The organism is Tritonibacter sp. AK171, assembly GCF_030127025.1.
Lineage (GTDB): Bacteria > Pseudomonadota > Alphaproteobacteria > Rhodobacterales > Rhodobacteraceae > Epibacterium > Epibacterium mobile.
The window spans coordinates 2150929-2208599 of record NZ_CP126134.1 but is presented as its reverse complement, the minus strand read 5'-3'; the positions used below and the strand labels follow the sequence as shown (position 1 = coordinate 2208599).

Below are 57671 nucleotides of genomic sequence, written 5' to 3'. Positions count from 1 at the left end.
TCTTCGCGCGTGCAGTTGGCTGACGATTTGCACAGGTGTGCGCAGCGGTTCAACATTGGCCGTGCGGGCCGTGGCGAGTGCAGGCGGTGCCTGCAGATCAGGTTTTTCCGCCGCGGTTTCTGCGGGCGCAGGCTCTGGTGCTGCGCTTGCGGCCAGGTCGGGGCGCGCGGTTGTCAGCACATCCAAGATGTCATCGAGAACCGCAAATAGCTGCTCGAAATTGGGCTGAAACGGTGACGTCGGATGAGTCGTGCAGGCGGATTTTATCCGCGACGCGGCCGAGCGTATCGTGGTGAAATCCTGATGGGCATCTTCCACCTGCTTCTTGTTGCCGGGATTGGTCAACGCATCCAGCAGGGGCTTGAGCTCGATTTCGGATTCATGCTCGAGCGGCGCATTGTCACCTTTGGCCACGCGGATTTTGCGCAGCGTGACCTCGGTGGTGCCAGTGAGCCCCATGAACATCAATGGCTGCACCACTGTGACCGTCTGGTTCAGGTCATTGATCGCATCACGACGCTCGGCGGGACCATCTTCAAGAGACGGGTGGACCGCATCAGGCAAGGTTTCCAGCAAGGTTGCCATGGCCTCGACGGTATCGCGCAACGCGCTGCGATTACCCGCCAACGCATCCCACTGGGCCTGCAAAGACAGCAAACGAAGATCGCGCGTGCGGTCTAGCAGCGCATCGATTTCGCGTGTCTCTGCCCGGTGATCGACGTCCTTGGGATCAAACAGGCGATCAGGAGAGCGACTGCCATCAGGGCGCTCCACGCCCGGTTGCATGTAGAAACCGGGTAGCCGTCCGACCGCACCAAAGTAATACTCTTCGTATGCCGGATCAAAACTTGCGTTGAGGTCCGGCCCGCAGGGCAAATCGTCTGAAAGAGGTGTGGCGCGCGCGCTGGTGCGCATCAATCAATCCTATTTGTTTGTAACCCAGAGTTTTCACTTTGAAATTCTTGGGGAGAAGTTAATCAACTATGGAGTGTCGTCAAGGGTGACGGTTCAGTCAAATTTCCCATGTTTGGCGGCAGCGTCCGCGTATGCTTGTGCAAATGCCTTCAGGAAGACGTCCAACATGCCGTGCTCTGCCTCAGAGGCCTTCTTGTCCCAGCGCGCGACATAGCTGTCCCATAGCTTGCTGCGACGGCTGCCGCCCAGAAGCGCGCGCCCCTCTTCGGATGATTCGATTTCCTCGGGCGACAACCCCATGAGAACCGCAGCAAGCGCAGGTTGCAGCGCAGCAAAAACGGCCTGCTGATGCCCGCGCAAGTCTGCAAGCGCCGAGGCAAAGCTCTCCGGCCCCTCCATGAAGCCTTCGCGCGGGGTCAGAAACATGGTGTCCATGGCTTGATGTGGATCGGGCAGGAATTTCAAAGGGTTGTTGCCATGGGCGTTACGCATGGTGCGCTCGCCACCTTTGGTGAACTGTTTGACGCTGGCACGATCTTGCAACATGCGCATGATCTCTCCCGTGGCCGAGGACACCGCTTGTCCAAGCGCATGAGCGAGCTTTTCAGGATCAGCACTGCCCGCGAGTTGCGGATCAAGCCCCGCGCCTTCGCAAAATGCACGTAAAACGGCCGCGCCATTGTCGGCTGTGGGCGCCTGCGCCGGTGGGGCGGCGGCTGGCATCGCCTGACTGGGAGGCGGCGCCGGGGTGGCTTGCGGCGGATGAGCGGGAGAGGCCGGCGAGGGCATCGGCATCGGCGCAATGGGCGCTTGTCCTGCCGCTTGTCCTGCGGCTGGTTCGGCGGGCGGCACATAAGGTGACGGGGTCGTTGGCGGCGGTGACGGGATGGGTGGTGGTGTGGCAGGTGCCGCCTGCGCCGGTGGCATTTGTGGCGTGAGTTGCAGGAACTCTTGTGCCACGTCATCAAAAGCGTGCGCACTGGCAGGTGCACGCGGCAATGGGTTGACCGGATCTTGCGGCTGCAGCCCCAAATCCCATGGGTCAGCCTCTTCGTCGCTCGTCCCGTAGCTGGGCTGTGGTATTGCAGCAGGCTGCGCGCCAGCGGCCCCGCTCTCTACCGCGATGATATAATGCCCGACGACCAGCCGTTCACCGCCACGCAGCTGAACGGCCCCTTGGATGCGGTGATGCTGCCCCTGCATAAAGGTCCCGTTGGTCGACACGTCTGTCAGCCAATAGGCACCATCATGAAAGCTCACATCAAAGTGATGCCCGGAGACGTGCCGAGACGGATCGGGCAGCACCCAATCCATGGCACGGTTGCGCCCGACATTGATGCTGTTTTCCTGCAGCGTGATCCAGGCTGGGCTGCCGTCCTGCAGCAATTCAAAATTTTCCAGTCGCAGGGTCAGTGTCATAGTCGAATTTGGTCTCGTGTCACGTTGGGGCTACCCCGAATATGTGGTTGGGGTGATTAGAAAGAGCGAAAGAGCGGGGCTGCAAGGTCAATAAAACGGGCGAGCTGGATGGGCCGATTGTTCAGCGCCGCGCCGCTCAGGCACGATAACACGGCAGAGTTGATTGCACGAGGTGCCCGGTGTTCGGGAACCTGTGCGGGGTCGTTAGGGGCAATGCTGCCGCCAGACCATGTGACCGCCAACCCCAAAAAGACTGCAGGGCTACGTACCGGTGCATAAAGAGCCTCACGCGCGGTGCGAAAGCGGTTCTCGTCGTCGGGGTAGGTGGTCCATGTTGCAACAAGCTCCATCATGTGCCGATCATTGGCGCTCAGTTCGCTGGCCGCATGCCGAAGGCACTCATAGCCCCACCAGATCGCCATCTTCGGTTTTGCCGCAAATGCCGTAAATGTTACCGCATCCTCTGGCGTCGTTGATGCACGCAGGCGCATCAAAAACGTCAAGCCGTCCTCATTGTCGCGTGGGTGGTTTTGCGTCAGCCGCCCAAGTTGCGGCATCTGGCGGTATAGCTCTGTCGGGATTTCGTGACGCAAGGCCGACAGCGGCGGCTGCGTTTTATCAAGGTCATCGTTATCCGAGGACGGCTGCCCGGCAGGAGAGTTTATTTCATTTAGGTCTGAGGTCACGGCGGTCGTTGTCCAAAAAGCTAGGGGCCGGGGATCTGCAAAATACAGGGGCGATGACAAGGGCGATGAAAAGAGCTGTTGCGACATGCGCTTGGCTGAGAATGCTGCTCAATTTGTATCGTTTGTACTCGAACACGCAAGGGGGAGAGAACAGCGGACGGTCTCCTCTACGTTGTGTTACTGTCAAAAGATCCGATCTGCAGACAGCTGGTGGCGCTCCGGCATCACGCGCACTGCTAGGTTGCTTGGTTTTGGAGGTCTGCGACCATAAGTTGCTGACGTGGGGTCAGTCATGATTATGAATATCAATATATAACAATGAACTAACGGTCTTTTTGCGGTTTGATGCGCGGCCCGCGATGGTGTCGCAAGGGTAAATAATTGGTTAAGTTTCACCGTTGTTTTATTGACATATCTCCTTAACTTGCTTTTTTGCTCGCTATTGGTGCGGCGCGAGCCGCCTTCTCGCCTTTGCATAGTTTCTAACGTCTGGTATTCTAATGCGCATTCTTCTGCTCGGAACCACCGCAATTTATGCTGGCCTCACGGCCCAACCTCTTGGATCTCAGACTTGGACCAATGATGACGGCACCGCTTTGTGGGGGGATGCCGGGAACTGGGACGGAGGTGACGTTCCCGATGACGCCAGCAGTGGCGTCGTCTTTGATGACCCGGGTGCGGATAGTGCAGTCGGCCTTACAGATACGGATAGCACTCAGGATACTTTCACCGTCAACTCGCTCGACATCCAGACCGGGACGCAGTTGTCGGGTGGCACCCTTGTACTCGATGGAGTGGATCCCACCGTAAACGTCGCAGCAACTGCAACAGGGTCAGCTTTTGCCTCTGATATGAGCCTGCGCCTGCGCGCCAACGCGGTCTTCACCATGTTGGCTGATTTCGTCTCCGAGGCGACAATTACTGCCGAAGGGGACCAGCTTTTAGAGGTGAATGCCGGAGCAGGCACCACGACGCGGCTTGCCGGGGCGCTTGAGGAAACAGGCGGCGCGCTTGGGGTGGAGGTGAGCGGCGGCGGGACTGTCGTGATGGAGGCCGAGAACACCTACACGGGTGCGACGGATGTGACGTCCGGCACGCTGTCGGTGACGGGGTCTGGAACCTTGGCATCGACGGACGTGAGTGTTGAGGAAAACGGCACGCTGACGACGGATGGCGGCGCGCTGGATTCTGGCACGGAATTGGGCAATGCCGGTACTGTGACGCTGGGTGGTTCGGAGACGATCTCGCGCTTGAACGGGGCGGGCACCACTGCGGTGACCTCGGGCACGCTGACGCTGACGTCGGGAGAGTCTGAAGTTGATGGTGCGATCTCCGGGGCCGGTGGTCTCACGGTGAATGATACGGGTCAGGCTGAGGATGCGGCTGTCACGCTGACGGCCGAGAACACCTACACGGGTGCGACGGATGTAACGTCTGGCGATCTGTCGGTAACGGGGTCTGGAACCTTGGCATCGACGGATGTGAGTGTTGAGGAAAACGGCACGCTGACGACGGATGGCGGCGCGCTGAATTCTGGCACGGAACTGGAGAATGCCGGTGAGGTCACGCTGGGTGGTTCGGAGACGATCTCGCGCTTGAACGGGGCGGGCACCACTGCGGTGACCTCGGGCACGCTGACGCTGACGTCGGGAGAGTCTGAAGTTGATGGTGCGATCTCCGGGGCCGGTGGTCTCACGGTGAATGATACGGGTCAGGCTGAGGAGGCGGCTGTCACGCTGACGGCCGAGAACACCTATACTGGTGCGACGGAAGTGACGTCCGGCACGCTGTCGGTGACGGGGAGTATCGCCTCCTCAGTAGTAACTGTCGGCGTCGATGGAAAACTGGATTTCGATAGTGCCACTCAGTCGACGATTGGCGCACTGGACAATGCTTCTGCTGCTGCAGACAAAGGCGTTAATCTAGCGGCAAACACACATGTGACCGTGAGTACGACCGCTGGTTCGGGCGAATTGAAGAACAGCGGGACGATTTCACTTGGAGACGGCGCCAGGCTTGAGGCTGAGACGATCGACAATGAAGACGGCGGAACGATTTCGCTGGGCGGCAATGCGACGCTAAGCGGGACAGGTAACACGCTGGACAACGGCGGTCTTATCACCGTTGGTGACGGTGGCACCGTGCAGGATGCGGGCGATATCACTAACGAGGCAACCGGGACGATTACCTTCACCGGTTCGGGCACGCTCAACGCCGATACAAACAATGATGGCGATGGTCTGACGAACTCCGGCACGATCTCGACCACTGCTGGTGGTAATGACACGCTGACGCTGGGTGATGGCGCAGATGATACCTTCACCAATGCGGCTGGCGGTACGTTTGCGATTGGTGACAGTGATATTGTGACTGGCACTGGCACAACCATGGTGAACAGCGGTGTGGCGGGTTCGAACGCGACGATCACGCTGGGCACCGGCTCCTCGCTGAGCGTTGCGGGTCTGACCAACGGCGCCCATGGGGAGATCACCAACGCAGGGACGATCTCCACCTCTGGCGGAGCGCTGGTGAACGAGGCCGATGCTGTGCTGACCAACACGGCCACCGGGACGATCCAGAACGGGGTCCAGAGCGCAGGCACCTTCTCGAACGTGGGTCAGGTGAATGGCGCGGTCGAGGTGACGGGCGGCGCGACCACCAACACAGGTGTGTTCGGCGGCACCACCTCCGTCTCCGGCGGCACGCTGAACAACGACGGCGGCACCCTGACCGGGGCGGTTGATATTACCGGCGGTGCGGTGACGAACTCCGGAACCTTTGCCGATACGACCACGGTGACGGATGGGTCTTTGAATAACGATGGCGGCACTTTGACGGGGGCTGTGACAGTCGGAGCGGATGGTGAACTCACCACCAGCGGCATTGTCACGGGCACGCTGATGAACGACGGGACCACCACTGTGACGGATGGAAGTGTTGCGGATCTGGACAACACTGGCAATGCCACCGTGAGTGGCGGTGTTGTTGCGGACCTCGACAACTCCGGCAGCGGCGATCTGACGATTGGCACAGACGGTACGGTCACCACGCTGAGCAATGCAGGCACCGCGAGCAATGCGGGTGAGGTTGGTACGCTCACCAACACGGGTGGAACATTTACGAATACGGGGAACGTTGCCGGTACCAGCTCTGTGACGGGCGGCACGTTGGACAACGACGGCGGTACGCTGACCGGAGAAGTGACGGTTGGGGCCAACGGCACGCTCATCACAAGTGGTGATGTGCAGGGCACGATCGCAAACGACGGCATAACCACTGTGACAGATGGAAGTGTTGCGGATCTGGAGAACGCGGGCAATGCTACCGTAAGTGGCGGTGTTGTTACGGATCTCGACAACTCCGGCAGCGGCGATCTGACGATTGGCACAGACGGCACGGTCACCACGCTGACCAATGCGGGCACCGCCAGCAATGCGGGCGAGGTTGGTACGCTCACCAACACGGGTGGAACATTCACGAATACCGGGACCGTTACCGGTAGCACCACCATCACCGACGGGACCGTCACAAACAACGGCGGCAGTTTTGGCGGCGATGTCACCATTGAGAGCGGCGCAAATGCCACGCTGTCTCTTGAGACCGACACAGCGATCAATGGCAATGTGGTCAATAACGGCACCATTGAAGCGAACGGCAGCAGCTCGATTTCTCTTGATGTGACGGGCGGTCACAGCCTGACCAATACGGGCACCCTGAATGGGGGCACGCATGGCATGGATATCACGGCGGATGAGATCTATCTGAGCGAGACCTCGATTGTCGGCACCGGTGTGAATCTCATTGGTGATACGACAAATGAAGGCGTGTTGACTCTAGATACCGATCTCGTCGGTGATCTGACCACGGTTGACGGGTCCCAGTCGGATATCGTGGGGGACGTTGCGGGCAACGGCAATGACGTGAATGTCGAAGGGGGTTCTCTCGGGGTTGCGGATGGGGTTGCCTTTACGGGCGTAGGTGCCCTGACCAACGAGAGTGACATCACCGTTGGAACGGGTGCCACGCTTGAAGCTGAGACGATTGACAACGAAGACGGCGGATCGATTTCGCTGGGCGGCAATGCGACGCTAAGCGGGACGGGTAACACGCTGGACAACGGCGGTCTTATCACCGTTGGTGACGGTGGCACCGTGCAGGATGCGGGCGATATCACTAACGAGGCAACCGGGACGATTACCTTCACCGGTTCGGGCACGCTCAACGCCGATACAAACAATGATGGCGATGGTCTGACGAACTCCGGCACGATCTCGACCACTGCTGGTGGTAATGACACGCTGACGCTGGGTGATGGCGCAGATGATACCTTCACCAATGCGGCTGGCGGTACGTTTGCGATTGGTGACAGTGATATTGTGACTGGCACTGGCACAACCATGGTGAACAGCGGTGTGGCGGGTTCGAACGCGACGATCACGCTGGGCACCGGCTCCTCGCTGAGCGTTGCGGGTCTGACCAACGGCGCCCATGGGGAGATCACCAACGCAGGGACGATCTCCACCTCTGGCGGAGCGCTGGTGAACGAGGCCGATGCTGTGCTGACCAACACGGCCACCGGGACGATCCAGAACGGGGTCCAGAGCGCAGGCACCTTCTCGAACGTGGGTCAGGTGAATGGCGCGGTCGAGGTGACGGGCGGCGCGACCACCAACACAGGTGTGTTCGGCGGCACCACCTCCGTCTCCGGCGGCACGCTGAACAACGACGGCGGCACCCTGACCGGGGCGGTTGATATTACCGGCGGTGCGGTGACGAACTCCGGAACCTTTGCCGATACGACCACGGTGACGGATGGGTCTTTGAATAACGATGGCGGCACTTTGACGGGGGCTGTGACAGTCGGAGCGGATGGTGAACTCACCACCAGCGGCATTGTCACGGGCACGCTGATGAACGACGGGACCACCACTGTGACGGATGGAAGTGTTGCGGATCTGGACAACACTGGCAATGCCACCGTGAGTGGCGGTGTTGTTGCGGACCTCGACAACTCCGGCAGCGGCGATCTGACGATTGGCACAGACGGTACGGTCACCACGCTGAGCAATGCAGGCACCGCGAGCAATGCGGGTGAGGTTGGTACGCTCACCAACACGGGTGGAACATTTACGAATACGGGGAACGTTGCCGGTACCAGCTCTGTGACGGGCGGCACGTTGGACAACGACGGCGGTACGCTGACCGGAGAAGTGACGGTTGGGGCCAACGGCACGCTCATCACAAGTGGTGATGTGCAGGGCACGATCGCAAACGACGGCATAACCACTGTGACAGATGGAAGTGTTGCGGATCTGGAGAACGCGGGCAATGCTACCGTAAGTGGCGGTGTTGTTACGGATCTCGACAACTCCGGCAGCGGCGATCTGACGATTGGCACAGACGGCACGGTCACCACGCTGACCAATGCGGGCACCGCCAGCAATGCGGGCGAGGTTGGTACGCTCACCAACACGGGTGGAACATTCACGAATACCGGGACCGTTACCGGTAGCACCACCATCACCGACGGGACCGTCACAAACAACGGCGGCAGTTTTGGCGGCGATGTCACCATTGAGAGCGGCGCAAATGCCACGCTGTCTCTTGAGACCGACACAGCGATCAATGGCAATGTGGTCAATAACGGCACCATTGAAGCGAACGGCAGCAGCTCGATTTCTCTTGATGTGACGGGCGGTCACAGCCTGACCAATACGGGCACCCTGAATGGGGGCACGCATGGCATGGATATCACGGCGGATGAGATCTATCTGAGCGAGACCTCGATTGTCGGCACCGGTGTGAATCTCATTGGTGATACGACAAATGAAGGCGTGTTGACTCTAGATACCGATCTCGTCGGTGATCTGACCACGGTTGACGGGTCCCAGTCGGATATCGTGGGGGACGTTGCGGGCAACGGCAATGACGTGAATGTCGAAGGGGGTTCTCTCGGGGTTGCGGATGGGGTTGCCTTTACGGGCGTAGGTGCCCTGACCAACGAGAGTGACATCACCGTTGGAACGGGTGCCACGCTTGAAGCTGAGACGATTGACAACGAAGACGGCGGATCGATTTCGCTGGGCGGCAATGCGACGCTAAGCGGGACGGGTAACACGCTGGACAACGGCGGTCTTATCACCGTTGGTGACGGTGGCACCGTGCAGGATGCGGGCGATATCACTAACGAGGCAACCGGGACGATTACCTTCACCGGTTCGGGCACGCTCAACGCCGATACAAACAATGATGGCGATGGTCTGACGAACTCCGGCACGATCTCGACCACTGCTGGTGGTAATGACACGCTGACGCTGGGTGATGGCACAGATGATACCTTCACCAATGCGGCTGGCGGCCTGCTTGCGATTGGTGACAGTGATACTGTGACTGGCTCTGGCACAACCATGGTGAACAGCGGTGCGGCGGGGTCGAACGCAACGATCACGCTGGGCACCGGCTCATCGCTGAGCGTCGCGAGTTTGACCAACGGCGCCCATGGGGAGATCACCAACGCAGGGACGATCTCCACCTCTGGCGGAGCGCTGGTGAACGAGGCCGATGCTGTGCTGACCAACACGGCCACCGGGACGATCCAGAACGGGGTCCAGAGCGCAGGCACCTTCTCGAACGTGGGTCAGGTGAATGGCGCGGTCGAGGTGACGGGCGGCGAGACCACCAATACAGGCGTATTCGGCGGCACCACCTCCGTCTCCGGGGGCGCACTGAACAACGACGGCGGTACCCTGACCGGGGCGGTTGATATTTCCGGCGGTGCGGTGACGAACTCCGGAACCTTTGCCGATACGACAACGGTGACGGATGGGTCTTTGAACAACGATGGCGGCACTTTGACGGGGGTTGTGACAGTCGGAGCGGATGGTGAACTCACCACCAGCGGCATTGTCACGGGCACGCTGACGAACGCAGGGACCACCACTGTGACGGGTGGAAGTGTTGCTGACCTCGATAACACGGGCAATGCCACCGTGAGTGGCGGTGTTGTTACGGATCTCGACAACTCCGGCAGCGGCGATCTGACGATTGGCACAGACGGCACGGTCACCACGCTGACCAATGCGGGCACCGCCAGCAATGCGGGCGAGGTTGGTACGCTCACCAACACGGGTGGAACATTTACGAATACGGGGAACGTTGCCGGTACCAGCTCTGTGACGGGCGGCACGTTGGACAACGACGGCGGTACCCTGACCGGAGAAGTGACGGTTGGGACCAACGGCACGCTCACCACAAGTGGCACTGTCGGGGATGTCATCAACGCCGGTACCACAAACGTAACTGGCGGCACCGTTGCCTCGGTAGCTGGCTCGGGTACAGCGAATGTGTCCGGTGGTACCGTTGCGGTACTGACAAGCAATAGCGGTACGGTCAATGTGTCTGGCGGCACGGTCAACGATTTGAATGGTAACGGCAGCAGCGTGATTACCATTTCTGGCGGTACCGTAGATGATCTGGCCGGTGCGGGCACGTTTAACGTGCAATCTGGTGGCACCGTAACGGAAATGACCGTCAACAATGGCTCTGCAACAAATGCGGGAACTGTTGGGTCGGTTGGGGTGAACGGGAATGGCACGCTTGCCAACTCCGTCGGCGGTCAGGTCACGGGAACTGTCAGTCTTACCGGTACATCATCGCTGACCAATAGCGGAACCATTGGTGGGGCGATTACAACCAGCGGCACCACCAATATTACCAATGCCGCCACCGGCGTGATGCAGGGCACCGTAGATGTGGGTGCCGACGCTAGCCTCACGACAAGCGGCACAATGTCAGGGACCGTTTCCAACGCGGGCACCACCACGGTAGAGGGCGGCACGGTTGCCGATCTGGACAACAGCGGTACGGTGACGGTGAACGATGGCGTGGTTGCTGATCTCGATAACAGCGCGGCAGGGCAGCTCACGATTGGCGCAGATGGTGAGGTTACAGTTCTTGCCAATGCGGGAACGGCGAGCAATGCGGGCGAGGTGGGTACGCTGATCAATAGCGATGGTACCTTCACCAACACGGGCACGGTCACGGGCACCAGCACAGTCACCGATGGAGATCTGGTGAACAGCGGTACGCTAGGGGGCAATGTCTCCGTTGCTGCGGGCGCTGAATTGTCGACCAGTGGCACCATCAATGGAACAGTGTCCAACAGCGGCGTGACCACTGTAACCAGCGGGACGGTGGCTGGGCTGGACAACAGTGGCACCGCGACTGTCACGGGGGGCAGCGTTTCTGACTTCGACAATAGCGGTACCGCGACAATAAGTGATGGTGTGGTCGCGGATCTTGACAATGGCGGTTCTGGTCAGCTGACAATTGAGGCCGATGGCGAAGTCACAGTATTGGCGAACGCTGGTACTGCGAGCAATGCGGGCGAAATCGGGACGCTCACCAATACCGATGGGACACTCACCAACACCGGAACCGTGACGGGGGTAAGTACCGTCAGTGGCGGTACCGTTGAGAATAGCGGCACACTGACTGGAAATGTCGACGTTGCCGCTGCCGGGACATTGAACACCAATGGTACGGTTGGTGGCACGATTGACAACGATGGCACGGTGACCGTCGGCGGTGGCACTGTTGCGGGGTTGAATAACACAAACACGGCAACTGTGAATGATGGGGTCGTGGCAGCGCTGACCAACAGCGGCACGGGCCAATTGGTGATCGATACCAATGGTAGCGTCACAACGCTGAACAATTCAGCCACTGCCAGCAACGCGGGCACGGTTGGTGCGTTGACCAATAGCGATGGTACCTTCACCAACACGGGATCGGTCACTGGTGATGCAATCATCAGCGGTGGATCTGTCACCAACAGCAATACAATTGCAGGGGCCACGGTGCTGAGCGGAGGTAGTCTGGACAACTCCGGCACGCTTGGTGGTGCGGTCACCAACAGTGCCACGCTGGTATCGACCGGAACGATCAATGGCGATCTGACCAATCAGGGCAATGCCACAGCAAGCCTGAGCGGCACAGTGAGTGGTGCGATCACCACCCAAGACAGCGCCAGCGTCACGGTTAATGGTGATTTGGACAGCGTGACCTCGATCACCCATGGTGGCAGCGGAACATTTGCGATCAACTCCGGTACAACGACGCTTGCGGGTGCGGGCACAGTTACAAACTCCGGCAGCTTCACGCTGACCTCTGCGACCTTGGGTGCAACCGGGGATGCGGTTTTTGCCAACACTGGTTTCGCGAACCTGAGCATCGGCGCAGGCGGCAATCTCGATATGGATCTGAACAACGACGGAACTGTTCAGATCGCAGATGGAGGCTCTGTCGGGGGGACGTTGCAAAACGGCTCTGGCGGTTCGGTCAATCTGGACGGCTCTGTTGGCGGCAATCTGTCAAACGCGGGTACCGTGGATCTGAGTGGCAGCGTGGCGGGAACCCTCGGCAATACTGGCATGCTCACGGTTGACGGCGCTTCGACCGTGACCGGGACGCTGACGAATGCGGGAAGCATGTTCGTCAATGATACGCTTGCACATGGCAACCTGACCAACTCCGCGAGCGGACCCGCGTGGTCTGATACGATGCTTGTAACGGATGCCGTGCTGCGGGTCTCTGGCAGTGGTGCCCTTACATCGGGGACCCTGACCAACAGCTCTTCGATTGGTTTGAGTGACGGGGCGACCATCACCTCTGCGGTCATCAACAGCGGGACGATTATCGCCGACGGGAGTGTAACGGGGGCGGGTGACTTCACCCATCAAACGGGCGCAATTCTCGATCTGGGTGATGACGCCGGGGACGATGTGTTTGTGATCGCTGGCGATGCGGTGCTGAATGGGACGATCGAACTCGACATCACCCTCGAAGGCGAGGAACTGGTCGGCGACCAAATCCAGGTGGCAGGTGCGGTATCCGGTAACGCGACCTTCAACTTCAATTTGACGGATGCAGATGCGGTCGATCTTTTGGGCACCGTGAACGTGCTGAGCTACGGCTCAGGCCAGTTGGACAGCTATTCCGTGAACGGCCTGCCCAATTCTGGGGCTGCGGTCTTTGCGTTGGTCAACAATACTGACGCTGATGCCTATCAGTTGCAAAGTGGTGCCAACCCGGCGGTTGGCGGTCTCGCCACGGGGCTGGCGTTGACGCAATCGTTGATCGGCAGCGTTGTGAACCGCCCGACAAGCCCGTTTGTAACAGGGCTTGCGGTGCCGGGGGATGAGCCTTGCGGATTTGGCACATGGAGCCGGGCGACCGGTGGTCGCGCGACAGCATCCGGTTCGTCAGAAACGGCGCTTGGGACTTACAACAGTGAACTGACCGCGAATTATCACGGGATGCAGATCGGTGCGGATTACTCTTGCTTTGGCGGGGCGTTCAACGGTTGGGATCTGAGCTTTGGTGGTGTTGCTGGTTATAACGGCGGTACCACGACGCAGCCGGTCTATTTCTTTGACGCAAATACCGGACAGGTGAACACCGACGTGCTGACCAGCACCAACCGGACCAGCTTCTCGCAAAGCTATGGCAGCGCCTACATCGCGGCCTCGCGCAGCTTTGCCAACAGCGGCCGAGTGCTCTTTGCCGATGTTCAGGTCCGGGGTGACAAGACCGCGTTTGATCTCGACAATAGTGTGAATGCAGCGGCCTTGGATGCTGTGCGGACGCTGACCGGCGATGCGACGCTCACTGCCGAAGACCTGAGCTTTGGCGTGAAAGATCAATCTTACGACAGCAAGGGCGTCACCATCGGGGCCTCTGCGGGTCTGTCTATCCCTCTGAATGAGGCAAAAGATCTGCGTCTGGTGCCTACACTGGGCTTCTCTTTGGCAAATATTGAGACAGATACGCTCTATTTTTCCAATGGTGAGCTGGAGATCGAAGATATCGAGAGCCGCGTGGGCTTTGCCGGGCTGACACTTGCGAAAACAAAGATCGCACCCTCCGGAACGGCGGCCTTCAACTACTTTGCCACGGCCACGGTCTATCACGACTTTGGGTCGCCTGCGGTGTCGAACTTCTACCTCTATGAGTCCGGCACCACAGACCGCAGCGGTGATGTGTTGAGCAGCTCCAGCAGCAATCTGGGCACGTACGGCGAACTTAGTCTTGGGATGAACTTCACCAAAATTTTGCAGCCGGGGAGCGCGATGCCGGGGCGTCAGCTGGACACGTCCGTCCGACTGGACAGCCGCTTTAGTGACAAGCTTGATAGTTGGGGGCTGACGGCGCAGTTCCGTATTCAGTTCTAGAATATTCCACTGGGACGTGTTGACCGCAGGGAGGGAGGCCTTAAAGGTTGTTTCGTTTCCGCACGGGACTAGGGTCCTTGTTAAACAGAAGCGATTGAACAGCACATGTCGAATTTCAGTAAAGTCGCGTGGAAAGAGGGGCTCTTCCTTCAACCACATCATCTACAGCAAGCAGACCGCTATCTGGAACACCAGTTGCGGGAACGCACGGCGACCATCACGCCCTATCCTTGGGGCGTGAGCGAATTACGGTTTGATCGGGATTTGGCGCAGCAGGGAAAGATCGGTCTGCGCGCAGTGGCCGGGATCATGCCCGATGGGATCGCCTTTGACGCGCCCGGTTCGGTGCCGTTACCGGTTCCGGTATCGGTGCCCGAAGATGAAGCGCAGGGGCTGGACGTGTGGCTGACTTTGCCAGATGCAAGCGTCAGTGGGCAGGATGTGTCGCCCGCTGCTGCCGATGCGGCAACACGCTACGTTTTGGATGCGGAGACGGTGGTTAACAACGCCTCCAACAGCCGTTCAGAGCATCTGGTGGAAATTGCGCAACCCCGGCTGGAACTGGTGCTGCGCAAAACGCCGCGCCCCGGATATCAGAACATCCGCCTTGGCCGTATCATCGAGATGCGCGATGGCATCGTGACGCTGGATGATACCGTTCCACCCGTTGGGTTGGTGACGCGCGTGCATCCGGCCTATGAGGGGTATCTCAGCCGTGTGATTGGCTGGATCGAAGCAAAACTGGACACGCTTGCCCGGTTTGCTGCTGATCCGACCTCTGGCGGTGGTATGCAGGCGACGGACTACCTGATGCTGATGGTGTTGAACCGGGAATTGCCGGTGCTGAGGCATATGCAGGGGCTCGCCAATCTGCATCCAGAGCGGCTCTATGAGAAACTTCTGGCACTGGCTGGCGAGCTTTCGACCTTTGATCATGGGGCGCGCAAGGCACCGGATTATGCGCGCTACGACCATCAGGCCAGCCGCAGCGGCTTCACTGCGCTTGTGCAGGATATCCAGCAATTGCTGGCCCGTGACGTGGGTCGGGCGGTGCGCCTGCCGCTCAACGAGGTGCGTGCGAATTCTTATGCGGCGCTGGTCAACGACCGCAGCCTGTTTGCCAAGGCTACATTTGTGATTGAGGTCTCGTCCGGGCTGCCGCTGACACAGGTACAGCAGGAATTCCCGCGCTTGTGCAAGGTGGGACCATCGACGGCGATGAAACAGATCGTCAGCAACAACTTGCCGGGGATTGGATTGGTGCATCTGCCCAACCCACCGCGTCAGATCCGTGTGGTGTCGACCAGTGTCTACTTCCTGTTGGATAAATCCTCAGATCTGTGGCGCGAGTTCTCCACCGCACCGGCCATCGGCATGCATTTTGCGGGCAATTGGCCTGATATGAAACTGGAATGCTGGGCAGTGCCAGAGGGGGCGTAATGTCGGACGACGACGACAAGACGGTATTTGGTCAGCCGATCTCACCTGTGTCTCCGCCGCGATCTGCGCCGGAAAAAACCGTATTCGGGCAACCCAAACCTCCGCCAGCGCCGGGCGGGGGCTATGCCCCTCCGTCACCGGATGACACGTGGCATCGTGGGCCGCTTGCGCCGCAACCCCAGCCTGCGCCAATGCCTGCGGCGCAACCGCCGCGCCCGGCACCACAGCAGCCCTATTACACGCCGGGCACCGGGCAGGCAGCAGCCGGGAACGGGATTTTCCCCGAAATCGGACAAGCACCGCAGCACCAGCACGCCCAACAACAGCCTCGGATCTCACTTGCCGATGCGTTGAACGCCAAGGGTAGCGGTGCCGGCAAGTCGTCTAACCCCCTGATCGCGGCATCTGCGGATCTCTTGGTGTTGCTGGGACGTTTGCGGACCGGATTGGTCGAAATGCAGGCGGGCCCACTGATTGACCACGTCACCCGCGAGATCGACGGGTTTGAACGCCGTGCACAGGCCGAGGGGCTGCCGTCGCAGGATGTGCTTGATGCGAAATATGCGCTGTCGGCAACCGCAGATGACATCGTGCAGAACCTGCCCGGTGCCAATCGCGGCATGTGGCAGGAATACTCGATGGCGGCGCGGTTCTTCGGTGATCGCTCGTCTGGCGTGGGGTTCTTCCAGAAAATGGATGAGGCCATGCGCGCGCCCGGCCAACGGTTCCATCTGTTGGAACTGATGCTCACCTGTCTGTCGCTTGGGTTTGAGGGACAATACAGAGCGATGCCCAACGGCGCGGTGGAAAGCGCCCGCATTCGTAACGCAATTTACGAAACCCTGCGCCGTGTGCAGCCTCGTCCCGATGATGATATTTCGCCGCGTTGGAGCGCGGTTCCCATGGGCGGGCGTCGCAATCAAGGGAAACTGCCGCTTTGGATCGCGTTGAGCCTGTCGGCGGTGGTGGTGACCGGGCTTTTTGCAACGCTGTCGACCGTGCTGACCCAACAAAGTGCTGAGGTACGGGACGGCATCCTGGCGCTGCACCGTGGTCAGCCAAGTATTGCAATCGAACGCACGCAACCCGTTGTGCGCCCCTATGAAGCACCACCGAGCACGCAGATGGAACGTCTGTCCACAGCGCTGGAGAGTGAGCTGGAAACCGGTCAGATTGAACTTGATCGGACCAACGATTGGGTGCTGATCCGGGTGAGCGAGGCGCTGCGGTTCCGCTCGGGCTCCGAAGATCTGACCAGCGATATCGACTCTTTGATCGCATCGGCTGCCAAGGCGCTCAATGCAGAGCAAGGGCCGATCCGTGTCGTGGGTCACACCGACAGTGTGCCGATGTCTGGTCGAGGGCGGTTCAAATCAAACGAGCAGCTTTCAAAGGCGCGCGCACAGACCGTTGCTGACCTTTTGGCGGCGCAGCTTGAGACCCCTGATCGCATTACGGTCGAGGGCAAAGGCCCGGTTGATCCGATCGCAGACAATGGCACCCGTGAAGGCCGCGCCCGCAATCGGCGCGTCGAAATTCTGATCCCGAGAGAGAACTGATATGCGCTGGTTCTTTAACCTCTTTAGCCAGATGTTTCGCTGGATGAAAAAGCCTTGGGCGCGGGTGGCATTTGCCATCCTTGGCGTGCTGGCATTGATCGCCGCGATCTGGTTTGGCTTTCCGATGACGGGCTTTGCGCTGACCGCATCGATCTGGTTCCGCGCCATGGTTATTGGCATCTTCCTTGCGATTCTTGCGCTGGTTTATGGCATCCGCTGGCGCCGCCGTCGCCGCCGCGCGCAGGAACTCGAAGACAGCTTGTTGCACGAACCCGTGGGGGATGCCTCCGTCCTGACGGAACGTATGCAAGAGGCGATGGCAAAGCTGAAAAAAGCGGGCGGTAAGAACTATCTCTACGATCTGCCATGGTATGTGATCATCGGTCCTCCGGCAGCCGGGAAAACCACGGCGCTGACCAATGCCGGGATCGAGTTTCCCGGCCAAGAGGCACTCCCGGACAAGGCGCAGGGTTTTGGCGGGACGCGCAATTGCGATTTCTGGTTTGCCGAAGATGCGGTGCTGATTGATACCGCCGGTCGCTATACGATGCACGACAGTGACGCCGCAGCGGACAAGGCCAGCTGGGATGCGTTCCTTGGTTTGTTGAAAAAGGGCCGCCCGGATCAGCCGGTCAATGGCGTGATCCTTGCGTTTTCAATCGAAGACATGATGTCGGGCTCCAGCGAGACAATCGCGGCGCATGCGGCAACGGTGCGGGCGCGTCTGGCGGAAATCCACGAGGTGCTGCGCATCGACTTCCCGGTCTATGTGCTGTTCACCAAAGCGGATCTGGTTGCAGGTTTCCGCGAGTATTTCTCCAGTTTCAGCCTGAGCAGACGCAAAGCAGCTTGGGGTGTGACCTTTCAGACCAAGGACCGCCAGCTTGATACCTACAAACAAGCGGGCACGGAATTCGATCTGCTCCTGAGCCGTCTCTCTGATGAGGTCATCGACCGCATGAATGAAGAGCCGGACGGTGCCAGCCGTATCGCGATCTTTGGCCTGCCCGGTCAGATGGGCATGCTGCGCGACAATATCTGCGAATTCCTGCGGGTGGTGTTCGAACCAACCCGCTACAAGACCAATGCCATCCTGCGCGGGTTCTATTTCACCTCTGGCACACAAGAGGGCACGCCCGTCGATCAGGTGCTGGGCGAAATGTCCCGCAACAGTGACAGCAGCGACATGTTCCAGCCCGCCTTTATGTCGGGTAAGGGCAAATCCTATTTCCTGCATGACCTCATCAAAAAGGTGATTTTTGAGGAACGTGATTGGGTGGGATATGATCGCATCGCGATGCGTCGCACCGCTGTTTTGCGCAGTGCTGCGTTGATCTCCATTGTGCTTGCCACGCTCGGCACCGTCGGGGCTTTCGGCTATAGCTACTGGCAAAACGCGACCCTGACCCGTAGTGCGGAAAAGGATGCGGTGGCGTTCTTTGATGCGGCTCGCAACGAGCTGTCCCGTTCAGTGATCGATGACAGTGATCCCTCTGTGGTGATGCCATATCTGCAGGATTTGCGAGATATGACCACCGGTTACGGAGACACGCGCGCGCCCAGTTTCTGGGAAGGAATGGGACTTTCGCGGTATCAGGAATTGTCTGGTGCGACAGAGCGGGCATACTCTGACGGGCTGGAGCGTATGTTGCGCCCGCGCCTGATCCTACACATGGAAAACGCTATTCCGCAGCTCATCGCGGATGAGGAAACGGCGGAAGTCTACCGTGCGCTCAAGGTTTATTTGCTGCTTGGCGGTGAAGGGCAGGGCGACGCAGAAGCCAATGATGCGGCTGTGGTGAACTACTTTGAAACGCTGTGGCGCGCGCAGTTCAATTCCACCGGGCAGTATGATGAGCGCGAGCAGTTGAAGGCGCACCTTACCGCTATGTTGGCGCTGGATGGGGATCGCAGGCCCGAAATTGGGATTGACCCGGAAATCCTGCGTAAAGCCCGAGAATCTATCGTGAATTTGCCGCTTGCCGACCAGGCTTATGCCTCGATCAAGGAACGCGTGGCGACCTCCGGTATCGCCGACTTCAACTTGGTGGAGCGCCTGCAAGGAAATGTGCAACAGGTTCTGGACACCACCGATGGCGCGCCGCTGAATATGGTTGGGGTGCCTGCGCTTTATACCTTTGAGGGGTATTGGGGCTATTTCCTGGAAGAGTTGACCTCTGCGCGCAGCCGCTTGCGCGAAGATCAGTGGGTGTTGGGCGAGGCTGCAACGCGGGTCGGCTATGACACCCAGCTTGCGGGTCTTGAGGGTGAGCTGCACCGGATGTACCGGCTGGAATTCACGGCAGCATGGAAAGAAATGTTGGCGCGGATCGGCCTGAAGAGCATGTCCGAAGATGCACCGCAATATGCGGCCCTTGCCGCGGCGTCTTCGCCAGTGGGGTCACCGCTCCTCAACCTCGTGCAGGCGATCGAGAGCGAAACCCGTCTGGTGCGCCTCTATGAGCAACTCGACAACCTTGATCCAGCTGCGGTTGCTGCCTCTGGCGGCGATCTGAGCGCCAGCATGGGGGATGCGGTCTTTAGCCGGATCTATAGCCAGTCCGGCGTGTTCCAGCGGGTCGCAATGGACAGCTTCCGCAACAGCAGCAAGGTGCAGGCGCAGGCCGGGGCCGCTGGTCAGGCGGGCGCTGAGGATTTGCAACGCCGTCAAGTAGAGCGGATTTCTAACGATTTTGCCCAATGGCATAGCCTGCTTAAAGGTGAACCGGGGCAGCGTCCCATCGATATCGTCCTCGCGTCACTGGGGGATCTGCGTGAAAATCGCCGTCAGGCGGCGGTCGCGCCGACGCCCGCAGATGAGGTGATGTTGAACGAGACGCTTCTTGCGCTCACCATGAACAACACCGCCTTGCCCGCACCATTGGCTCGTCTGCTCAATGAGGCCGAAACGGAGTTCCGTTCTGAGGCGCAGGATGCATCGATGGCGCAGCTCAACCGGGCGCTCAACGATGATGTTAGCCAGTTCTGCCGTGATTTCATCGCTCCGCTGTTCCCGTTCGGGGGCGGCCGGCATGTGTCGCCTGCGGTGTTCGGCCAGTTCTTCGGTCCCGGTGGGCGCATGGATCGCTATTACAGCTCCTATCTGCAGCCACATGTGATCCGCACGCCGGATGGCTTGCGTCCCGCACCCGGTAGCGCCATTGGGCAACGACTGTCCCCGCAGACCTTGCGCCAATTTGACAATGCGCAGGCGATCCAACTGGCTTTCTTTGCCACGGGGGCGCCGGAACCCGAAGTGGGGATGTCTGTGATCCATACGGATTCATCGCCTTCGGTCGAGCTTGCCGTGTTGTCCGTGAACGGTGCCTCTGTGCGTACCCAGCCCGGCAGCAGCCCGGCCGCGCTCTCTTGGCCGGGGCAATCCTCTGGTGTCTCGGCCCAGCTGTTCCCTGAAAAACGCAATCGCGATTCCACCCTTAGTTTTGCGGATGGGCGTTGGGACATTGTGAACTTCCTGCGCCGTGGGCGCGCCAAGGTGACGGGCAATGTTGTGGACGTGCGTCACGAAATCGGCGGGCGTTCGATCAACTACCGGATTGAGTTTGACAGTACCACGGTGCCCTTCCTGATGCCGGAACTGACGAATTTTTCCTGCCCGATTTCGCTGGAGTAACGCCTATGACAGCCCAAATTGGACTATTGGGAAAACACCCGGGCTATGGGGACTTCCTGCGCGCCAATGTCGAGACATCTGTCATTGAGCATTTGGAGACGTGGTTAGAACAGGCTCTGGCAGAGATCCGCGACCAGCAAGGGCAGGCGTGGCCCGCGTTCTGGCAACAGGCGCAGGATCTGAGGTTCTGGATCGGGCGCGCGGTGCTTGGGCGCAGTTTGATGGGGGTGATGCGGTGCTCTCAGGATCGGGCCGGGCGACGCTACCCGTTGATTTTGATCGCTCAGGGCGCGGCGGTCGCAGCCCCGATCAAGGATGGCGACCAGTCTGCTTATGAGGCGCTTTCGGCGCATTTCTCGGCGATGCAGCCGGGGCAGGGTGGGTCTGCCTTGCTGGATGGGTTGCAATTGCAACTCCCTGAGGAGGATGAGGAAACCGCCCGCACCGGAGACACTCTTTGGGCGCATCAACCCAATGGTGATCTGGCGGCGCTGTTAGACGCTGCGGGCGAGGCGGATGCAGAACGCGCATTGCTCAACCGCAGTTACTGGTGGTCGCCTGCGACGGAAACAAAGGCCGCAGTCTGGCTTGGCTGTGCCGGTCTTCCATCTGCTGCGGCATTGCATTGGCTATTGGCCGGAGCACCTCTTGCGCGCGAAGGGGCCGAGTGATGACAAATGCGCTGCAGTTCGGGTTCGAGACAGGCCTTGCAACGGATGTTGGGTGTCGCCGCGAGATCAACGAAGATTCACTGCTCGCCCGTCCTGACCTTGGCTTGTGGGTCGTCGCGGATGGCATGGGCGGTCACGCTGCCGGTGATTTTGCAAGCCAGACCATCGTGCGATATCTCGACACGGTAGGCTGCGCTGTCTCACCAGAAGATCTGGTCGCGCGGACAATGGAGCGGCTGCATCGGGCCAATGATGTGATCCGGACGCGCAGTGCGGAGCTTGGTGGCAGCACCATTGGCGCAACTGTTGTGATCGTGCTGGCGCATGGACCGGCGTTTTCGTGTATCTGGGCGGGCGACAGTCGCGTGTATTTGCATCGCGCGGGGCAATTGGTGCAGCAAACGCGCGATCACACCGAAGTCAACGCATTGCTGGCGGCGGGAACCATCTCGGAAACAGAGGCCGAAAACTGGCCGCGCAAGAATGTGATCACCCGCGCTGTAGGGGTCGATGACACTGTGAAATGCGACCAGATTCAGGGGCAGCTGCAATCGGGAGATGTGTTGCTGTTATGCTCAGACGGCCTGACAGAACATATGAAAGACCACGAGATTGCACAGTGTCTTGCCGCTCTGCCGCCGCAACAGGCCTGTGATGAATTGATCCGCGAAACGCTCGCAAGAGGTGCGAAGGACAATGTCACCGTGGTTGCACTCCGCTGTACTCAGGCCCCAATTGGTGAGGTCGATGCGTTGGATGAAGATGTCCTGGATGACCTCGCATGAGTGATGCAGATAAGCCCGAAGACGACCTCGCGCCTGAGGTCCACGACGAGGATGACGAGCGAACGCGCCTGATCGCTGCGGATCCGTCTATCGAGGTAGCGCCTGCTGATCCTTCATCGCCTCCGGCACCGATGCCCTCGCCATCAGCTGTCCCAGAGGGGAGTGAGGCAACCGAGTTGCAACCGGTCCCCGCGCCGACGTCAACTGAGATCAAAGATCCGGCACAGATCACCCTGGCTCCGGGGACGGTCATCAACAATAACTACCGAATCCAAGCGGCGCTCAAGAGTGGCGGCATGGGGGAGGTCTATCGCGGCGTCGAGGTCGGGACCGAAGACCCCGTGGCGATCAAGGCGATCCGTCCGGATCTGATCCGGGATGCACAAGCGAGCGAGATGTTTCGCCGCGAGGCGCGTACCCTGCGTTTGCTGCACGACGATGCGATCGTGCGCTATTACAACTATGTTCATGATCGTGATCTGGACCGCTATTTTCTGGTGATGGAGTTCATCGACGGCATTCCGCTGTCCGATCACATACGCCAATACGGTGCGTTACCTGCTGCGGCAGGGCAGACGCTGATTGAGCGTATCGCCAACGGGCTTGCCAAGGCGCATGCCAAGGGGGTGGTGCACCGAGATCTTTCTCCCGACAACGTTATGCTCGCCAGCGGTATCATTAGCGAGGCGCGCCTGATCGATTTTGGCATCGCCAAGGCGCAAACCCTCTCGGAAGGGACCATCGCCGGGCAATTTGCCGGAAAATTCAAATATGTCGCGCCGGAACAGCTGGGCCACTTCGGGGGACAGATGGGGGCGGCGGTGGATGTCTACGGATTGGGTCTGCTTGCTGCGGCTGCGTTGCGGGGCAAGCCGCTGGATATGGGCAGCTCCATCGTTGAGGCCGTCGAAGCACGCCGCAAGATCCCTGATCTCAGTGATGTTCCGGCACAGTTTCGCCCGCTTTTGTCTCATATGCTGGAGCCAGACCCCACGCATCGCCCCGCCACCATGCGCGATGTGCTGAACTATCTGGAAAACCCCTCAGCAATTCCTGCGCATTATTTTCAAGATGGTTTCACTCCGCACAATATCGGACAGGCTGGCGCAATAACGGCGTCACATTTGTCGCTGCCACCGCAAGGGACTATGACCGGGCTACAGGTGCCAACACCTGCCCATACATCACATGTCTCTGCTTACCCTACGGCGCAGACCACTGCCCCGAACCCATTTCAGGAGGAGCCACCCAAACGCCGAAATGGGGTGTTGTGGGCGGGGTTGCTTTGTGTGGTGGCTGCCGGTGGCGGCTGGTACGCGTGGCAATCCGGGGCACTCAATGCAGGTGCAGAGCAACAAACTGCGGCGCAGGAGGAGAACACATCGGCTGCCTCCAATGGTGACCTCCCTTCGGTTGCGGGTGATACCAGAGAGGGGTTCTTGGCATTACTCGACACCGGCGCATGTAGTTTCAGCACACGGCTGTCTACAGGTCAGAATGCGGGTCGGATAGAAACATATTCGACCACCGATGGCGGTTTTGAAGGATTACCTGCGGCCTATGAAGAACGGTTTGGCGCACGGCCATCGGTGTTGCCTCGCGAGGTCAATTCTGAGCAATGCAGTGCGTTGGACTTTGTGCGCAGGTTGCAAGGGCGTTGGCCGCACCCGATTGGCCTGTCACTCTCGGCCGACGAGGTTGAAAGCGGCGCGGCTTTGCAGGCGCGGATAAACAGTCAGGTGGGGCGGCCTGTTTGGGTGGCACTCGTTGGTCCCAATGGAAATCTCTACAATCTGACACAGCGTCTCAGCAGTACCGGATCTGGGAGCTATACGCTGGACTTTGGGCTGACATTGGCGCAGGGAGCCGAGGCTGCACCGCAGTTGGTCCTTGCGGTGTCCAGCAGCACGCCTCTTACCCGTGCGGCCTTGTTGCGAGACGGCAGTTCGAGTGCGCGCGTCTTGCCAGAGGTTCTCGATGAAATCCGCAGTAAAAACCTCGAAGCCAGCGCGGCCCTTGCCTATGTGCGCCTCAACCCGGTTTCCGAAGCATCGCCGGAAGATACGGGTGAGGTTCCAGGTCAGGAATAGCAGGCACTGTGCTGCACCTGCTTCCTATTTGTCAGTTGGTGCCATGCTAAGGCGCGATGGATTTATGAGTGCTCACTCTTTGAGAACGTCGCGTCGATCCACTCCCTTGGGCCATCGTCAAGAGTGAGCGGTTCCAACCCACGGCCTCGAACCTCCAGATAGGTGGTCCGCTCGGCATTCTCTTCCAAGAGCTTTTGATAAAAATCTGAGAGCGGAGATTTTCGTTCCAATAGGTGGATTTCCCATTTGCACTGATGCTGAGAGACAAGCGTCTTCAGGCGGTCCGTAGCAGCATCACAGACAATGCACAGGGCCAAGTCCCTGACCTTAGGTTTCAAAGCGCTCAGTGCCGAGATGATGTTGTCGTCTTTTTCAAGAGACAGCACGATGATAGGCACGCGATCCTCAGAGGATGCAAGAGAGAGCGGTGGGATAGTCCTCAGGGCTCCTTTGTCAGTTTTGCCCGCAGTCCTGCGCTCGGTCTTGAGGGTTTGCAACCACGCCGCTGGTCTGGGGATCACATAGCGTGAGATATTATGCGTCTCCGCGTAGGTGGCAATCTGTGCATCTGCAGGGATGCCCGGATCGCACTCTGTAAGAGAGACTGGAACAGTTTTGGTGTGAAAGGCGCAGGCTGTTGTCGCAGGTATGTGTACGCGTCGGCGGCGGATCAGTTCTCGCTCCAATGCAAAGCTGCTGCTGGCGGGCTGCGACTGGGCATCCCCGGTCGCTTGCACCAAGAGTGTGCCTTCGACACAGACCATGCCCATGCCTTTGGTTTGCGCCAGTTCGGCAACCATGCGCGCGGTAAAATCAGTGGGGTAGATGATCTCGTCACTACATGTGACAAAGACCGCATCTTCAACCTGGCCCAAACCCCAAAAGCGCCCAATCTCACTGAAGTTCGCGGTTTCTTCGCTGATGGTATATTTGATTTTGTCAAACTTATTCAGAAAGCTTGGTGCCTCGGAATATCCTGCGAGGTAGATGAATAAACCGTCCACCTGCGGCAAAAGAGACATCACGCTTGCGCGCAATGCGGCTTCATTCCCCGGCGTTGTCGAAAGACCTGCATAAATTCCGGTGGTTTGCGGGAGGTTGCCTTTGACGCTCTCTAAAATTTGCTGAGTGTACGAACCTTGATCCGCACTTGCTTTCAACCCTTTTTCAAACAGGAAAACAGGTGCGTCGCCATATCTTCGGGTTTTGCGATACCCAAAAGGACGCAGCAGTGCCTCAATCTCGGCAAGCGCATCAAGTGATGCGGGCTCTACAGCAACCATTGGATGGCTGCGTTCCAGAACGGCGGTGGCACCACGCAATACGTCCGCTTCTGTTCCGCTTGGGGCGAGGCGGATCAAATCGACATGTTGATCAGACAGACATGTATCAAGGGTTGCACCATGTTCGCCAGTGCCCGACGCAGGTTCCGCGCCCAGTGAGATCTCGTGCGGTTCGACTTGGGTTGCCATGTCATTCAGCGCGATGTTTTGCTCGAGTGTGCAGAAGACCTGCGGGTCTGCTTCAAAACAGATGGTGCGCGCGTCTGTGATAAGAGAGAAAAACAGGCTGTAGTTGCCAATCCCGGCCCCCACATCCACGATGCAGGGGGACTCGGGCAAAAGTGCGGACAGCGCTGCGAGCATTTGCTGCTCATAAAATACGCCGTTCTCGCGAATGGTGCGTTGGATATGATCGGTTGTCGTGGGCAGGCTCAGCGCAATATCCACATTAAATGCGGTGAAGCGCTTTATCGACTTAGTGGCGGCGGTATTCACGCGGCCGCCTTTGGCATGTTTTGATATTGCTTGCGAAGAGGTCATAAGGCCCATTGGTCGTTACTCCTGATTTGCAGGAAAACACACAAGACCCGTCCCGCCGAGCGCGCCGGTGCAAAATTCCAGACCAACCGTGAGTTGCCCCAAGGTGGTCGCAATCTTTTGTGCTGTGGAAACTTCACCCGTCAGCGCACAGAAGTGGAAGGATCGCTCTGCGATGTGCTCAGAGACCGCGGGAAGCGCAATCGCTGTATAAGTTTCCTCATTCTCGGAAGCGCGTCCATCGACGAAGATCAAGGAAAGCGGTGAAAGCCCCTCCAGTTCGGTACATGCAGGGAAAGAACAGCTCTGCTGGTTCATTTCTACCTTGGCATGAGGGCCTGAGATCACCTTGGTTTGCTCTGCCAGCCCCAACAATGCAAGGCGTGCCCGCAAATGCGGCGCGTCCTCTTTCTCTTCGACGAGGCAGGTCAGGTGGATCTCTGGCGTGTCTTTCGCGAGTGCGGTCAAAATCAGCGCAGTATCCGGGGCGCCGATAAAAAGGCATTCGCCACTGGCTGATTGCAACAACTCGCTGATGGACCAAAGTTGCAGGGCAGAGAGATGATCTGCACCACAGATTGCTTGCGCGTTCAGTAGCGTGGGATGGCGCGCGATTAGCAGTTGCGCTGCTTTCTCGCTCCAGATGTCGGTTGAGAGCGGGGCGGCAGAATGCGTGGCTGTGGTGTCTGGCTGGTGCATGGAAACGGATTCCTCAACCTTGGCATTGGTGAAAAGGGGAAGGGGCGGTTTTGCAAAAACTTGGTTTGAGTTTTGCAGCTGGATCTTTGACGTGATCGCATTCACCTTTGGGGTGCTGTTGTGCAACGACAGGTGATTGCTGGACGTATACCGATAGGCCGGTGTGGGGATGAATTCGTAGTTGCGCGTCTGATCCAGAATAGGAAGCGCCAAGGCCACATCGCATGCGCCCTGAAACCAATTTCCTTCCTGATCTTTATAGTAGCTTTCGGGAATGTTTTTCAGCAAAGCGGCGCGGAAACTGAAAAAATGGCTGGTGCTCCATCTCTGCTTGCGCGGAGAGAGCTCCGGATCCAGCGCCGCATTCATGCCGCGATGCCCGCTATCCATAAAATAATTGGTCCAAACCACGTCTTTGCCGGCACCGTATCTTTGCGCCAGTTTGTCCAAGATGGTCATATCTGCAAGCTGGTCGTCGGCATCCAAAATCCCGATGAATTCGGCCTCACTCGCTCGCGGTCTCAAGTGTTTCCAGATGTTATGAGACTTCCCAATGCGCGTTTCATTGCGGATATACGCATGCCGACCTGGAAAGAGCTCTTTCAGGTAATGTTGCGCAATATCGCCTGTTTGGTCTTCCGATGCGTCGTCGACGTAGAGAATGAAGACATCATCCATAGTCTGGCGTGACACACTCCTGATGGCTTCTGCCGCGAACAATTCACAGTTTCGCGCGGGCATAAAAATCAGGCAGCTTGATTTGTCTGATAGGGTCGAATCTAGCACGGTTTCCTCCGCCGTTCCTTTGGGGGAAGGCTGAACGTCGGTTGGTATGGAATACCTTTTCGATGGCATCCATGATTGGGTCCGTTTGGATGCTAGAAGAGAAAAATTAACAAAATATCTCTCAAATTGATCTAAATAGCCTTAGAGACAGGTGCCGGGACTCCGAGCACGTAGAGCGAACACCTTGGGGGAATTTAATCAAGGGGTGTTTCTGCGTGGTCTCCGTCGCGATAGTCGAACAGGATTGGCCGTGCATTGCCGGGCCGTATCCCCACACCCTCTTGTTTTGCGAGCAAACGCGTTGCGCGTATGACGCCCGAGTGGCAGACGAGCACTGGAAGACTGTCGACGGCGATTGAGCAAACTTCGGTGATTGCGGCATGGACGCGTAGCACCATGTCTCGCCAGCCTTCTCCGTCCTCGGGGGTGCGATCCCGTGGTGGAAGCTCGGAAAGCTGCTGGCCTTCGAATATGCCCCAATCCCGTTCATGCAGACCGGAAATGACCGTAGGCTTTGAAATTGGGAAACCAAGATGCGCTGTTTCGCACGCGCGCTCCATTGGGCTGCAAAAAACCATGATAGGCTCTGGCCAATGGATCTGAGCTAACGCGCGCGCTTGGTTGCGCCCCTGTTCTGTCAGCGCGACGTTGAGCCGCCCTGCGATGATGGCGTCACGGTTGGCGGTGGTTTCACCATGTCTAATTAAACATAGGCTGCGCGGGGGCAGGGGCGGGAGGTTCTTCATTATAGGTCCAACGTGTCATGCATAAAAACCTGTGCACCAAACCCTGCTTCCACCAAATAGTCCTCTGGCATCGTGCAGAATGCAGGTGCAAATCGCTTTGCACCAAGGCGGTGTACCATAGCGATTTGATCTGAAAGGGGGGGGTGGACATTCCAGCGGCGGAAGTATCCGCCTTCAACGGCCTCAATTCCGCGTGCGTGAGCCGTCATATGGCCTGTGAAAATCACATGTGCATCACGTCCCAAGCGACCGCTCTCACGCCAGGCACGGACATATGCCCAGGCGGCTCCGCCATCTGCGTTGGGGGTATCACATATCAGAAAACGCGCTTCATCCAGAGGGCCTCGGTCCAGCAGCGGCGCGATTTCATCTGCGCTGGGCGCAACACCGCCCGAGGTCAATGCGGCGCGTAGGGTGTGGCAACATTCCGGGTCAAGCAGAACAGCTGTGGGTCCAAAGCGGCGCATGAGGTGCAGAGCAAGCTCACCCGCGCGGCCCGAGGGAGGCACAGGGAATAAGATCTGACCGGGCAGAGCGTCGATCAGCGCATCAAGATCCTCGAGACGGCGGGACTGCGGCACGTCGCTGAGATGATATGAGCAGTCGATGATGGCGGTGGCAGCTTGCGGCGGTGCGTCAAAAGCGAACCAATCGCTTTCTTCCGACCAATCGCCGGAGTAGAACAGGCCCTCCCCAAGGTCAAAGTGGAACCAGACGCCGCCAAGCGCGTGGCCGTTGCGGCCAGTGGTCAGGCGGATGCCGTCGATCAGGGTTTCCCCGCGTTCTGGCAGTTCCCTTACCAGTGCGGAGGGGGGCAGGGCCTGTGATGTGCGGCGTGTGGCGTAGATCGGCAGGCCCGCCTCGACTGCGTAAGCCGCACCGCCGATGTGGTCGATATGGTCGTGGGTCACAAAGACCGCATCGACCCCGTCGAGCCACTTGGGGTCGAAATTGGCGTTGGCCTCCGGGCCGAAGCCACAATCCAGCAACCAGCGGTGACGCCCGGTATCGAGGCGCAAGGCGGCAGGGCCCTTGTCTCCGATGCCGGAGAGAACGGTAATGGTGCTCATGAGTTGGATCCTGTCAGGCGGCGGCAAAGACCCAAGGCGCGCTAAGCGCGAGGCCGATTTGGTCGCCGGGTTGGAGCCGTGTGGCGGATTGAGTGACCAGCGCGTCTCCACTCGATGCGGTGAGATCGAGGCGATAGCGACCCCCAAGGTAGGTGACGCGGTCGACACGCGCGCGGATATCGCCGGTTTCCGTAATGCGCAGGTTTTCCGGGCGCAGGCAGGCGAGAGCCGGGTGCTCTGCGTCCGTTTCCACCCGCAGGCGCGTGCCGAGCAACGTGGCCTCTGCACCTGCGTCACTATGGGCCGCACCGGTCAATGGTACCACTGCGCCCTCGCCAATGAACTCGGCAACAAATCGGCTGCGCGGGCGGGCATAGAGTGCTTCGGGCGTATCAAGTTGTACGATCACACCTTGGTTCATCACCGCGATGCGGTCGGCCATGGCCATTGCCTCGGCCTGATCATGGGTGACATAGACCATAGTGGCACTGGTCCGACGGTGAAAATCGCTGAACACCTCTTGCATAGATGCACGCAAAGCCACGTCGAGATTTGCGAGTGGCTCGTCCAGCAGGACGGCCGTTGGATCAGAAACGAGGCACCGGGCCAACGCCACCCGCTGACGCTGCCCGCCAGAGAGATCAGAAGGCATGCGGTCCCCATAGGGGGTGAGTTCCGTGGCACTAAGCGCGGCGTCGATACGGGCGTCACGATCTGCTTTGGACAGTTTGCGGATTTCCAGCGGATACCCCACATTGCGGCGCACGTTCATATGAGGCCAGAGCGCGTAGGATTGGAACACAAAGCCAATATTGCGATCCTCGGGTGGCACGTTGAGGCGGCTGGCGGCATTGGCAACCTCGCGTTGGCCAATGTGGATGCGGCCTTCTGTTGGTTGCTCGAAACCCGCCAATAGACGCAGCAGGGTCGACTTGCCACAGCCTGACGGTCCAAGCAGCGCCAGAAATTCGCCATCGCGTACGGTGGTGGAGACGGATTTGAGCGCGGCAGCATCACCGAAATGCTTGGCCACATGGGACAGGGTCAGCTCTGCCATGGCACTACTCCTTTGGGCAGGCGGCGGGAGGTTGCTTGGATCACCGCCATCAGGAACATCACGACAAAGACGATGGTCATGGCGACGGCGGAGGCCATCACCGTCTCGCCGCTGTCGTCGAGATTGAAGATCACCACACCGAGCGTCTCTGTGCCCGATGACCACAAGAGGGCAGACACGGTCAGTTCGTTGAACGCGGTGAGGAAAACGAGGATCGCCCCTGCTGCCGCGGAAGGTGCGGACAGTGGCAGGATAATGTCCTTGAGCCGTCGTGACAGCGATGCCCCAACCGATTGCGCGGCCTCATCCATGGCGGGGTCAAGCTGGCGCAAACTCGATTGCACGGGGCGGAACATGACTGCAAAGAAGCGCGCCAGATAGGCAAGGAAAATGATCCAGATGGTGCCGTAGAGTGTGAGCTCAGTGAAAGGCAGATTGATCAACAGCAAGATCATCGCGATCGCCAGTACCACGCCGGGCAGGGCATATGGCAGGTCTAACAGGCTATCAAAGACCCGGCCCAGCGGCGTCTTTTGGCGATCCATTAGCCACGCAAGCGGCAGGCAAAGCGCCATCAGTAGCGCTGCCGCACTCACCGAGAGCACAAAGGAGTTGAGGAAGGCGCGCCGTGTGACGGGCTGACGGAAAAGCGCCTCATGCCAGCCATCAAGTGAGATGGTATCAAACCTGAGCGGCACACCATACGCAGGCACCAGAGACGTCGCCAGCAGTCCGGCCATAGGCAGTACCAAAATGGCAGCAATCACTGTCCAAAGCGCGATTTCAACCGGCAGTCTGGCGCGCCCCAACGGGATCGAAAGAGGGCGGCCAGTGCTGCCCACCAGATGCACGCGTTGGCGCTGTTGGAAAAATCGTTGGAGCAAGATGCCGCAGATGGCGACCACGCCAATCAGGATCGCAAGCACCGCAACTTCGGCCAGCACAGTTGTGCCCATGCCTGCAAGCCGTTGATAAATCAGCGTCGGCAGGGTGGCATAACCAGCGGGGATGCCCAGCATGGCAGGAATGCCGAAATTTCCCAATGCAGTTACAAACGTGATCGCGATGCCCGCCAAGAGGCTCGGCAAGGTCAATGGCAATACGATTTGCCCCCAGATACGCAGACCGCTTGCGCCAGAGATGCGAGCCGCTTCGACAACTTCCTGAGGGATCGCGCGCAGACCAGCGCGCAGGGTGAGGAAAATGATCGAAGTGTGCTGAATGCCCAAGAGCAGAATGATGCCCCCGGCAGAGTATAAAGGCTGCGGTGCGCCAAGCGGTGGCGCAAGGCCGAGGGTCTTCAGGAACACTGATGAAGGCCCCATGATCTGCGTCCAAGACAGGGCTGTGATCTGCGGCGGGATCATCATCGGTATCATCAGGCAAAAGACCAGCGCGCCCTTACGGCGTAGATCCGTGAGCGCCACGAGAAAGGCGAAAGTGCCGCCGATCAACACCGAAATCACTGTACCGAAACCTGCCGTGATCAGCGAATGGCGCAGGGCAGAGAGGGTCGCAGGTTTGGCAAGAACCTCGGTAAAGAACCCGAGATTGAGGTCGCCGCCTGCCGTGATGCCTTCAAAAAACAGCCGTGCGACGGGTGCGAGTGTGATCAGCACCGCCACAGCAAGAATGAGCGACAGCAGCCGGCCCTCGGACCGGCTGCTGCTGGAGTTTGTGGCGACGAGGCTCATTCCGCGCCAAAAAGCTCTGCAAATTTCGCTTTGTTGGCATCGGCATCTGCCAGCGCCTGAGCGGGATCAAAGGACATCAGCTTGATATCTGCACGCGCCGGGAAACCTGCGGGAACATCCATGTCATTGCGGGCCGGGATATAGCCCATGTCCAGAACCAGATCCTGACCCTTTTGGGACAGTACGAAATCAACGAATTTCTGCGCAGCATCCACGTTTTTGGCGCTTTCAAGGATTGCAACCGGCTCAGTCACATAAGAGACGCCCTCTTTGGGGAACACGAACTCAACCGGAGAGCCGTCAGCCTTGTTGCGGATGGCGAGGAAATCGACAACGACACCGTAGGGTTTCTCACCCGAAGCGACGGCCTTGAATGTCCCGCCGTTGCCACCTTGGGCGCGGGCGTCGTTGGTGGCGAGGTTGGTGTAGTAATCCCAGCCCAGGTCTTTGTCACCGGTCAGGGTGGCAAGGTGAATAAGGGCAGCACCGGAGTAAAGCGGCGAAGGCATGGCGATCTGACCCTTCAGCGCCGGATCGGCGAGATCGGCCCAAGAGCTTGGCTGCATCTCGGCGCCGGTGTTGTACACGATGCCAGTGGTGATCAACTTGGTCGAATAGTAATAGCCATCCGGCGAATAAAGTGCGGGATCGAAGGCGTCGGCTTCGGGGGAGTTATAGGCCTGCAACTGACCGTTCTGGGCCATACCCTCAAGGGTTACGGTGTCTGCGATCAGCAGAACGTCAGGCTGCGGGTTCCCAGCTTCGATCTCGGCCATAAGGCGCGCCATCAGTTTGGTGGTGCCGTCGCGAACCCACTCCACCTCGATGTCAGGATTGGCCTCCATAAAGGCATCGACGGTCATTTGCGCATCGGCATTGGGTTGCGATGTATAGAGGGTCAGCGTCTCGGCAAAGGAGGCCGAGGCGGTCAGAGCGAGAAGGGCAGCGGGCAGAAGGGGTTTCATCCGGGATCTCCGTTTAGCTTTCGTTCGAAAGTTATGACGCCGCCCGTATCGCCTGAGTCTGAAACGGTTTTGTGACAGTTTCCTAAATCTAATATTATCTTGCCCGGCCGCGTCCGTAGTTGTTACTGCTGACGCGTTGAAGTTCACTTTCAAAGGAAAGCGAATGCGAAGAGGCGAGCTAAACCGGCGTCGTGATGCGATCATCAGGCTGCTGTGCGAGCAAGGCGAGATGTCCGCGACGGATCTGGCCACGCGGCTGGGGGTATCGGTTCAGACCATCCGAACCGATTTGCGAGAGCTTGATGAGGCCGCACTTGTTCAGCGCCGCCACGGCAATGCCCGGCTTCGGCAACAGTCTGAGAACATTGGCTATGCGCCCAGAATGTCTGTTGCGCGCAGCGAGAAACAGCAAATCGCCATTGCGGTTAAATCGCTTGTTGGCGACGGCAGCCGCGTGGCGCTGGGCACTGGTACGACAGTCGAAGCCTGTGCGCGGATTTTGGCGGCCACCTGTAAGGATTTGTTCGTTGCAACCAACAACATCCATGCGGTGATTGCCATGCAAGGCGCCGAGGGAGCCTCGGTATCACTTGCCGGAGGAGCGGTGCGATTGCGGGATCTGGATTTGATCGGAACCGCGAGCCGGGATTTCTTTGCTGACTATCTGGTCGACATTGCGATTTTCAGCTGTGGAGGCATCTCTCTGGCTGGCGAGGTTTTAGACTACAACACCGATGAGATCGCAGCACGGGTGGCGGTTGCAGGCTGTGCTGTGCGCAAGGTTCTGGTGGTGGATCAGGCCAAACTGGGCCGAGAGTTGCCCTGCCGTAAGCATGTGCTTTGGGACTACGATGTGGTGGTGTCGGCGGCTGCGTTTTCCAAAGAGGTATTGGACAAATGTGCGGATGCGGGGTGTGAGGTTGTTCAGGTGAACGCGCTCCACGCAGCTCGTCTTGCATAAGGCCGCAGCATATTGGAAGCCAAGCAGACTGTTCAAATTTGAACTAAATTAATGGAAATATTTATAATCTTTTCAATTTGTTAGGGGCGTATTTGTTAGGGTTTCGTCAACACCTATGACCCACCTTCTGAGGTAACTTCGGTGTGAGGATCTCACTGCAGCCGGAGTGTTTCTGTTCAGTAGGATGGTCTCATGACAAGTGTATCTCTCAAGGCTGTCGCGGCAGCCGCGTTAACGATTTCCCTTTCCGCATGTGGTGACAATGTGCGCACCGACTACAATGAATTCAGCAGTGTGAGCACACGGCTTAATGTAGACAATGACTTGTCTGGCCTGACCCGTGTTGCAATCGCGCCTGATCAAGAACAAAGCATGAACGTATTTCTGACTGGCTATAGCTGGTGGGATAATACGCCGCGTGGATCGGCTCAGATTGCCCGGCCTGTGATTCACCGCACCGCTGGTGGAGTCGGAACCTATGAAGACCCTATCACGCTTGCTGTCGGCCACAAGAAAACAGGCGGGCGTAGCGTGATGGACTACCGACCCGGAACGCGTTTTTATATCGAGAAACTGCAGAAATACGCAATCGTCGAGGATATGTGTGGCGACGGTCCGCGCCCTCAGGATGGGCCCTGTCACACTGGGCATCGCGGGCATGACTGGATCGACATCTATGTCGGTGGTCGCCGTATGGATGAGGCTTCGGTCGATGCCTGCATGCGCCATATTACGGGCATTCAATCGGTGGTCCTGAACCCACGTCCGGGATACCCGGTTACGCCCGGCGAAATTGCGGCAACCGGATGCCGCACCTTCTGATATGGTGCTCAGCGTCGCGCGTCAGCCGGAGGTTTCCAGCTGATGCGCGATTGCTTGCAAGATGATGCTGTTGGTATTGAGGTCGGTGTAGTCTCGTGTAGGGCGCCCGGATTTCACAAATATGCTTGAGGAAAAGCCGTTCTCGGTCTTGGCGGTGTTGCGGACGTATTCGCGCAAAGTGTCCGAATAGGAATGGGGCTGCATTGCCGACCAAAGATAGGCGGCTTTGCTGCTCACCGCGAGATATTCATCCCGGAACTCTGGCGTGCGATATTCGGGTTCACTGCCAACCGTATCCATCGCCCATGTGCGGGTCTCGGCATCCAGTTGCAGCCCTTGATAGAGGAACCACGGGCTGGTATCGATCGGCCCTTCGGAGACGCAGATCAGGCGGCCGGTTTCGCGAAAGTCCTCAAGTTGGGTGGTGAACAATACATCCGCAAGATAAGCGCTCTGGCGCGACATGCCCAACTCCAGCCCTTCCAACAGCAGCGGCTCGGCCCCGATTGGGCCAATCCGTGCCACCGCTTCGAGCAGGGCCATCTGTCCGTCGGGTTCAGATTTACCTGCATAGACCTCGTAAGGGGAGCGGGCGGCATGGCCCCAGCGCCGAAAGGCCAACGCCGAGTAATGCGCGCTGTGTGAGACGTAAGAGCTATGTAGCTCACCTTCGGTTACAGAGTGGATTTCGCCGTCGATGATAATCTTATCGAGGTCGTATGATCCAACAAGCTCCACCAACTGTTCGCCAAAGCCACTATGGCGGCGCAGGTTGTCGAGTGAAGCGAGGAGACGCCCTGCGTCACTGCCGTCAAAGTTTTTATTGCCCCAACGTGCGCGATCGGTGCGAATCCAGCCTTGCGGCAGGCGACGGTCTTGCGAGACGCGACCCGTGATATTGGGTAGAATCTTCTTAATCGCGGTCTCGAAACCTTTTTCGTCGAGCAGGCCAATTTGTTTCGCCGCAACAAGCCCGTTAACTTGACTGCCGACATCCCACATGGTGACGGCTTCATGCAGCCGCCCACCCGGAGACGAGTCTACCGTCGAAGGGCAAAGACCCGTTTTAGGATGTGTGAACCGCTCCAGATAACGCCATGCTGCGCGTGCATCTTCCATTAGCTCCGCACGTTGTTGATCTGGCAGCTTCTCGCGCTGAGAGATCAGCTCTGGCTGCGCGGCTGCAACACGGCGATAGCGATATGGCAGCGGGCCGTTTGGGACCAGATGCTCAATTTGGCGGGTAAGCGTTGTGAACTGCGTGACAGGTGCGCGAAGGGTGTTGATGAGTTGCCGTTCCAGCAATGTGAGGGTGACATCATCGGTGAAATCACCGTCACGCAAGACGATCACCATATCCTGCAGCCCCGCAAAATCGGATTGCAAGCTTTCGGCGGTGATGGGGCGGGTTAAATTGCGACGGCTGAGCGTTAAAACGCCGTCTTCACCGATGCCGCGCCGCGCTGTAGCCCCTGCGCTCAGGCGAACCGCGATGCCTGCACTCAGGGGACGGGTGGTACTAATGGTGGGAGTGCCATTGGCGGACACCCCTGTGATCTCAATTGTGTGCGGCTGAGGGTTTGCATCATCTTCGGACGTTGGCATCTCGGTCGGCACCCAGATCGCTAGTTCGTCTTCAAGGGCTGCGTCCACGCCTGACGAATAGGGTAATTTGAGCCGGTCTAGAAGGCTAGCGAGGGCCGATGGAGTATCAGACAGAGTTTCACTCGCCCCCTCCATAAGGTGGAGGCAAAGATTGCGTTTGAAATCATAAGCATCGCGCAACTGCAGGTCAGACACAGGTAACAATGAGGCGCTGCCGTCAACCTCTTGCTGCACGAGGCTTTCGGCAAACTGCTCTGCCGCTGCTGTCAGATCTTCGACCGAGAAATCTGAGAACGCATTGGCCGACAGATAGGCCACGTTCTGTGTTGGCGTGCGCGCGTCAGCTGCGGGCGTGACTGGGTTGGTCAAGTCCACAAGCGTGCCGCCAAACAGCCGCGCAACACCGTTTTCCCATGTTTCAGAAACGACGGCTGCGGTTTTCTGAGGGAGGCTCAGAATATTGAAGACCCCGGCCGAGCGCACCGCCGTGGGGGAGGCGGGGCGCGTCACGTCGTGACAGGCCAGGGTCTGAACTCGGATGGGGATTCCGAGTGTTCTTTCTACCGGGTTCAACATTTCACGAAGCGCGTTGAGCACGTTATGTGCAGCGCGCGCCTGAAAATGCTGGGATAGGGTTGCCAAATCGGCCTGAAACGGTGCCACCTCAATGCCGCTGCCGCCCAGTAGATATCCCGCGAGCACACGCGCTACAGGGTGTTGGGGTGACAGCACCTGACCTTCGGCATCGAACGGCGAGACCACACAGGTCACAGGGATATTGCGCTCCCACAGGGTATCAAGCACGGCAATCAGATGTGGCACGGAGGTTGACGTGTCTATTCCCGTGATCACCGGATAGGTTTGCGGAGTCACTGCGCCGATAAAGTCAGCGGCAAAGGTTTTTACCGGGATCAACGCAGCGCCGACACCGAGAGCTTTGAGGAAGGTTCTGCGTTTCATGTGCCGCTCGTCGCCAAACTATAATCACGCCCCAGCCGTTTTTGAGTGCCCCAGCTGAACAGACGACCGGTGAGTGCACGCAGGATGGCGCGAATGACGGAATAGTAAAGGATCGGGCGGTAAAACACCCGCTGGATCGGGAACAGCAACAGCGACCACATGCTTTCATCTTTGTCCCGTGCAAGGGCAAAGGCCGCGATCAGGAACTCCAGCGCAGGCAATGTGAGATAGGCCAGAAGATACTGCATATCCTGCGAACTTGCGGCGCTGTCATCCCAGCCACCGCTGACCAAACGGTATAGCAAAAGCGCGACAAAGAGATCAGCAATCGGAGCAAGCAGTGGGAAGAGGTAGCCAAAGATAAACATGTCGGGAATGGAGACAAGCCCGACAGAGCGCCCCTCGAACACTGCTTTCTTGTGCTTCCATGCGCTTTGGAACATGCCAAAGGACCAACGCAGACGTTGTTTTAAAAGTTGCCCGATCCGCTCGGGGACCTCGGTATAGCCGCGCGCATTTGCCTCGTAGATAATGCGGTAGCCGGCTCGATTGACCTGAATGGTCAAATCGGTATCTTCGGTCATTGTTTCGTCGCTGAAGTGCCCCGTTTTGCGAAGCGCAGCCACACGCCATGCACCCAAGGCACCCGGCACCACGAGCATGCCGTTGATGAGGTCAAAGGCTTTGCGTTCGACGTTTTGCGCCGTGGTATATTCAAGGGCCTGCAGGCGGGTCAGCAGGTTGACTTTGTTACCTGCCATGATTTTGCCCGCAACCGCGCCGATCTTGGGGTTGTCAAAATGTCTGACCATATGACTGATCGCACTCTTCTCGACCTGAGTATCGGCATCGATACAGACCACGATATCGGCTGAAGTATTGAGGAGGGCACGGTTCAAGGCGCTCCATTTGCCCTGATTGGGCTGCGAGATAACGCGCACTTCTTGATTGTGCGAGAATGCAAAGACTTCGTTCAACGTGTTGTCGCTGGACCCATCATCCACGACGATGATCTCAATGTTCTTGTAGTCGCTCGCCCGCACACTTTGGATGCAGCTGCGGATCACTTTTTCCTCGTTATGTGCGGGGATGATCACCGCAACCTTAGGATTGGTGAGGGAGACGGTGCGATGGCCCCGCCAGTTGAGCAGAGCAAGAAGCAAGATGGCGAGCGAGCGGATCACGCCGATAGCCAGTGCGAGCCAGAAGAGGGTCACGATGGCATCCTGCCCCCATGCAACCAAAGAGAACGAGACACGGTCAAAGGTTTGATAGCCGCCTTCGGCAACCGGCATCAGCGCGGCGCGCGTGCTACCTGTCAGATCAGCAACGGTTGTGAATTCATAGCCCAAGGCGCCAAGTTCTGAGATGATCAAACGTGTCGCTTCCACCGATGCAGTCCGGTCTTCACCGCCGTCGTGCAACAGGATGACGTTGCCAGCGCCGCGTTCGACTTCCTTGATCGCAAAGTCGGCGATCTCGCGGCCACTCCAGCCCGTCCAGTCGTGGGGCACGACGTCCATGCCCACGACCTGCATGCCGCGATCCCACGCGATTTCCAGCGCTGCGACACGATCCGCGGTGACCGGGCCGCCGCTGCGTTGAAACGGTTCACGATAGAGCGTCATTTGACGACCCGCGGCACCCGCCACGACCTTGTCCAGCATGGAATATTCAAGCGTTGCGCGGGTTTTGGACACCTGATCCATGCGCGGATGGGAGAAGGTATGCGCACCGATTTCGTGCCCTTCATCGATCATGCGGTTCAAGACCGCAGGCGCGTCCATGACACTTCTGCCGGTGACAAAGAATGTCGCAGGCGTCTCGGTCTCTTTCAGGATGTCGAGGATCTGTTCGGAGTAAACCGGATGCGGGCCGTCATCAAAAGTGAGCACCACCTTGCGACCTGCGGGTTTGCCGTAACGCTCAAGCGAATAGGGGCGGGGAAGCAGATCGTAGGTTTGCCCGATTACGCGCCCGGTTTCTGTGTCAAAGTTCAATTGACGGATGCCGGGGGACTGACGGTGGGTTAGTCGCAACAGCGCCCCCTCGCCAGAATAATTGACGTAGTTGTCGAGCTTTACCAGTGCCAGTTCTGCGCTCAGTGTCTGCGTGCTGAGGTTGCGATTGCGCAGCACGGTCCAGATGCCGGGATCTTCGAGGCCCAGCGACCAAATCCCGCTGTTGGTGATGCCAAGATCGCGCAAAATCGCCATCTGATTGATCAGACTTGCGGCATCCTGCATCCAAATCTTGCGGCTGCGCCCCTCAGCATCGCGGTAGGACGCAAGGCTGCCAGAGGTTTTGGCACTGAACCGGACTTTCGTCCCGGCATCTGCGATGCGTTCCATGGCGGCTGCATAAGGCAGCACATCGGGCAAAGGCTTGCCAGAAGTCCACTCCACCGCAAAATTCCCAAGCGCTACGACGAGCTTGTCTTTGCCAATCTGCTCTGCCGCGGATTTTGCGGTTTCTTCAAACCAGACATCAGCGGCGAGCGGTGACGGGGCAGTGCCAACCCATGGATCTAGGAAGAGCTTCAGGATCACTTTATCAAAAAGCGCGGTGGTCTCCTTTGACTTCCACGCGGAGGATGTGCCGCTCAGAACGATGCAGGAGGCCATGCCTTCGGCATTCAATCCTGAGCTCAGTGTCTGAAAGAAAGGCTGAAGCGCCGGAAGGTCAGAGGTTTCCAGACCGGGAATGCTGAGGCACGCACCTTGCGGGTAGAGCGGACGCAGATGTTCTATCACCTGTGTGGTGGTGCGCTGGGCGACAGCTTTGCTGCTGATTACGCTGATGAAGGCGGCTTTGTCCTCGCCGGTATCCAGCTCAATCTTGGGCATCAGGTCGGGCGCATTGCCGGACTTGCTGCGGTACTCCATGACGGGCGCGCGACTTTCCTCTGTTTCCATCAAGACTTTGGCACCACTGGCCGTTGCCTCAATGCGAAGCCAGTCGGGAACAAGGACGCCCAACTGATTGCAGCTCTCGGTCAGGGACAACTGACCCCAATCACTATCAGATGGGATATGGCCATAGACCACAGGCGCAGCAGGGCCTGCCATGGCCGCAAAAAACGGCTGACTGGGGGCCTCGCAGGAGGGTTTCGGAGGCAACACGGGCATCAATGACGCCAGACGTATATCGTCGGTCTGTGTCACGGGATCTGTTGCAGGCAGCGCAAGCGCTTGCTGTTCAGACCAGCTTCCTGTGATTTCATCCCAAGCGGTTTGCCAAGAAAACGTGCCGTTCAGAAACAGATAAAGCCACGCCATCAAACAGAGCATGCTGAGGGCCACGATGGCACGTACACGACGAAAGCGCAGCCTGCGCGGGTCATCAAAAACCTTATGCGCATCTGCCTTTACGGCGAGCTTTTCGTAATGGAATGCAAAGCGGCTCACTCTGAAGCCCCTTTGATGCCAAACGGTACGATGCTGGCAGGCGACAAGCCACAGCTTGCCGCAATCACTTTAAGCGCAATTGCTGACACGGTTCCCCACAACCCGACTAGTTGCCCTGCAACGCCACTGGCCGCATCGCGACAGGAGTCCCCACCCCCGTTCCGCAGCAGCTGCAAAGCTGTTTGTTTGATGTCAGCAGCTTCTCGCTGACCTCTAACAATGTCAAAATTCAGTTAAGCTTGAGCCGAATTTAGCTCAAATTAGCACCAATTCACAGGAACAATCACCTCATATTGGTGTGATTGTCCTCAGGGTTGATGTGTTCTGACCTTTTGTTCAGTCGATCCTGCACGAACGAATCGAATTTCAACCTCTTGCGCACCCATTGTCTTCAGTTGCGGGGTCAGGCAGTCTCGGCAACAGAGCGCCGTTGATTGCGGGTCCGACGCCAATGGGATGAGAGATGCACTATATCAATATTTCCGATCTCGCAGATCGTGACTGGCGCTTTCTGGAACCCTACAACACCTCGCCTGAACTGACTTGGGACATGCACTACGGGCGTCCCCGCAACATGTTAGAGCGGCGCATCACGCGCCCAGCTCTGGGGCGGTATCGGGCCTGCCTGTCTGCGGTGCGGGCTGCGCGTCAGAGAAAAAGCGCGGTGCTGGTGTCGCATTTGCCGAACGTGACACTGGCGACAGCAGCCATGGCGCGTGTGATCGCTCCGAACTGCCCTCATATTGCTTTTGCTTTCAACTACACCCATTTGCCCACGGGCCGCCGCCTTGATCTGTCGCGCCGCCATTTCAAGGCTGTGCAGGAGTTCACGGTCTTTTCGCGGTATGAAGTCCGGCTCTACGCTGAGCTGTTTGATTTGCCGCCTGAACGCTTCACTTTCTTGCCGTGGGCGATGGAGGTGCCCGAGGTCGCGGAAGATCAACCGAGGCCGTTTGAGCGCCCCTATCTTTGCGCTATCGGCGGAGAGGGGCGGGATTACCGCGTCCTCGCCGACGCGATGCGTATGGCGCCAGAGTTACGCTTGGCGATCGTGGCGCGTCCTGCCAGCGTCGAAAGCATTTCATTTCCCGACAATGTGAAGATCTTCACCAACTTGCCTGCTCCTGTAACATGGGCAATTGCCAAACAGTCCCGCGGGATGGCGATCGCCTTGCGCTCAGATCATACCCCCAATGGGCATGTGACGATGGTAGGTGCGCAAAGGCTTGGTGTGCCTTTGGTGGTCACACGTTCAGTGGGGGTGGCGGATTATGTCGATGGGCAGACGGCCTTGATGGTGCAACCGCAGGAGGCCGCTGATATGGCGCAGGCCTTGCGTGAAACAGCGGGCGACCCTGTTGGCGCGCGAGAGAGAGCAGCGCGTGCCCGCACCAACGCGGAACGTGAATGCGATCCTCGTGTTTGGTTGCGCTACTTTGTCGATCTGGATGCGCGCTTCAAATCACTGGTTTGAATAGCAACAGGTGGCTCAGCTCGGACGGCCGACGCCCTTGATGTCGCCTGTGGTCAGTACCGGCGCAGCATCCATATCGTCCGCATTCAGCATCGCGGCGACACGTTCGAGCGAGGCAAGCAGCTGAGCCTGCTCCCAGTCTTTCAGCTGTTCGAAGGCGCACACATAGCGCTGCTGCAGCGCGTCCGGTGCCGCTTTGACGGCCTCGCGCCCCGCAGGTTCCAGCACGACATTGGTTTGTCGACGATCCGCCTCAGAGCGCATGCGTGTCGCCATCCCGCGTGAGACGATTTTATCGACAAGAGCAGTCACCGTAGCCTGAGCCACACCCATGGTCTGCGCCAGCTCTTTGGGGGTGGCGCTGCCTCCGCTGGTTGCAAGCAATTGCAGCACGCGCAACTGCGCTGGCGTCAGACCCGAGGCCTGCGCCAGATTGCGGGAATAAAGCTCCGTTGCACGCAGAATACGTCTGAGTGCAATCAGGCTTTCGTCAGTTCTGTTACGCGGGCGGTCATTCATAGCGCTCTAAAATGTCACGGATGGCGAATTCCTTCAATACACTAAGTATTGTCGAGGTGTTTCTTTGTGACGAAGCAAGTTTTTTGCAGCATAATTTGCCTTGCTAAACAGTATTTCTCTTTAAAATCAGGTAATAATCACATTGGGGAATAAAATTACTGAGGTTCTTGAAGTTTTTACATCTTCGCTATATTTAGAAAGGCGAACGAAAATGGAGACGGTGAGCGATGCCTAAAGACATCTTGCAGACTGAGACTGATAGCCCCCGAACTTGCCAGCCCCGCCTGCGCAAGCCAAACGCGACGGACGGGGCCGAAATCTGGGAGCTGGTCAAGGCCTGCGAGCCGCTCGACCGCAACTCCATGTATGCCAACTTGATCCAGGCGGATCACTTCCGCGACACCTGCGTGGTGGCGGAGCTTGATGGCGAAATCGTCGGCTGGATTTCCGGCCACATGATCCCGGGCGATGATGCGTTCTTCGTCTGGCAGGTCGCGGTGGGTGAAGCCGCGCGCGGCATGGGACTGGGCAAGAAGATGCTGAAGGCGCTGATCGCGCGCGACGGCATTTCTGACGCGTCCGTGCTGAAAACAACCATCACCAAAGACAATGCGGCCTCTTGGGGCCTCTTCCGCAGCTTTGCCCGCGATATCGGCGGCGAGCTGAGCGACGAGCCGCATTTCGAGAAAGAGGCCCATTTCGACGGCGCGCATGACACCGAGCATATGGTGACCATCACGCTTGACAGTGATGCCAAGGTCCTGAAGCGCGCGGCCTGAACGCCTCCCCCTCATCCAGAATTTATCTTATCCGAAAAGGATTCCCCCATGCCCAAAGACATGGAAACCAATACGTCTATCTACACGCGCCGCGAAAGCAATGCGCGTTCCTACTGCCGTTCCTTCACCGCGTCCTTCGATACCGCACGCGGCTCCGAGCTGTTCACCGAAGACGGCACCCGCTACATCGACTTTCTGGCGGGCTGTTCCTCGCTGAACTACGGCCACAATGACCCCGACATGAAGGATGCGCTGGTCGAGCACATTCTGAAGGACGGCATCACCCATGGTCTCGACTTTCATACCGAGGCCAAGGAAGCCTTCCTGCACAGCTTCAATGACCTGATCCTCACGCCGCGCGGCATGGATCACAAGGTGATGTTCACCGGCCCGACCGGCGCCAACGCCGTCGAAGCCGCGATGAAGATCGCCCGCAAGGTCACCGGCCGCACCAATGTGATTTCCTTCACCAACGGCTTCCACGGTGTGACCATGGGGGCGCTGGCGGCGACCGGCAACAGCTACCACCGCGGTGGCGCCGGCATGGACAAGTCCGGCGTGACCCGGGTGCCCTTTGATGCCTATGTGGACGGTCTCGACAGTGCCGCGCTGCTGGACAAGATGCTCTCCGATCCATCTGGCGGTATCGACGCCCCGGCGGCGATCATGCTGGAAACCGTTCAGGGCGAGGGTGGCCTCAACGCGGCCTCCGCCGAGTTTGTGAAAAAGCTTGAAACCATCGCCCACGATCACGGCGCGCTGCTGATCATCGACGACATTCAGGCAGGGTGCGGTCGGACCGGCACCTTCTTCTCCTTCGAGGAAATGGGTGTGAAACCCGATATCGTCACCATGGCGAAATCGCTCTCCGGCTTTGGCCTGCCAATGGCACTGGTTCTGGTGCGCCCGGAGCATGACGTCTTTGGCCCTGCCGAGCACAACGGCACCTTCCGTGGCAACACCCATGCTTTTGTGACTGCCCGCGTGGCGATCGAGAAGTTCTGGGCAGATGATGCCTTTAAAACAGAGCTCGCACGCAAGTCTGAGCTGGTTACGAGCGCCCTGCAAGAAGTGGCAGGCCACATCCCCGGCGCCTACCTCAAGGGCCGTGGCCTGATGCAGGGGGTGGATGTCAGATGCGGCGATCTGGCTGGCGACATCTGTGCGCGCGCCTATGAGCTGGGTCTGGTGGTGGAAACCTCCGGTCCGAATGACGAGGTCGTCAAGATCCTCGCACCGCTCACCACCTCCGAGCAGCTGTTCTGCGAAGGCTTCGCCATTCTCAGCACCGCCGCCCGCGAAGTGGCCGCCAAAACCAAAATTGCCGCGCAATAATCTGAAGACCGGAGACCAAGACCCATGATCGTACGCGATTTCAACGAACTGAAAAACACCGACCGCTCCGTCTCTGATGCGCGCTGGACCTCCACCCGCATGCTGCTGGCCGATGACGGAATGGGGTTCTCCTTCCACATCACCGTGCTGGAAGCGGGTTCGGAGCATCAGTTCCACTACAAGCACCACTTCGAAAGTGTGTACTGCATGAAAGGCAAGGGCTCGATCACCGATATCGCCACTGGCGAGACCCATGAGATCAAGCCCGGCGTCATGTATGCGCTGAACCTGCATGACAAGCACATCCTGCGGGCCGAGGAAGAACTGCATATGGCATGCTGCTTCAATCCGCCGGTGACCGGCACCGAAGTCCATCGCGAGGACGGCTCTTATGCTCCTGCGGAGGAGCTGGCCTGAGAAACAGGTGACGCATGACACATACTGTTGAAAAAATTGGCGGGACCTCGATGTCCCGCGTGAACGAGCTGGTGGACACGCTGTTTACCGGCGGGCGCAAGGCGGATGATCTTTATGGTCGCGTCTTTGTGGTCTCCGCCTTTGGTGGCATCACCAACCTGCTGCTCGAACACAAGAAAACCGGTGAGCCGGGCGTCTATGCCCGGTTTGCCGACGCCGAATCCGACCATGGCTGGCACGAGGCCCTGAGCCGCGTCGGCGACGAGATGCGCAAAGCCCATGAGGCGGTGCTCGACAATGCCGGTGATGTGGCGCAGGCAGATGCTTTTGTCTCCGAACGTATCGAAGGTGCTCGTAACTGCCTGATCGATCTGCAGCGCCTGTGCAGCTATGGCCACTTCCGCCTGGCGGAACACATGCTGCAAATCCGCGAGCTGCTGTCGGGGCTGGGCGAGGCGCATTCCGCATTTGTCACCGCGCTTCTGTTGCAGCGCGTGGGGGTGAATGCCCGCTTTGTGGATCTTTCCGGCTGGCGTGACGAAGGTGATGTGACGCTGGAGGAACGCATTTCCGGTGCGCTCAACGACGTCGATCCCGCCACCGAGATGCCCATCGTCACCGGCTATGCGCAATGCGCCGAAGGTCTGATGCGCGAGTTTGACCGTGGCTATTCCGAGGTGACGTTCTCCTGTCTGGCCGCCCTCACCGGCGCCAGCGAGGCGATCATCCACAAGGAGTTCCACCTCTCCTCCGCCGACCCTAAACTGGTGGGCGAGGGCGTTGCGCAAAAGCTCGGCCACACCAATTACGATGTGGCGGATCAGATGTCGAACATGGGTATGGAGGCGATCCACCCCAAGGCGGCCAAGACCCTGCGGCAGGCCGATGTGCCTCTGCGGGTGACCAACGCCTTTGAACCCGAAGATCCGGGTACATTGATCGACGACAAGCCCGCAGATACCCCAGCAGTCGAGATGATCACCGGGCTGGATATCATCGCGCTGGAGGTCTTCGAGCAGGATATGGTCGGGGTGAAGGGCTATGATGCCGCGATCCTTGAGGTGCTGACCCGTCACGATGTGCGTATCGTTTCCAAAACCTCGAACGCCAACACGATCACCCATTACCTCGACACTTCGCTGACGGTGTTGAAACGGGTGGAGAAGGATCTGGCAAAGATCTACCCGAATGCGGAGATCTCCGCACGATTGCTGTCCATGGCCTCTGCGATTGGGCGTGATCTCAAGGGATTGTCGGTGCTGACACGCGGTCTTCAGGCGATTGCGGACGTGGGGCTGGCGAGCCTTGGGGCCTCGCAAGGGCCCCGCAATGTGGATGTTCAGTTCATCGTAGAGCGCGAAGACCTGAAACCGGTAATTGGTGCGTTGCACAAGGTGCTGGTCGAAGGTGTCGCTGCCAAGCAGGACAAGTCGATTAAAGCGGCAGCCTGACGTGTGAAATAGCCGTCGTCTGACAGGGATGATGCAATAGGGGGTGCCAAGCGGCGCCCCCTATTTTGTTTCGGCCTAAAGCGCTTCTTTTGCCAGCCCTTTGCCGAGGATCGGTCCGGTTGGCAGACCCGTGGGAGAGCCGCCCGTCTGCTCAAACGTGATCTCATAGAGCTGTTCTGGTCCCGGCGGTGGTAACCCATCTACTGCCAGTGCGGTGCCCCGGTTGTCCGTCAGCAGACCAAGCGAGACTGGCGGGCCATCGTCCTCGGGTTTGGTCCAGACCTGCATGACCTGCCCTTCGGGCACTGCGGTCTGCCCCAGCAGGGTTACGCGGGTCAGGTTCTCTTCGGTGCCCTCGACCACGGCGACGGCCTCGCCAGTGGTGTCGTTGATCAAGACCGCGATCACCGTCGGGTCGGGGCGTGTCATCACCGACCATCCAAGAGCCAGAGCCAGCACAAGTGACGCCGCCAGCCCGGCACAGGCCGCGATGAACCAGTTGCGTGGCGCATGCGGCTCGTTTGCGGGCAGGATGGTGTCGGTCTCGGCGTCGAACTGCGGTACGGAGCCGGGGGCAATCGCTGTTGGGACCACGTCCAACTGGGCTGTGATCCGCGCCCACATGTCATCGGGCAACGCCTCGGGCGTGGCGGTGTCGTCCAGCTCTGAAAGCCGTGCGCGCGCCTGCTCTAGCGCTGTTGCGACTTCGGGGTCGTGCAGCGCGCGCGCTTCAAGCTCAGCCGTCTCGGCCTCATCTGAAAGACCAAGCGCAACTTCCATTGCCACATCTCTCAGGGATCGTTCATCACTCATGACAAGCACTCCCGCAAGGCGATTAGGCCACGCCGGACCCAGGCCTTAACAGATCCGAGCGGCGCCTGAATGCGGCCAGATATCTCGCCGTGGGTATACCCGAGCACATAGGCCTGCAGGATGGCGATCCGTTTCGGTGGCTCAAGCCGGTCCAGACAACGGCGCAGATCGCTATTTGCATCCAACCTGCCATAGGCGTCCATCACGATATCCTCATCTTGCCGACGCTCTAGCGTCTCGGCATCTTCGGCGATCTCCCAGCTCTCCTTACGCAGCATCGTCAGGCACTGGTTGCGCAGAATAGTGGTCAGCCACCCCCGTGCCGCTCCGCGATTGGCGTCAAACTGATGCGCTTTGCGCCATAGCGAAACAAAGCACTCCTGCACTGCATCCTCTGCCAGATCACGCCGTCGCAGCATCCGGATCGCAATCCCCAGCAGCCGCGACCCTTCTGTGTCCATGATCGCGCGGAGTGCCGCGCGGTCCCCCTCGGCGCAGGCTTTGATCCGCTCTGCCAGTTCGCTCACTCGCCTGTCCTCATCCCTATGGGCACTTAAACTGACGCCATCTTTCTAAGCCGGTTTTTGATCGCTGAGAGGAGGCATCGTCAGACGAAGCGTATTGCTGCGGACTCTGGCGGTCAATGCGATGATTTTTCTTATATATCGAGAGCCGGGGGCGCAGGGAGTGGGTTCCTTGCGCCCCCGAAGCAACAGTCCTACAGGCGATAAGTGCCCTAGGTGTACTCGTACTCACAAATGCAACTATAGCACGAATTTATGTAGGATATGCAACTTGTGATTTTACATCGCGGTCATGAAAGTAATGTCACGCAATGGCGCATCGGCTCCCTTGATTTCCCAGCTCTCAAGGATCTTGCCGCTTTCGAGAGACACCGTATTCAGTGTGCTTCCTGCCGCCAGCCACGCAGTGTTATTGCCCTGCGCATCGGTTGCAATGTCAAACGCATAGGCCTCGGTGCCCTCGATGCCCAGCTTGCCGATTGCCGCCAGCGTGCCATCGTTGGGTGATGTCTGCTGGATCAGCGCCACGATGGTAGCATCAATGTCGTACATCGCCGTCGCATCCGGTTGCCCGTAGGAGTTGATATAGGCCGCCGCGACGATGGCCGGAGCCTCGCCTGCGTGCATGTCTTTTTCCTCAAAGGCGAGCGAGCCATCCACGGTCACGGCACCGCTTTCGATGTCCACCCGGTGGTTGGTGGTGCCGCTCATGAAGCGCAGCTTGTTGGCCTTGGGGTTGAAGTCCACGATCACCGGTGCGCCCTCGGTAATCGGCAGTTCCTTGTCCATGGTGGAAATCACCGTGGCCTCGCCGGTCTTGGGGTCGATCTCCACGATGTCAAAGGTGGATGTGACGCCGATTAGCTGACCGGTGGCCGGGCGCAGGTCGATGCCCAGCAGCTTGTCGACGCCCTTGACGGGCATTGAGCCGGTGACGCTGGCGGTTTCGGCATTGATCATATGCAGCATGTTGTCGCCACTCAACCCGATCGCCATCGGGGCGGCATGGTCGTCCGCCTGCGCAAACTGGGCTGTTGCGAAAATGGATGCGGTCACAAAAGCGGTCTTAAGGGAATGCATAAAAAGCTCCTCTCTGTTTGACTGAGGCACGGACCATCCGTGCGCTGTCAGAGGGGAGACTCCGTCAGGGCAGAATTTGGATGCAGCAGGCGGCAATTTTTTTGAAAAAAGTTTTGGGCGGCGGGTCAGCTGGGGGAGGCGGCGTCCCCGATCCGGGTAATCGCCTCTATCTGCTCGGTGGCCAGACGCAGCGCCGCGCCGGTGCAGGTCATCATGGCCGGCAGCACCATCCATTCCAGCGTCCACATCGCGCCAGAGCGTTCCTGTTCATGCACCATCGCCTGATGCATCAGAGGCAGTTGGCCTGCGTTGTAGCGCGCCAGCGTCACCAACAGTTCCGCCGTGACCGGGTTCTGTTTATGCGCCATAGCAGAGCTGCTGCCGCCGCCCTCCTGCGCCAGCGCATCGACGCCCTGTTGTGTCATCAGGCAGATGTCCTGCCCGATCTTGCCGAGGGTGCCGGTCAGGGCCGAAAGCCAGCTGGCGTATGTCGCGAGCCCGTCGCGCTCGGTGTGCCAGCTGCGGGCAGGGGCGGTCAGCCCCAATTCGGTCGCCATGAGCCGGGCAATGGCGTCGCCATGGGGATGGCTGCGCTGGCGATCCCCCACCGGGCCGCCGAATTGCAACTGCTCCACCTCCGGGCGCAGCGCCTCCAGCCGTGCTCGGTGGCGCTGCACGGGCGCGGCCCATGTGGTGATCCGGTGCCCGGCAGTGATCGGCAATGCCGCCTGCATCCGGGTCCGGCCCATCAGAGGGTTCTCACCTTGTGTCCGCCCCAGCGCCTCCAGTGCGTCGCTCAACGCGTCCAGCCGGGACAGGTAGATCGCGTTTGCCGCACGGATCGCCAGCACCAGCGCGGTGTCGATCAGGTCCTGACTGGTGGCACCGGGGTGCACAGCGGCGGCAAGCTCTGCGCCCACATGCGCCTTGAGTTGCCGCACATAACCGGGCACCGCCATGCCGTCTGTCTTCAGATCCGCGTGCGATGCCACCACATCGGGCGCGAACCCGGCCATCGCAGCCACTGCCCGCGCCGCAAATTCCGCTTTGATATGCCCGACCTCTGCCGCCGCGCGGGTCAGCGCCACCTCATAGGCGAGGAAGGCCTCTGCGGTCGCAGGACCACCGAACAGATCCGTGATCTCATCATCGGCAAAAAGGCCGGTAAAGTAGGGGTTGGTCGAGGTCAGCGGGTTCACGAGTGGGGCGGTCCTTTGAGGCGGAATGATGAAACCAGATCAGCCGCGCAAGGGCACGTCAAGGATCTCGCGCGCCTGTTGCCAGGTGGCGACGGGGCGTTCGTATTTCTCGCAGAGCTCCGCCGCGCGCCGGATCAGTGCCGCGTTGGAGGGTGCGAGCGTCTGGCGATCCAGCCGCACATTGTCCTCAAGCCCCGTGCGCGTATGCCCACCGGCGGCAATGGCCCATTCGTTGACCACCAACTGATTGGCCCCAATTCCGGCGGCACACCAATTGGCCCCGGGCGCGCGGCGCTTGACCAGATCGACATAGAGATCAAAGACCTCCTTGTCGGCGGGCATCGCGTTTTTCACACCCATCACGAATTGCACATAGAGCTTGCCATAGAGCGTACCCTCCTGATGCAGCCGGATCGCCTGCAGGATATGGCTGAGGTCAAAGGCCTCGACCTCCGGCGTGATGTGATGCGTTCGCATCTCGCCTGCCAGCCAGTCGACCAGATCCGGCGGGTTTTCATAGACGCGGGTGGGGAAGTTGTTCGACCCCACCGACAGGGAGGCCATGTCGGGCTGCAATGGCAGCATGCCGCCACGCGTCTTGCCCGCACCCGACCTGCCGCCGGTGGAAAACTGGACAATCATGCCGGGGCAGTGTTTCTCCAGCCCTTCCTTCAGCGCCGCGAATTTTTCCGGATCGGAGGAGGGCGTCTGGTCGTCATTGCGCACATGGGCGTGGCAGATGCTGGCCCCGGCCTCAAACGCCTCATGAGTGCTCTCGATCTGTTCTGACACGGTGATCGGCACCGCCGGATTGTTGGCCTTGGTGGGCAGCGAGCCGGTGATCGCGACGCAAAGGATACAAGGGTTGCTCATGATCTGGCCTCAGATGTCGAAAAACACGGTTTCATTATGCCCCTGAAGGCGAATGTCGAAATGGTAGTGATTGTTGCCCTGATCCTCGCCAATCAGGGTTTTGACGCGGGTCTGATGTTCGATGCGGCTCAGGATCGGGTCGGCGGCATTGGCCTCCGCCTCGTCGGGGAAATACATCCGCGTGTGCAGGCCGAGGTTGATGCCCCGCGCCACGATCCAGAGCGTCACATGCGGCGCCTGCATGCGGCCATCGACAAAGGGCACCGCGCCGGGCTTGACCGTGTCAAAGGCAAACTCGCCCGTCGTCATATCCGAGGCACAGCGCCCCCAGCCGGTGAAGTTCGGATCTGCCGTGCCGCGCGTCTCGGCGGGGGAGTTGAACAGCCCCGCCGCGTCCGGCTGCCAGATCTCGATCATCGCATCGCGCAGCGGCGTGCCGGTGCCGTCGATGACGCGGCCGGTGATGCGGATACGCTGACCCTGCGCATTCCCGGTGATCATCTTATGGCCGAGGTCCTGCGGGTAGACGCCTTCGATCTCGGCGAAATTCGGCGTGCAGCCGATGTGGACGTAAGGCCCGGCAGTCTGCGAGGGGGATTCCTTCAGATGGCTCAACGGTTGCACCATGATCACAGCCCCTCCATGCGGTTTTCAAACATCGTCTGGCGGCGACCGCGCAGGGTGATGTCGAACTTGTAGGCCCGCGCATCCATCGGCACCGTGCGCGCCATGTCGAGCGCCGCCACCAGGCTCTCGATCCCCTCGCGTGTCGGGATGGTGTCGACGATGGGGCAGTGCCAGATCAGCGGGTCGCCCTCGAAATACATCTGGGTGATCAGGCGCTGGGCAAATCCCGCACCAAAGATGGAAAAATGGATATGCGCCGGGCGCCAATCGTTCATCGTGTTGGGCCAGGGGTAGGGGCCGGGCAGGATGGTGCGGAACTCATAAAAACCCTGTGCGTCGCTGATGCAGCGCCCGCAGCCGCCGAAATTCGGGTCCAGCGGCGCCAGATAGCTTTCCCTCTTGTGGCGATAGCGCCCGCCCGCATTGGCCTGCCAGACCTCAATCAGCGCACCGGGTACGCCACGGCCAAACTCGTCGCGCACTTGCCCATGCACGATGATGCGCGGGCCGATTGCCATGCCGTCCCCCTTGGCAAAGTTCAGGATGAGGTCGTTGTCCAGTTTGCCCAGCATATCGTGGCCAAAGACCGGCCCGGTTTCCTCGACCAATGTGGTGGGAAAGGACAGCGGCGCATGGCGCGGGCCGCGCGCCACGGAAGTCTTGTAGTCGGGCGTGATACTGGGCGGATGCCAGCGCCGGTCGCGGTTTACATAGCCGTTGCTCATTTCTCGCCCGCCTCCTGTTCCATCTCGGCGTAAGTCTCCTTGGCCAGTTTCAGCGCGTGGTTAGCGCGTGGCACACCTGCGTAGATTGCCACATGTTGAAACGCCTCCAGCACGTCGGTTTTGCTGGCGCCCGTGCGCACGGTGGCGCGGATGTGCATGGGGATCTCGTCAAAGTTGCCAAGCGCGGCCAGAAGCGCCAGCGTCAGCATGGAGCGTTCACGGTCCGAGACCCCGTCGCTGGCCCAGACATTGCCCCAGGCGGTTTCTGTGATCAGCGTCTGGAACGGCGCGTCAAAGGCGGTTTTCTTCGCCTCGGCCCGGTCCACGTGGTCATCGCCTAGGATTTTGCGGCGGATGGTCATGCCGGTGATATAGCGGTCGCTTTGGGGCTGTTTAGACATGGCCCAACTCCTCCAGGAACTCCAATAGCGCCCCGGCATAGGCCTCGGGCGCCTCGACACAGGGCAAATGGCCGGTGTCCTCGATCACGGTGAATGCGGCGTCGGGGATCAGGTCGATGGTGGCCTCCACCAGCGCGGCGGGGCTGGCGCCATCCGCACTGCCCGCGATGCCAAGGGTCGGTTGACGCAGGGTCTTGGTGATCTCGCTGAGGTCTGCGCCCGCAATGGCCTGACAACAGGCGACGTAGCCGGCCTGCGGCGTGCGCTCCAGCATGTGCCGCCACGGTATGTGGGCGTCGGTGCTCAAGAAATCCGGCGCGAACCAGCGTTCCATCACCGCATCCGGCAGGGCCGCAATGCCGCCTGCCTCGATGGCGGCGATCCGGTCCTGCCACATCTGCGCCTCGCCCATTTTTGCGGCGGTGTTGGACAGCACCAGCGCCGAGATCCGCTCCGGCGCGCGGGCCGCCAGCGCCTGGCCGATCATGCCGCCGATGGACAGGCCGACAAAAACACAAGTCTCAACACCCAGATGATCCAACAGCTCCAGCGCATCCTCGGCGAGATCGTCGAGGGAATAGGGCCCTTTGGGGCAGGAGCTGAGGCCATGGCCGCGCTTGTCATACCGGATCAGCCGCAGATGCGTGGGCAGGCGGTCGATCACCGCATCCCAAAGCCGCAGATCCGTGCCCAGCGAGTTGGCAAAGACCACCGCTGGCCCGTTTGGGTCGCCATCCGCGCGCCAATGCAGCGTGGCATGTGTCAGTCGCGCCGCCTGCATCAGTAGGGCAACCCGACGTAATTAGTCGCCAACACCCGCTGCGCATCCTCGTTGTCACGCAGGAAGGCCAGTTCTGCTGCCTGCATTTTTACATCAAACGGGCTTTGATCCGGGAACCGATGCAGCAGCGAAGTCATCCACCAGCTGAACCGCTCCGCCTTCCAGACGCGCGCAAGCGCTTTTTCGGAATAGCGATCAAGCCCTTCGCTGTCCTTGTCCTGATAGAACCGCAGCAGCCCAGTATAGAGGTAATGCACGTCAGAGGCGGCGGTGTTCAGACCCTTCGCCCCGGTGGGCGGTACGATATGGGCGGCATCCCCGCAGAGGAACAACCGCCCCCAGCGCATCGGCTCGCTCACAAACGACCGCAGCGGCGCGATAGATTTCTCGATTGAGGGACCTGTCACCAGCGCCTCGGCGACCTCGGCGGGCAGGCGGCGGCGCAGCGTGTCCCAGAACCGCGTGTCGGTCCAGTCGCCGACGTCATCACCCAGAGAACACTGCACGTAATAGCGGCTGAGGTTGGCATTGCGCATCGAACAGAGCGCAAAGCCGTCCTCGGAATTGGCATAGATCAGCTCGTCGTTCACTGGCGGGGTTTCTGAGAGGATGCCGAGCCAGCCGAAGGGATAGACTTTTTCATATTCGGTGCGCACGGAGGCCGGAATGGTGCGGCGGCTGACGCCATGGAACCCGTCACAACCTGCGATGAAATCACAATCAATACGCTGTTCCCGCCCGTCCTTGTGGAAGGTCACATAGGGTGCATCGGTGTCCGCGTCGTGGATGGCGGCATCCGCCACGTCAAAGATCGTCTGTGCGCCGACCTTCTCGCGCGCCTCATAGAGGTCGCGGGTGACCTCGGTCTGGCCGTAGAGGATCACCGATTTGCCGATCAGCTGCTCGAAATTGATGCCGAACATCCGATCATTGTGAGAGATTTGCGTGCCTTCGTGGTGAAAGCTCTCACGCTCCAGCCGCGCACCGACGCCCGCCTTGTGCATCAGTTCGACCATACCCTGTTCGAGAATGCCGGCCCGAATACGGCTCAGCACATGCGCTTTGGTGCGGCGTTCCAGCACGATGGTGTCAATGCCATTGAGGTGTAAGAGCTGCCCTAAAAGCATCCCCGACGGGCCACCGCCGACAATCACAACCTGTGTGCGCATGAAACTCTCCTCCTGTTGAAATGGAGGCTATCATGCGATTTCTGCATTCAAAAATGAGTATTTCGGAAATATAGATACCAATATGGTAAACTATAACCTCTCCCGACTGGTCAAAATCCGACACATGCAATGTCTGTTGGAGGTCGTGTCATGCGGGAGCCTCAAGGCAGCGGGCGAGCGATTACATCTGACGCAGCCTGCCATTTCGCGCACGCTAAAAGAACTGGAAGAGATCCTCGGCACAACGCTGTTATTGCGCAGTCGGGCCGGAGTTGAGCTGACCGAAGCAGGTGAGGTTTTTGCGCATTTTGCCCGGATGAGTCTGGCGGCGCTCGATCATGGGTTGGAAAGCATTGACAGAACACGCGGTGGCATCCTGAAGCAGGAGGTGAAGGTCGGCGCGTTGCCCAGCGTTGCAGCGGGGCTGATGCCCAAAGTGGCTGAAGGGTTTCAACGACTCGCGCCAGAAGCCGTTTTGCGGCTGTCGGATGGGCCGCATGGCATGCTGATTGATATGCTGCGTAACGGTGCGGTGAGCATGGTGATTGGTCGGATGGGGGACCCCGCTTCCATGCAGGGGGTGTCTTTTACTCAACTCTACACGGAAGAGGTGGTGTGCGTGGTCAGACCGGACCATCCGTGCCTTGCAGCGCCGGATCTCGACGATCTGTCTCGTTGGCCAGTGATATTTCCGCCGACCACGGCCGCCATTCGCCCGCAGGTGGAGCGCTGGTTGATCAGTCACGGATTGTCAGAACCGGCGCAGCGCATTGAGACTGTCTCGGGTGCCTTTGCACGCGTCTATACTCGAGACACGGACGCGATTTGGATGATTTCACATGGGGTCGTGCGCAATGAGCTCTCGGATGGGCGGTTGATCCGCCTGCCGTTTGACACATCTCTTACAAAGGGTCCGGTCGGGTTGATGCAGCGCCAAGATGCTGAGCCCACACCACTAGAGAGCCTCTTTGTCAAAGCGCTGCATGCGGCGATTGTCTCGGTTGGGTATGATGTGAGTTGAAGAAGGGGCGCTGCCCCTCGAGCCGTTCGGCTCTCACCCCGGAGGTATTTGGAAAAGGTGAATAGAACGTGGGTTTTGGTGAAAAACGACGCAAGTGATCGAAGCGGTACTGGGGGTGAAACAGTGCTCTCAGTGCCGTGATCTGGTGTGAATGGTGTGTCACGGCTGTTCTGAGGATTGATTTATTTTTATATTATTCAGATGGTTATGGGAAATGTGAGATTTTTCATGATCTTTTGTGACGCATTTCACAGAGGACGCGTAGTTGTGTTTGTATAAGACTGGGCAAGGGTCGCTTGAAAACGGCGACCACAACACTCAAATGGGCTGATCTTGAAGTCCTTGCAAATTCGAAAGGGACAGTTCTGATGGCAAATTATGCAAATCTTCCCGCCCCGTCTCCCGAAGGTGGGCTGAACCGCTACCTGCAGGAAATCCGCAAATTCCCGCTTCTGGAGCCGGAAGAGGAATATATGCTGGCCAAGCGCTGGGTCGAAGAGCAAGATACTGAGGCGGCGCATAAAATGGTCACGTCCCACCTGCGTCTCGCAGCTAAAATCGCGATGGGCTATCGCGGCTATGGGCTGCCGCAAGCGGAGGTGATTTCCGAGGCCAACGTCGGTTTGATGCAAGCGGTGAAGCGCTTTGACCCTGAAAAAGGCTTTCGGCTGGCCACCTACGCAATGTGGTGGATCCGTGCCTCGATTCAGGAATACATTCTGCGGTCTTGGTCCCTAGTGAAGCTTGGCACCACCTCGGCGCAAAAGAAGCTGTTCTTCAACCTGCGCAAGGCAAAGGCTCGTATCGGTGCGCTCGAAGATGGCGATTTGCGCCCAGAAGCGGTGAAGAAGATCGCAACTGACCTTGGAGTGACCGAGGATGAGGTGATCTCGATGAACCGCCGGATGTCCGGTGGGGATGCATCTCTCAATGCGATGGTCGGCGGCGATGGTGATAGCACCATGCAGTGGCAAGACTGGCTCGAGGATGAGGGTGCCGATCAGGCTGGAGATTACGAGGCCCAAGACGAGTTGCAGGCGCGCCGCGAGCTTTTGGCGGAGGCAATGAGCGTTCTCAATGATCGCGAGAAAGATATTCTGACACAGCGTCGTCTGGCAGATCAGGCCAAGACGCTGGAAGAGTTGAGCGTTCAGTACGACGTGAGCCGCGAGCGTATCCGGCAGATCGAAGTGCGCGCGTTTGAGAAGCTGCAAAAGAAGATGCGCGAATTGGCTGCTGGCAAAGGGATGTTGCAGCCCGTCTGAGCCGCGCTTCGCAGAAATTGTCCAATGATGCGCCTTTCTCCCTCGGCGCGGACATGGAAAGGGGTCACCCATCAGGGTGGCCCCTTTTGTGTTGATGCTACGCAGATTGTAGAGGAGCAGAGATAATCTGGGGGAGGGCTGGCTGGCTCGGTTGCGCGCGTGAGCATTCCTCAAATTTCAAAAAGAAACTCTTGGT

The 57671-nt window shown here is 59.0% G+C and carries 39 protein-coding genes (1 of these 39 running past the window's edge); 16 read left to right on the top strand and 23 right to left on the bottom strand.

Features of this window, described 5'->3' with window-relative positions:
- From QNI81_RS10350 to QNI81_RS10340, 3 genes are all read right to left on the bottom strand, one after another.
- A protein-coding gene (locus QNI81_RS10350; protein ID WP_283966452.1) for a type VI secretion system protein TssA crosses the window boundary here: on the bottom strand, nucleotides 1–915 show its 5' portion. It extends 444 nt beyond the left edge of the window; 915 of the gene's 1359 nt are visible here — the first part of the coding sequence; its start codon is at nucleotides 913–915; its stop codon lies off the left edge, out of view.
- 93 nt (nucleotides 916–1008) lie between these two features.
- Nucleotides 1009–2334: a type VI secretion system-associated FHA domain protein TagH gene (tagH, locus tag QNI81_RS10345; RefSeq protein WP_283966451.1), complete on the bottom strand. Its 1326-nt coding sequence runs from the start codon at nucleotides 2332–2334 to the stop codon at nucleotides 1009–1011.
- A gap of 56 nt (nucleotides 2335–2390) precedes the next feature.
- Nucleotides 2391–3020: a DUF6931 family protein gene (locus tag QNI81_RS10340; RefSeq protein WP_009177598.1), complete on the bottom strand. Its 630-nt coding sequence runs from the start codon at nucleotides 3018–3020 to the stop codon at nucleotides 2391–2393.
- 500 nt (nucleotides 3021–3520) lie between these two features.
- On the opposite strand from QNI81_RS10340, the gene QNI81_RS10335 reads away from it, so the two are divergent.
- From QNI81_RS10335 to QNI81_RS10305, 7 genes are all read left to right on the top strand, one after another.
- Nucleotides 3521–14251 carry a hypothetical protein gene (locus tag QNI81_RS10335; protein ID WP_283966450.1) on the top strand — a complete coding sequence of 3577 codons (10731 nt, stop codon included), beginning with the start codon at nucleotides 3521–3523 and terminating at the stop codon, nucleotides 14249–14251.
- A gap of 105 nt (nucleotides 14252–14356) precedes the next feature.
- Nucleotides 14357–15691 carry a type VI secretion system baseplate subunit TssK gene (gene tssK / locus QNI81_RS10330; protein WP_005638310.1) on the top strand — a complete coding sequence of 445 codons (1335 nt, stop codon included), beginning with the start codon at nucleotides 14357–14359 and terminating at the stop codon, nucleotides 15689–15691.
- Nucleotides 15691–17250 carry a type IVB secretion system protein IcmH/DotU gene (gene icmH / locus QNI81_RS10325; RefSeq protein WP_283966449.1) on the top strand — a complete coding sequence of 520 codons (1560 nt, stop codon included), beginning with the start codon at nucleotides 15691–15693 and terminating at the stop codon, nucleotides 17248–17250. Before tssK ends, icmH begins: the two co-directional genes overlap by 1 nt.
- Nucleotide 17251: 1 nt before the next feature.
- Nucleotides 17252–20884 (top strand): type VI secretion system membrane subunit TssM, encoded by a 3633-nt coding sequence (gene tssM / locus QNI81_RS10320; protein WP_283966448.1) that lies wholly within the window; start codon nucleotides 17252–17254, stop codon nucleotides 20882–20884.
- Between the two features lie 5 nt (nucleotides 20885–20889).
- Nucleotides 20890–21555 (top strand): type VI secretion system-associated protein TagF, encoded by a 666-nt coding sequence (gene tagF / locus QNI81_RS10315; RefSeq protein ID WP_283966447.1) that lies wholly within the window; start codon nucleotides 20890–20892, stop codon nucleotides 21553–21555.
- Nucleotides 21555–22340 (top strand): PP2C family protein-serine/threonine phosphatase, encoded by a 786-nt coding sequence (locus QNI81_RS10310; protein WP_283966446.1) that lies wholly within the window; start codon nucleotides 21555–21557, stop codon nucleotides 22338–22340. The genes tagF and QNI81_RS10310 overlap by 1 nt, the downstream gene beginning before the upstream one ends.
- Nucleotides 22337–24430, top strand: a complete 2094-nt coding sequence (locus QNI81_RS10305; protein ID WP_283966445.1) for a serine/threonine-protein kinase — start codon at nucleotides 22337–22339, stop codon at nucleotides 24428–24430. Before QNI81_RS10310 ends, QNI81_RS10305 begins: the two co-directional genes overlap by 4 nt.
- Nucleotides 24431–24492: 62 nt before the next feature.
- Here QNI81_RS10305 and QNI81_RS10300 read toward each other — a convergent pair whose 3' ends face one another.
- The 7 genes from QNI81_RS10300 to QNI81_RS10270 all read right to left on the bottom strand — a co-directional run bounded on the left by QNI81_RS10300 (nucleotide 24493) and on the right by QNI81_RS10270 (nucleotide 33267).
- Entirely contained in the window at nucleotides 24493–26262 is a 1770-nt protein-coding gene (locus QNI81_RS10300; protein WP_283966444.1) for a class I SAM-dependent methyltransferase, read from the bottom strand.
- Nucleotides 26263–26268: 6 nt separating this feature from the next.
- Nucleotides 26269–27735 (bottom strand): glycosyltransferase family 2 protein, encoded by a 1467-nt coding sequence (locus tag QNI81_RS10295; RefSeq protein ID WP_283966443.1) that lies wholly within the window; start codon nucleotides 27733–27735, stop codon nucleotides 26269–26271.
- A gap of 194 nt (nucleotides 27736–27929) precedes the next feature.
- The gene (locus QNI81_RS10290; protein WP_283966442.1) at nucleotides 27930–28481 is read right to left on the bottom strand and encodes a histidine phosphatase family protein; all 552 of its coding nucleotides are present in this window, start codon (nucleotides 28479–28481) and stop codon (nucleotides 27930–27932) included.
- Nucleotides 28481–29551 carry an MBL fold metallo-hydrolase gene (locus QNI81_RS10285; protein ID WP_283966441.1) on the bottom strand — a complete coding sequence of 357 codons (1071 nt, stop codon included), beginning with the start codon at nucleotides 29549–29551 and terminating at the stop codon, nucleotides 28481–28483. Before QNI81_RS10285 ends, QNI81_RS10290 begins: the two co-directional genes overlap by 1 nt.
- 13 nt (nucleotides 29552–29564) lie before the next feature.
- Nucleotides 29565–30608 carry an ABC transporter ATP-binding protein gene (locus QNI81_RS10280; protein ID WP_283966440.1) on the bottom strand — a complete coding sequence of 348 codons (1044 nt, stop codon included), beginning with the start codon at nucleotides 30606–30608 and terminating at the stop codon, nucleotides 29565–29567.
- Nucleotides 30596–32302, bottom strand: a complete 1707-nt coding sequence (locus QNI81_RS10275; protein WP_283966439.1) for an ABC transporter permease — start codon at nucleotides 32300–32302, stop codon at nucleotides 30596–30598. The genes QNI81_RS10280 and QNI81_RS10275 overlap by 13 nt, the downstream gene beginning before the upstream one ends.
- The gene (locus tag QNI81_RS10270) at nucleotides 32299–33267 is read right to left on the bottom strand and encodes an ABC transporter substrate-binding protein (protein ID WP_283966438.1); all 969 of its coding nucleotides are present in this window, start codon (nucleotides 33265–33267) and stop codon (nucleotides 32299–32301) included. Before QNI81_RS10270 ends, QNI81_RS10275 begins: the two co-directional genes overlap by 4 nt.
- A gap of 163 nt (nucleotides 33268–33430) precedes the next feature.
- Here QNI81_RS10270 and QNI81_RS10265 point away from each other — a divergent pair, with 163 nt between their 5' ends.
- Together QNI81_RS10265 and QNI81_RS10260 are read left to right on the top strand one after the other, a co-directional pair.
- Entirely contained in the window at nucleotides 33431–34228 is a 798-nt protein-coding gene (locus tag QNI81_RS10265; protein ID WP_065331275.1) for a DeoR/GlpR family DNA-binding transcription regulator, read from the top strand.
- Between the two features lie 372 nt (nucleotides 34229–34600).
- Nucleotides 34601–35050 carry a hypothetical protein gene (locus QNI81_RS10260; RefSeq protein WP_168621342.1) on the top strand — a complete coding sequence of 150 codons (450 nt, stop codon included), beginning with the start codon at nucleotides 34601–34603 and terminating at the stop codon, nucleotides 35048–35050.
- A 21-nt stretch (nucleotides 35051–35071) separates the two neighbouring features.
- Here QNI81_RS10260 and QNI81_RS10255 read toward each other — a convergent pair whose 3' ends face one another.
- Nucleotides 35072–37615: a DUF3131 domain-containing protein gene (locus QNI81_RS10255; protein ID WP_283966437.1), complete on the bottom strand. Its 2544-nt coding sequence runs from the start codon at nucleotides 37613–37615 to the stop codon at nucleotides 35072–35074.
- Nucleotides 37612–41022: a trifunctional glycoside hydrolase family 18/polysaccharide deacetylase/glycosyltransferase family 2 protein gene (locus QNI81_RS10250; protein ID WP_283966436.1), complete on the bottom strand. Its 3411-nt coding sequence runs from the start codon at nucleotides 41020–41022 to the stop codon at nucleotides 37612–37614. Before QNI81_RS10250 ends, QNI81_RS10255 begins: the two co-directional genes overlap by 4 nt.
- 463 nt (nucleotides 41023–41485) lie before the next feature.
- Between QNI81_RS10250 and QNI81_RS10245 the strand changes: the two genes are divergently transcribed.
- Nucleotides 41486–42496: a glycosyltransferase family protein gene (locus QNI81_RS10245; protein ID WP_283966435.1), complete on the top strand. Its 1011-nt coding sequence runs from the start codon at nucleotides 41486–41488 to the stop codon at nucleotides 42494–42496.
- A 15-nt stretch (nucleotides 42497–42511) separates the two neighbouring features.
- Here QNI81_RS10245 and QNI81_RS10240 read toward each other — a convergent pair whose 3' ends face one another.
- Nucleotides 42512–43015, bottom strand: a complete 504-nt coding sequence (locus QNI81_RS10240; RefSeq protein ID WP_283966434.1) for a MarR family winged helix-turn-helix transcriptional regulator — start codon at nucleotides 43013–43015, stop codon at nucleotides 42512–42514.
- A gap of 227 nt (nucleotides 43016–43242) precedes the next feature.
- Between QNI81_RS10240 and ectA the strand changes: the two genes are divergently transcribed.
- The 4 genes from ectA to QNI81_RS10220 are packed head-to-tail and all read left to right on the top strand — an operon-like array spanning nucleotide 43243 to nucleotide 46997.
- Nucleotides 43243–43794, top strand: coding sequence for a diaminobutyrate acetyltransferase (gene ectA, locus QNI81_RS10235; protein WP_065334593.1), 552 nt, complete (start codon nucleotides 43243–43245; stop codon nucleotides 43792–43794).
- Nucleotides 43795–43842: 48 nt separating this feature from the next.
- Complete coding sequence (ectB, locus tag QNI81_RS10230) at nucleotides 43843–45129, top strand: diaminobutyrate--2-oxoglutarate transaminase (RefSeq protein WP_283966433.1); 1287 nt, start codon at nucleotides 43843–43845, stop codon at nucleotides 45127–45129.
- A 24-nt stretch (nucleotides 45130–45153) separates the two neighbouring features.
- Nucleotides 45154–45546 carry an ectoine synthase gene (locus QNI81_RS10225; protein ID WP_005620964.1) on the top strand — a complete coding sequence of 131 codons (393 nt, stop codon included), beginning with the start codon at nucleotides 45154–45156 and terminating at the stop codon, nucleotides 45544–45546.
- 14 nt (nucleotides 45547–45560) lie between these two features.
- Nucleotides 45561–46997, top strand: a complete 1437-nt coding sequence (locus tag QNI81_RS10220; RefSeq protein ID WP_165810042.1) for an aspartate kinase — start codon at nucleotides 45561–45563, stop codon at nucleotides 46995–46997.
- Nucleotides 46998–47072: 75 nt separating this feature from the next.
- Here the strand turns inward: QNI81_RS10220 and QNI81_RS10215 are convergent, their stop codons facing one another.
- The 10 genes from QNI81_RS10215 to pobA all read right to left on the bottom strand — a co-directional run bounded on the left by QNI81_RS10215 (nucleotide 47073) and on the right by pobA (nucleotide 55189).
- Nucleotides 47073–47810, bottom strand: a complete 738-nt coding sequence (locus QNI81_RS10215; RefSeq protein WP_065330981.1) for an anti-sigma factor — start codon at nucleotides 47808–47810, stop codon at nucleotides 47073–47075.
- Nucleotides 47807–48337 carry a sigma-70 family RNA polymerase sigma factor gene (locus QNI81_RS10210; RefSeq protein WP_065330980.1) on the bottom strand — a complete coding sequence of 177 codons (531 nt, stop codon included), beginning with the start codon at nucleotides 48335–48337 and terminating at the stop codon, nucleotides 47807–47809. Before QNI81_RS10210 ends, QNI81_RS10215 begins: the two co-directional genes overlap by 4 nt.
- A gap of 276 nt (nucleotides 48338–48613) precedes the next feature.
- Nucleotides 48614–49414, bottom strand: coding sequence for a DUF4394 domain-containing protein (locus QNI81_RS10205; protein WP_283966432.1), 801 nt, complete (start codon nucleotides 49412–49414; stop codon nucleotides 48614–48616).
- Between the two features lie 125 nt (nucleotides 49415–49539).
- Nucleotides 49540–50613: a 3-carboxy-cis,cis-muconate cycloisomerase gene (locus tag QNI81_RS10200; protein ID WP_283966431.1), complete on the bottom strand. Its 1074-nt coding sequence runs from the start codon at nucleotides 50611–50613 to the stop codon at nucleotides 49540–49542.
- A 39-nt stretch (nucleotides 50614–50652) separates the two neighbouring features.
- The gene (locus tag QNI81_RS10195; RefSeq protein ID WP_283966430.1) at nucleotides 50653–51486 is read right to left on the bottom strand and encodes a 3-oxoadipate:acetyl-CoA acetyltransferase; all 834 of its coding nucleotides are present in this window, start codon (nucleotides 51484–51486) and stop codon (nucleotides 50653–50655) included.
- A gap of 9 nt (nucleotides 51487–51495) precedes the next feature.
- A complete protein-coding gene (gene pcaG, locus QNI81_RS10190) occupies nucleotides 51496–52113 on the bottom strand; it encodes a protocatechuate 3,4-dioxygenase subunit alpha (protein WP_283966429.1) in 618 nt (205 codons plus the stop codon).
- Nucleotides 52114–52115: 2 nt separating this feature from the next.
- A complete protein-coding gene (gene pcaH / locus QNI81_RS10185; RefSeq protein WP_283966428.1) occupies nucleotides 52116–52838 on the bottom strand; it encodes a protocatechuate 3,4-dioxygenase subunit beta in 723 nt (240 codons plus the stop codon).
- Nucleotides 52835–53239 carry a 4-carboxymuconolactone decarboxylase gene (gene pcaC / locus QNI81_RS10180; protein ID WP_283966427.1) on the bottom strand — a complete coding sequence of 135 codons (405 nt, stop codon included), beginning with the start codon at nucleotides 53237–53239 and terminating at the stop codon, nucleotides 52835–52837. Before pcaC ends, pcaH begins: the two co-directional genes overlap by 4 nt.
- Nucleotides 53232–54020 carry a 3-oxoadipate enol-lactonase gene (gene pcaD, locus QNI81_RS10175; RefSeq protein ID WP_283966426.1) on the bottom strand — a complete coding sequence of 263 codons (789 nt, stop codon included), beginning with the start codon at nucleotides 54018–54020 and terminating at the stop codon, nucleotides 53232–53234. The genes pcaC and pcaD overlap by 8 nt, the downstream gene beginning before the upstream one ends.
- Entirely contained in the window at nucleotides 54020–55189 is a 1170-nt protein-coding gene (pobA, locus tag QNI81_RS10170; protein ID WP_283966425.1) for a 4-hydroxybenzoate 3-monooxygenase, read from the bottom strand. The genes pcaD and pobA overlap by 1 nt, the downstream gene beginning before the upstream one ends.
- Before the next feature lie 82 nt (nucleotides 55190–55271).
- Between pobA and pcaQ the strand changes: the two genes are divergently transcribed.
- Entirely contained in the window at nucleotides 55272–56210 is a 939-nt protein-coding gene (gene pcaQ / locus QNI81_RS10165) for a pca operon transcription factor PcaQ (protein WP_005630126.1), read from the top strand.
- A gap of 368 nt (nucleotides 56211–56578) precedes the next feature.
- Nucleotides 56579–57475 carry an RNA polymerase sigma factor RpoH gene (gene rpoH / locus QNI81_RS10160; protein ID WP_005630124.1) on the top strand — a complete coding sequence of 299 codons (897 nt, stop codon included), beginning with the start codon at nucleotides 56579–56581 and terminating at the stop codon, nucleotides 57473–57475.
- The last annotated feature ends 196 nt before the right edge of the window (nucleotides 57476–57671 follow it).

Bases quoted from the DNA above. Each gene is read 5' to 3' on its own strand.
- QNI81_RS10240 (WP_283966434.1), bottom strand. From the start codon at position 43,015: ATGAATGACCGCCCGCGTAACAGAACTGACGAAAGCCTGATTGCACTC.
- QNI81_RS10215 (WP_065330981.1), bottom strand. From the start codon at position 47,810: ATGAGTGATGAACGATCCCTGAGAGATGTGGCAATGGAAGTTGCGCTT.
- QNI81_RS10205 (WP_283966432.1), bottom strand. From the start codon at position 49,414: ATGCATTCCCTTAAGACCGCTTTTGTGACCGCATCCATTTTCGCAACA.
- pcaH (WP_283966428.1), bottom strand. From the start codon at position 52,838: ATGAGCAACGGCTATGTAAACCGCGACCGGCGCTGGCATCCGCCCAGT.
- QNI81_RS10255 (WP_283966437.1), bottom strand. From the start codon at position 37,615: ATGAAACGCAGAACCTTCCTCAAAGCTCTCGGTGTCGGCGCTGCGTTG.
- pcaC (WP_283966427.1), bottom strand. From the start codon at position 53,239: ATGTCTAAACAGCCCCAAAGCGACCGCTATATCACCGGCATGACCATC.
- rpoH (WP_005630124.1), top strand. From the start codon at position 56,579: ATGGCAAATTATGCAAATCTTCCCGCCCCGTCTCCCGAAGGTGGGCTG.
- ectA (WP_065334593.1), top strand. From the start codon at position 43,243: ATGCCTAAAGACATCTTGCAGACTGAGACTGATAGCCCCCGAACTTGC.
- QNI81_RS10275 (WP_283966439.1), bottom strand. From the start codon at position 32,302: ATGAGCCTCGTCGCCACAAACTCCAGCAGCAGCCGGTCCGAGGGCCGG.
- pcaD (WP_283966426.1), bottom strand. From the start codon at position 54,020: ATGCAGGCGGCGCGACTGACACATGCCACGCTGCATTGGCGCGCGGAT.
- QNI81_RS10260 (WP_168621342.1), top strand. From the start codon at position 34,601: ATGAACGTATTTCTGACTGGCTATAGCTGGTGGGATAATACGCCGCGT.
- tagH (WP_283966451.1), bottom strand. From the start codon at position 2,334: ATGACACTGACCCTGCGACTGGAAAATTTTGAATTGCTGCAGGACGGC.
- pcaQ (WP_005630126.1), top strand. From the start codon at position 55,272: ATGGTAAACTATAACCTCTCCCGACTGGTCAAAATCCGACACATGCAA.
- QNI81_RS10280 (WP_283966440.1), bottom strand. From the start codon at position 30,608: ATGGCAGAGCTGACCCTGTCCCATGTGGCCAAGCATTTCGGTGATGCT.
- QNI81_RS10335 (WP_283966450.1), top strand. From the start codon at position 3,521: ATGCGCATTCTTCTGCTCGGAACCACCGCAATTTATGCTGGCCTCACG.
- QNI81_RS10195 (WP_283966430.1), bottom strand. From the start codon at position 51,486: ATGAGCAACCCTTGTATCCTTTGCGTCGCGATCACCGGCTCGCTGCCC.
- pobA (WP_283966425.1), bottom strand. From the start codon at position 55,189: ATGCGCACACAGGTTGTGATTGTCGGCGGTGGCCCGTCGGGGATGCTT.
- tssK (WP_005638310.1), top strand. From the start codon at position 14,357: ATGTCGAATTTCAGTAAAGTCGCGTGGAAAGAGGGGCTCTTCCTTCAA.
- tssM (WP_283966448.1), top strand. From the start codon at position 17,252: ATGCGCTGGTTCTTTAACCTCTTTAGCCAGATGTTTCGCTGGATGAAA.
- ectB (WP_283966433.1), top strand. From the start codon at position 43,843: ATGCCCAAAGACATGGAAACCAATACGTCTATCTACACGCGCCGCGAA.
- QNI81_RS10220 (WP_165810042.1), top strand. From the start codon at position 45,561: ATGACACATACTGTTGAAAAAATTGGCGGGACCTCGATGTCCCGCGTG.
- icmH (WP_283966449.1), top strand. From the start codon at position 15,691: ATGTCGGACGACGACGACAAGACGGTATTTGGTCAGCCGATCTCACCT.
- QNI81_RS10265 (WP_065331275.1), top strand. From the start codon at position 33,431: ATGCGAAGAGGCGAGCTAAACCGGCGTCGTGATGCGATCATCAGGCTG.
- QNI81_RS10245 (WP_283966435.1), top strand. From the start codon at position 41,486: ATGCACTATATCAATATTTCCGATCTCGCAGATCGTGACTGGCGCTTT.
- QNI81_RS10310 (WP_283966446.1), top strand. From the start codon at position 21,555: ATGACAAATGCGCTGCAGTTCGGGTTCGAGACAGGCCTTGCAACGGAT.
- tagF (WP_283966447.1), top strand. From the start codon at position 20,890: ATGACAGCCCAAATTGGACTATTGGGAAAACACCCGGGCTATGGGGAC.
- QNI81_RS10290 (WP_283966442.1), bottom strand. From the start codon at position 28,481: ATGAAGAACCTCCCGCCCCTGCCCCCGCGCAGCCTATGTTTAATTAGA.
- QNI81_RS10285 (WP_283966441.1), bottom strand. From the start codon at position 29,551: ATGAGCACCATTACCGTTCTCTCCGGCATCGGAGACAAGGGCCCTGCC.
- QNI81_RS10270 (WP_283966438.1), bottom strand. From the start codon at position 33,267: ATGAAACCCCTTCTGCCCGCTGCCCTTCTCGCTCTGACCGCCTCGGCC.
- pcaG (WP_283966429.1), bottom strand. From the start codon at position 52,113: ATGGTGCAACCGTTGAGCCATCTGAAGGAATCCCCCTCGCAGACTGCC.
- QNI81_RS10305 (WP_283966445.1), top strand. From the start codon at position 22,337: ATGAGTGATGCAGATAAGCCCGAAGACGACCTCGCGCCTGAGGTCCAC.
- QNI81_RS10225 (WP_005620964.1), top strand. From the start codon at position 45,154: ATGATCGTACGCGATTTCAACGAACTGAAAAACACCGACCGCTCCGTC.
- QNI81_RS10300 (WP_283966444.1), bottom strand. From the start codon at position 26,262: ATGGGCCTTATGACCTCTTCGCAAGCAATATCAAAACATGCCAAAGGC.